The following is a 56,188-nucleotide window of genomic DNA, read 5'->3' as shown; positions in this document are numbered from 1 at the left end:
CGGTGGTGGTGGACTTCATCGTCTACGGGACCGCCATCACCGTCGCCCAGTGGGTCGGGTTCATCGCGATCATCGCAGCCGGAATCGGGCAGGTCCTCACCACGCCACAGTCTCCGCAACGATCCCAGGGCACCACCTCAAACCACCCGGCACCGGAGCACCGCAAGCCTGACCCGGTGCTGCCAGCGAAAGACTGAACGGCTCCGTTCTGTGCACATGGAGCTGCGCCTATGGCACGCGGACGCAGTCCATACCTTCCGCCCACGGTCCCGGTGCCAGGACCACACGAGTCGTCTGGGCATCACTGATACTCGCGAGGGACGGCGGAATCACTCATGACGTTCTCAGCGCCCCTGGCGAACCGGCTCTGGCCGCTGGTGGTCTTCGGCGTTGCGCTGGACTTGGTCACCGCCATCGCCGCGGCCTCGTGGCCGGTGCACGAACATTCCGGCTGACCCGGTGGGGGTGGGCAGAGACGTACAGGAACTTCCGCCAAGGACTGCGCAGCAGGTCCGAGAACACCCACCGGGCCAGTTGATGGACGACACCGTCGAACGGAGAACCCAGGGGCCCCGTCGATCAGCCCCACGCCACGCAGGACCCGACCTTCCAGCCATCCTCACCGGGACAGATGTGAATGTTGGAGATCGGGTTCCGTCATCGCTCGGTGGCCGTCTGGGGTGGTGTCCTGTCCTCTGGGGATCCGGCGCTGTCCTGCAGAGCGGTGAGCACGGTTCGTGTTGCGGTGCGGTGGAGTGCTTCGGGGCGAGCCAGTACGTCGATGTTGCGGGTGAGAGAAAGGCCTGTCAGGGGTATGAGCACGATGTGGGCGTCGGCGGGGGCGACTGTGGTGTAGCGGGGCATGAGCGCGATCGCTTGGCCGGTGGCCACGACGGCGGAGGTCACGAAGAACTCGTTGATCCGGTGGGTGACGTCCACCGGTTGTGCGGTGGCCGCGCCCAGCAGGTGCAGGGCTTGGTCCAGGGGGAACCCCTCGTGCACCGAGACCCAGTGCTCACCCACCAGATCCGCCGGGCTCACGTGGGTTTGGTGGGCCAGCCGGTGGTGGGCGGCCACGGCGACGTCGAGTGGTTCGCGTACCAGTGGGACGACCTGCACCGTCCCGGGCCAGGGGCGGGTGTGTTCCAGGCGGTGGGCGATGACCAGGTCGAAGTCGGCGGTCAGTGCCGGGAAGTCCTCTTGTGCGACGTCGCGGTCGTGGCAGCTCACCACGGGTGCCTCCTCGGCGGCGGCCATGGCTTGGAGCAGTCCGGGAAAGTAGGCCAGTCCGGCGCTGTGGAAGGCGGCCACGCTGACCGGGGCTGCGGGGTCCTTCACGTACCGGGTCACGGCGTGCTCGGCGGCTGCCATCGCGGTGGCGACTTCCACCGCGGCCTGTGCCAGGGCGTGGCCGGCGTCGGTGAGCACCAGGGTCCGGCCCTGCCTGCGGGTCAGGGGTACGGGGGTGGTGCGTTGCAGGGCGGCCAGTTGCTGGGACACCGCCGAGGGGGTGACGTAGAAGGCCCGGGCGACGGCGGCCACGCTGCCGCGGTCCCCGAGCTCGCGCAGCAGACGCAGCTGGTGCAGATCCATAAGCAAACCTTAAACCTTCAGTGCAGTAACCAATCCCTGGTCTTCATGGTGATGGGCTGTGAGGGTGGACGGGTGCTGACATCCTTTGTTGTTTCTCGCCGGGTTGATCTGTTGTTGCTGCTGGTGGCGGTGGTGTGGGGCAGCAGCTATCTGGCGGCGAAGACCCTGACCGGGGCCGTGAGCGTCCCGGTGGTCCTTTCCCTGCGGTTCATCATCACCGCGATCGCTTTGGGGGCGTGGTGGTGGATGCTGCCCCGGTGCGTCCCCTCCGGCCGGGAGGTGGTCACCGGAATCGTGCTGGGCGCCACCCAGGCGGCGGTGCTGGTGCTGGAGACCTATGGGATCGCCGGCACCAGTGCGACCAACGCGGGGCTGATCATCAGTCTCACCGTGGTGTTCACCCCAGTGATGGAGGCAGCAGCTGCGCGGGTGCCGGTGCCGCGGGCGGTGTTCGTGGCCGGGGTGGTGGCAGTGGTCGGGGTATGTCTGTTGGTCTCCGGGGACGGACTGCACGCTCCGAGCACCGGAGATGGGCTGGTGCTGGCCGCGGCGCTGATGCGTTCGATCCACGTCACCGCACTGGCCCGGCTCACCCGGGGGAGGGGGGTCAGCTCGGTGGACCTCACCTTGATCCAGGCGGTGGTGTGCGCGGTGGTGTTCACCGGCGCCGCCCCCTCCGGGGCGGTGGGTGCTGTTCAGGCCTTCACGTCCGCCCAGTGGGCGGCGGTGCTCTATCTGGGGCTCGGCTGCAGCGTGTTCGCCTTCGTGGTCCAGACCTGGGCGATCCGCCAGACCTCGGCGTCCCGGGCCAGCCTGCTGATGGGCACCGAGCCGATCTGGGCGGTGGCCATCGGTATCAGCCTCGGCAACGAGACCCTCACTCTCGTGGCGGCCGCGGGCGCGGTGCTGATCATCACCGGCACTTACCTCGGACAACGCGCCGAGACCCACCACCGCCACGCCACCGGACTCAGCCCCGAAATCGTTCAGGCGTCCCGGTAAGGGAGTGGCTCGTACCCGGTCACCGAGGTGATGGGCGGCCCTGTCCTAACGTGTCCTAACGTGGTGGCCAATGGCACCTGGTCCGAGACCCTGTCATGGGGGACGCCTCGGCTGCGCGGCTGCTGTGGGCCGATCCGGAGGTTGGGGGTGCCGATGACATCCCGGCGGTCTACGTTCACGGGCTGATGGTCCACCGGGGCGCAGCCGGGCGTGGTCTGGGGTCGATCATCCTCGACTGGGCCGTAGAAGCCGTAAGACTTGGACGGACCGAGGGGGAGGAGGTCATCCGGCTGGACGGCGTGGAGTCGAACACGGCCCTGCGCCTCTTCTATCAGCAGCAGGGATTCCAAGAGGCGGGGCGCCGGGAATTCGATGGGCCCTGGTACAGCGCCACGCTGCTGGAGAAGCCGTTGCCAACAGGGTCACGCTTCGGCATTCCGACACGGGCACGCCATCGCCCCTGCACCATGACATCGCCAAGACCTGACGCACTTGACGCCCGGTAGGGGTCGGTCATACGTCGCGGGTTGCCACGATCGAAGAGCGGGGCCGGGGAGAGCCCTCCTGTGGTGCCGGAGGACGAATCCGAGGGCTCCGTGCACGGGTCCCGGGATTCGGTTGACACCGTTCACCACGCCGTTGATGACGCCACCCCCGGGGGGGGCGTCATCTTTTCCGCGTACAACGCCCTCGACGACGCGCTGGACCTCCGCCGGGACATCACTGAGCCCACGATGAGGGCGCGGCGGCCGACCGTCACAAACTGTCACAAACCCGGCCCGACGTCGGCCGAGGCGGCCGAGCGCGACCGCCCGGCCCGAATATGTCCCGACGTGTGGCTTTGTGACAGCCGACCCCACCGTCCGTTGGACTCTAGAGCCGTCCATCGAGTGGGATGAGCGCACCACACCATCCAGAGCGGCCGAGAGATCTGGCTCGACGACGCCGCAGCAACCAGTCAGCCGACCCTGGGACACCGGGACCGGCGGGCACGGTGCTACCGCCAGGACCGATGGAGGATCGAATGACTCACCACGCCACCCAACAGGTCCACGCCGGCTACGAGCCCGAGGCCCCCTACTGGCCGGTGGCCGTGCCCATCCACCAGACGGCGGCCTACCGCTTCCCCGATCACGCCACGGCCGCCTCGATGTTCCGGCTGGAGACCCCCGGGTTCACCTACAGCCGCACGGGCAACCCCACGGTCGCCGTGTTCGAGAACCGGCTGGCGGCCCTGGAGGGCGGGATCGGGGCCATCGGCACCGCCACGGGACAAGCCGCCGTCGCACTGTCCCTGCTGACCCTGCTCCACGGCGGCAAGCACTTGGTCGCCTCGAGCCAGCTCTACGGCGGGACGGTGGACCTGCTGACGGACACCTTCGCCGACTTCGGCATCGAGGTCACTTTCGCCGACCCGGCCGACCCGCAGGTTTGGGGCGCGGCGATCCGGCCGGACACCCGCGCGTTCCTCCTGGAGTCCATCACCAACCCGCTGGCCACCGTGCCGGACCTGCCGGCGCTGGCGGACATCGCCCACGCCTCCGGGGTCCCGGTCGTGGTGGACAGCACCTTGGCGACGCCGGTCCTGTGCCGGCCACTGGAACATGGTGCCGACGTGGTGGTGCACTCCGCCACGAAGTTCCTCGGCGGGCACGGGGCCGTCCCCGGCGGGGCGATCGTGGACGGCGGCACCTTCGACTACGGCGCAGCCCCGGAGCGGTGGCCCCAACTGACCCGGCCCAAGGCCCGCTACGGCGGACAGGCGCTCATCGACCGGCACGGCCGCGGCGCCTACCTGGCGCTGGCGCGCAGCAAGTTCCTGCCCGACCTCGCCCCCTCCCTCGCCCCGGCCAGCGCCGCCCAGTTCATCCAGGGCCTGGAGACCCTCGCCGTCCGCATCGCCCGGCAGGAGGAGACCGCGCGAACGGTCGCCGAGCACCTGGCCCGGCACCTCACCGTCGGGCGCGTCCACCACCCGGCGATCCCCGGACATCCCAGCGCCGCCCTCGCCGAGAGGGACTTCCCGCACGGCACCGGCTCGGTGTTCTCCTTCGACCTGGCCGCCGGCCCCGAGGCCATCGGCCCGTTCATCGACGCTCTGGAGCTGTTCCAGCTCGTGGCCAACATCGGGGACGTGCGCTCCCTGGTCAGCCACCCGGCGACCATGACGCACTGCCGGCTCACCCCCGACCAACGCCGGGCCGCAGGCATCACTGAGACCACGATCCGGCTGTCCATCGGACTGGAGTGTCCCGAGGACCTGATCGCCGACCTCGACCGGGCGCTGGCCACCGTACCGGCCTCGGCCCTGACCGGGGAGGCGCGCTGAGGTGACCATCCTGACCGACTCAGCACAGACGGACACTGCGCCGATGACCCGTCGGGGCTTCAATACGATAGCGTCGCACGCCGGCCAGGCCCCGGACCCCCTGACCGGGGCGGTCGTGCCGTCGATCCACCAGACCAGCACCTTCGTGCAGGACGGCATCAACGTGCTGCACGGCGGCCACGAGTACAGCCGGGGATCCAACCCGCCCCGGACCGGTCAGCGCCGCTTCACCGCAGCGGCCCGCGCGGCCCGGGGAACCGGCAGCCCGGAGGCCCGGATCGACGTCGTCCGGGCAGCGCCGGGGGTGCCGGGAGCATGACCGGGGCGACCTTCGGGAGGGCAGTGCACGAGCAGCAGGGAAGGACGTTCGAGAAGAGTACAGATCTGGCAGGCAGGCCCCCGGTCCACAGCGAGGAATCGATGCATCAGACCACCAGGACGAACGACTTCACGTTCGATATCAGCACGACCCGCTTCGATGAGGACTACTGCCCCTCGTCCAGTTCCCGAGGCACGACGAACTTCGCGAACCTGGCCCGCGGCGAGAACCGTCGGCAGAACCTCCGAAACACCCTGACGATGATCAATAGTCGCTTCAACGACCTGGCCCACTGGGACAATCCCAGCCGGGATCGCTATGTCGTGGAGATCGAGATCGTCTCCGTGGACCTGCACTTCGCCGCCGACGGCGACGACGCGGTGTTCCCCCTGATCGAGGTTCTCGACGTGCAGATCCTCGACACGCTGTCCAATGTGCACATCGACGGGATCGTGGGGAACAACTTCTCGTCCTACCTCCGGGACTATGACTTCAGCGTGGTGCTGCCGGAACACCACGCGAAGGCGTCCCGGTCCAGCATCCCCGATGACTTCGGCGAATTGCACGGGAAGCTCTTCACGCACTTCCTGGACTCCGAGGCCTACCGCGAGCGGTTCCGCCAGCCGCCCGTGATCTGCATCAGCGTCTCGAGCACCAAGACGTATCGTCGGCTCGAGAACCACCATCCGATCCTCGGGGCCGAGTATCGGCAGGATGAATCCTCCTTGACGGATCGATACTTCGAGAAGATGGGACTGCGGGTCCGCTACTTCATGCCCCGCGGCGCGGTCGCACCCCTGGCGTTCTACTTCCGGGGGGATCTGCTCAATGACTATTCCAGCCTGGCACTCATCGGTCTCATCAGCACGATGGAGGCGTTCCAGAAGATCTATCGCCCGGAGATCTACAACGCCAATGCGGCAGCTGGTCGGGTCTACCGGCCGAGCCTGGAGAGTCGAGACTACTCAGTGACGCAGATCGCCTACGACCGCGAGGAGCGCAGTCAGCTGGCCCTCATGCAGGGGAAGTTCACGGAGGAGCACTTCGTGAAGCCACACCAGACCCTCCTGGAACAGTGGGTCGCGGCCCACTGCGAACGAGAGACGGAGAAGCACCGATGAACACCCTGTTGCCCACCACCATCGTCGGCAGCCTGCCCAAGCCCTCCTGGCTCGCGGAAGGTGAGACGCTGTGGTCCCCTTGGAAGCTGGACGGCGAGGAACTGCGCGAGGGCAAGCGGGATGCGCTGAGCCTGGCCGTGAATGAGCAGCAGCAGGCGGGTATCGACATCGTCAGCGACGGCGAACAGACCCGTCAGCACTTTGTCACCACGTTCATCGAACACCTCAGCGGCGTCGACTTCGAACACCGGAAGACGGTGCGGATCCGTGACCGCTACGACGCGAGCGTCCCGACGGTCGTCGGCGCGGTGGGCCGTGAGCGGTCGGTTTTCCTCGAAGACGCGAAGGCCCTCCGCGCGCGGACCAGCCGGCCCATCAAGTGGACGCTCCCCGGTCCCATGACCATGATCGACACCCTCTACGACAAGCACTACAGGAGTCGCGAAAAGCTCGCCTGGGGGGAGTTCGCGAAGATCCTCAACCAGGAGGCCAAAGAGCTGGAGGCGGCGGGCGTCGACATCATCCAGTTCGACGAGCCTGCCTTCAACGTGTTCTTCGACGACCTCAAGGAGTGGGGCGTGGCCGCACTGGAGCGAGCGGCCGAGGGACTGCGCAGCAAAACGGCCGTGCATATCTGCTACGGCTACGGCATCAAAGCCAATACCGAGTGGAAGGCGACGCTCGGGTCGGAGTGGCGTCAGTATGAGATGTCATTCCCGCTCCTCCAGCAGTCGACGATCGACATGGTCTCCTTGGAACGCCACAACTCCCGCGTCCCGGTCGAGCTCATCGAGCTGCTCCGAGGTAAGGAGGTGATGGTCGGGGCCATCGACGTCGCCAGCGACGCGATCGAAGCCCCGGAGGAAGTGGCCGGCACCCTTCGGCAGGTGCTCCGGTTCGTCGATGCGGACAAGCTGTATCCGAGCACCAACTGCGGCATGGCGCCACTGGCTCGAAAGGTTGCGCGAGACAAAATGATCGCTCTCGCTGCGGGTGCGGAGATCATTCGAGCGGAACTTTCGGGGGTAAGCCTCGAAGTGACGGCCAGCCAGGGGAGTTCAAGACCCGACGGTCAGCCCCGCCTGACGCCCGAGGGAAACGTCCCCGCTAGCAGCCCCGGGAACGGACGGGACCGAACTGCCGCCCAAGCCCACGGTCCGACGTGCTGAAGTACCAAGACGGACCAGTCGCCATCACGGGCACCATCGTGACTCGCCCGGTGCGGTAGTCCACGACCCGGCCATCGGGGTACCTGCGGGTGTTGCCGCTCGTGAAATGGTTTCAGCAGTTTCTCCAAGGCAGTCGCCGGGCGCAGATGGCAGTGATGGCCAGGGCGAGGACAGCGGTGACCTGCCCGGCGGCGTCGGCAGCGGCGATCGGGCGGGCATCTGACAAGACACTAGGGCGGGTGGAGGCGGCCAAGGGCACACCGTGGAAGACATCCAGTCGGGGTAACGCACCACCCGCTTCACATATGGGTCGGTTAGCGGCGGACCGTGTTTCGGTGAAGTTCCGGTTCGTGTCTACGGTCGTGGGGTTTCCGGGGTGGGGAGATGGTCGTCGAGGTAGTCGGCGGCGAGTTGGGCGATCTCGGGCCAGCCGTGGTCGATGGTCAGGGAATGCCCGCGGTGCGGGACCTCCACCAGGGCGGTGGGGTGGGGGTTGCGCTGCTGTTTGGCGTATTCGCTCCGGACCACGCCGAGGGGGACGAGCCGGTCGGTGGCCGAGCCGATCAGCAGCATCGGCCCACGGTCGGGGTGGCGCCAGTCGGCGGTGGCGGCGGCCACGGGGGCGATCTGTCCTGCCACGGCCTCGAAGAGTGGTTTGCCGGGGCATGCCACGTGCTGGGTCTCCCACAGGTGGCGGGCCTCCTGCTCGCCGACCTCGTTGGCCCAGGAGTAGCGGAACTGCGGATAGCTCAACCGCACGGCTCGGCCGAGGTTGGCAGGATTCGTCAGTACCGGGGCGCCGCCGCGGACCACCGACCAGCGCAGCCCGAAGGCGCCGCGGAACGGGGCGGGGCTGACCCCGACGGTGGCTGCGGCCAGCCCCATGCCGGCGAGCTCGTGGGTGACCAGCCCGCCGAAGGAGTGGCCGATCAGGCCTGGGGCGCGTTCGAGGGCGGCGATGACCTCGGCGGCGTGCTCGGTCACATCCTGCACCCCGATGCCGGCCAGTGTCTCGGGGTGGGCCAGTGCTTCCTCGACGGTGGGCGGTTCACCGGGGCACTCGAGAGCCACGGTGGCGAGACCGCGGTCGGTGAGGAACTGACGCCACGGCGCCCACCCGGGGGCGATGGCCCACAGGCCGTGGACGAGCAGGACGATGCGGCGCCCGGAGGCATTCGCTTCTTCGATCTGTTCCCGTTCGGTGGCGGAGATGGTGCTCATGATCGTCTCCTCGTGCCTGTGCTGACCCGCCGACGCCCGCGATCAGGTGTGGCCGCTCCGGTCATGGATGCGGCTTCGGTGCGGTCACGACTGTTCGGGTTCTCTCCGGGGACCTCGAGGGTCGAAGATGTGGGCGGTCCTTCACACACGATTTCCGACATTCAAGAGGGCCGACGCCGCGAGTCAGGCGAAGCGCCGCTCCGGATTCGCCGACCTGTCCGATAAGGGTCTACAGGTGATGGCCCCGAGCGTGGCTCTTGCGTCGTGGCGCGGGTGCGCGGCATACGGTGGGGCTATCGAGCGGAGAGGCCTGATCTGGTGAGACGAGCCCTGCACGTGCATCGGCTGAGCACCTATCTGGTGTTCCAGGCGCTCACCCCGGTGCTGGCCCTGGGCTACGCGGCGGTTCTGTCACCGGGTGGCTGGTCGGGCTGGGTGCTGTGCTGGGCGGTGCTGATGGGGGTGGGGTTGGTGTGGACCCAGCTGGTGTGGGGCCCGTGCTGGGCGGCCGGGGCCGACTACGGCTTGGCCGCCGGGATCCGGGTCCCCCTGATGTCCGTCGCCGGTGCGGCGCTGATGCTGCCCTTCCTGATCCTGAACGTGGTTCTCGACCCGGTGTGGTTCCTCTACGTCCTGGTCTTCACCCCCTACGGGGTGGTGGCCGGGTTGCTCGGTGGGGTTGTCCTGGCCGTCCGGGACCGCGGTGTCGCCCCTTTCTCTCACACCCACAACGCCGTCGAGGCGAGCCACCGCTAGGAAGCTGTGCGCCCGCGGGCGTTCCTGATCTGTCCACGCTGCAGATGGGGTTCCACACAACCCCCGTTCTCAGAAGGCAAGTCAACTCAAGTCACCTGATCTTGCCATCGTCTTCTGGCTGCATCACCGTGACGCCACGGGGAGGTGCGGCCTCGAAGCTGTCTCACGATGTGGACGCGCACCACAGGCCCTGCCTTGATTACTGACGAGTAAGGTTACTAGCCTGTTTTGCATAGACAAACGTCTAGTGCTCGTTTCTAGGAGGCACCCCATGGCAGGAACGTTGATGAGCGTCGCCACAGGCGCGGGCGGCATGGCCACGGCGGCGGCCATGATCCAGCTGAGCCTGTCGATCAGCACCAGCGGTGCGCTGGAGCCGGCGGCGATCGCTCTGCTCATGATCGGGGCGGTGGCCTTGATCGCCCGTGTCGTCGTGGACTTCGAGTCCCGGTCGCGGCAGCACGTGGATCGGACCAGGGCACAGATCGAGGCCCGTCGACACCACCAGCAACAGCACCTCCTGGACGCACGGTCGTAGCTGCCGCTGCAGCCGTTCGCGCCCGAACACTGAGAGCCACAATGGCCAGGTTCCTTCGAGAACGTCTCAGCGACGCAGCTTCGCACATGGCCCGATCGGCGGCGATCCGTGCTGCGGCTGGGGTTTCCCGGGGTACGTCGGAGACGTGCGTCATGGCGACCATGGCGCTCTGGAAGAGACGGCGACGTGGCCACTCAAGCGTTCGCGATCACACACCTCTGCTTCCTTTGGTGAACGACCTGGTTCCGGCGGGTGTTGTCGGGGGCGGTGGCATGAGGGAGGGGACTCTGCTGCTCAGAGGGGATTGCCTGTGGCCCCTCCATCTTTGGGACAGGCCGGTGATGCTACGGATCCGGGGATCCGCCGCGATCGGTGCGTGCCCGGTTTGAGGCGGAGAGCAGAAGGGGCGGCACCGGCCGGGGGGCCGATCCCGCCCCTTTTCTGCTGGTCTGCGGCAGCGATGCCGGCGGCAGGAAAGCCACGGCCCCGAGACGGAAGGCCTCGCGCGTGCCGGTGGCGTAGGTGAGGGGCGGAGCCAAGAGGACGGTTCCGCCGCGGTCGAGGCGTGCGCGTAAGATCCTTCGCTGTGCCCGGTTGCCCGATCCGCATCATGGGTCGGCGCTCTCCTGGGGGCCCACCTGGTATTCCCGCAGGTCCAGCAGCTTGCGTTCCCCCAGTCCGTCCTCGAGGATCCAGACCACGCCCAAGGCAACCGAGACAGTCTCCACCGTTCCGGTCCAGTGCACCACCCCACGGAACCGGGCCTGTACCAGCTGTCCCGGGTGCAACGGCTGTGCCCCACTCCCCAAGTTGTTCCGATCCGCGGTGTCGGTGCCGCGGCCGATCACGGCGGCGTTCTCGGGCACCCCGCGCTCGGCGGTCTCATGCGAGCTCATGATCCATCCTGCCTCCTGGTGTGCGCCCGTCGAGGACTGTGACCAAAAGCGGCGCTGACCTGGGCTGACGCGTCTCCTCCTCCGTGGTGCGGTGAATGGGGGGCGAACCCGTCGCGCTCCGTGGGTTCGCGGCCGGATCGGGCTGTGAGGGGCGTCGTTCTTGCGGGCGCCTAGGGAGGGGGCCCGCAGGTGCGGGTCTTGTGGGCAGACGCTTGCCCCCACCCCAGGGAGGGCGGCGGCAAGCGGTCACGGGCAACGCATCCTGTGGGTGCACCCGGACCGGCGGGGCAACTGGGTTCCCAGGTGTTGATGCAGCCGAGGAACTGACGTTCTTCGAAGACCGGCAATCCGACACATGATTATCAGTACACTTAGCGACAGCGATGCAGTGTGACCGGCCGGCCCGGTTCCATTCAGCTCTCGGGGCGCGGGGCCTCGTCGCGCCCCAGGTCAGAGGGAAGTCGTACACCGGTGCTGGACGGGGAGCCTCTGCGGGCTGCCGATCCAGCGAGTCAGGCCCACACCACCCCAGGACCAGACGCCGACGACTCCGACTGGCTCGAGCCCCTCGGCCAGGACCACGGGACTGTCGCAGGAACCGGGCCAACGGCGGGCGTGCCTCCGCCGCCCCACGTACGACCCGGTCGGCAGCGGGCCAACTCGCGGTAGACGTGTCACGGCAGAGGGGCCGTTTTCCGGAACTGGGTGAAGCGTCAACCTGAAGTGGTTTCCTCGGCCGGGTAGCATGCATCGCATGTCCATCAAGTTCGAGAACGTCGGCATCGCCGTCCGTGATCTCGAAGCGGCGATCGCCTTCTTCACCGACCTCGGGCTGACCCTCCTGGGTCGTGAAACGGTCAGCGGTCAGTGGGCGGACACCGCTGTCGGTCTCGACGGCAACCACGCCCACATCGCCATGCTCCAGACACCGGACGGCAACGATCGCCTCGAGCTCTTCGAGTACATCCACCCCGCAGCGATCGAGACGGAGCCCACCCGGCCCAACGAGATCGGCATGCACCGCGTCGCCTTCTCGGTCGAGGACCTCGACGAGTCCCTTGAGATCGCCGCCCGGCACGGCTGCCACCCGCTGCGCGGCGTGGCGACCTATCAGGATGCCTACAAGCTCGCCTATGTCCGGGGGCCCAGCGGCATCATCGTGATGCTCGCCGAGGAACTCAAGAGGCGCTGACGACACGTCGATGGTCGCGTGACCATCGACTTACGGGACGCCGTCGCCGCAGGAGGCCATGCGCGTTACATGTGGCCCATCCGCGGCGCACTTCGCTGCGGTAGCAGTTTCCCGGCGGACGCTCTGCACCGTACGCGAGTGTCCCCTGTGGGGAGCCGTCCTTGCGGTGTCGTCGGGCAGTGTACTTCGGTCAGGAAAGCGGACCTGCAGCGGCATGCGCTCCACGCCTGGAAGGCGCTGCTGTGGCAGTTCGACGGGATCGTCGAGTATGGCGGGCAGGGCCCGCATTCTCGTGCGCTGGGCAGTGTGGCCTGCCTTGAGGGTCCCAGCCGGCCTGCGGCCGGAGCGCCGAGGGCCTCGGCGTCGGCGCGCCGCTGCCGGTCACAGGCTGGGAGCAGCTCCTGGTCCACATGCCGCACCCATGTTCCGGACGTGGTGCATGTCGCCGTCGCGCATCGGCAGCGACCGTGTCAGGGCGATCGGGGCGCTCCACACTGCGGCGTTATGCTTCACGGGTGAATCCAGAAGAGCTGTCCGCCGCCATTTCCGCTTGTCTGGAGGCCGCCGTCGAGGCCGGTGACTTCGATGTCGAACTCCCCTCGGAGGTGCGTGTGGAGCGACCGAGGAACCGGGAGCACGGTGACTGGGCCACGAACATCGCCCTGCAACTGGGCAAGAAGGCGGGGATGAATCCGCGCGGGTTCGCCCAGATGCTCAGCGGCCGCCTGGACGGCATCGACGGCGTCAAGAGCGTCGACGTCGCCGGCCCGGGCTTCCTCAACATCACCCTGGACGCCGGCGCGGTGGGCGAGCTCGCCCGGACCGTCGTCGAGGCAGGGCCTGCCTACGGCACGAACGACGCCCTCGCGGGCCACACCATCAACATGGAGTTCGTCTCGGCGAATCCCACCGGGCCGCTGCATCTGGCCCACACGCGCTGGGCCGCACTGGGAGACTCGATCGCGCGTGTCCTGCGCGCCAGCGGTGCGGCGGTGACGGCCGAGTACTACATCAACGATGCCGGAACGCAGATGAACACCTTCGCCGCCTCCGTCCTGGCCACCATCAGGGGCCGACCGGTCCCGGAGGGCGGCTATCCGGGGGAGTACATCGCCGATCTCGGCCGCCAGGCGCTGACTGCCCGGCCGGAGGTGGCGGACATGGATGACGACGAGGCGTTGCCGATCGTCCGGGAACTGGCCTATCGAGCGCAGATGGCGGACATCAAGGAAACCCTGGCCGACTTCGGCGTGCACTTCGACGTGTTCTTCTCCGAGTCCGCCCTGCACGAGGGCGGAGCCGTGGGGCAGGCGGTTGACCGCCTGCGGGAGCAAGGACACGTCTTCGACCTCGATGGTGCCGTCTGGCTGCGCACCACCGACTTCGGCGACGACAAGGACCGGGTCCTCATCCGGGCCAACGGTGAGCCCACGTACTTCGCCTCCGACGCTGCGTACTACCTATCGAAGAAGGACCGCGGGTTCCCCGAGAAGATCTATCTGCTCGGTGCCGACCACCACGGCTACATCGGCCGGTTGAAAGCCATTGCCGCCTGCGCCGGGGACGACATGGAGCAGAACATCCAGGTGCTCATCGGCCAGACGGTGTCCGTGAACGGAGCCCGCCTGTCGAAGAGGGCAGGGAACATCATCGAGCTGCGGGACCTGTTGACCTGGCTGGGCAAAGATGCGCTGCGATACTCGCTGGGCCGGTCGTCGGCGGACTCGGCGATGTCCATCGATCCGCAGCTGCTGCAGAAGAACACCAACGAGAACCCGGTGTTCTACGTCCAGTACGCGCATGCCAGGACCCACGCCGTCGCCCGCAACGCGGTGTCGGCCGGAGTGGACACCAGCAGCTTCGACGCCGCGTCGCTGAGCCATCCCACCGAGAGCGACCTGCTGGCCGCGCTCGGGCAATTCCCCGGCGTGGTCGCCCAGTCGGCGACCTTCCGGGAACCACACCGCGTCGCCCGGCACCTCGAGGTCATTGCCGGCACCTACCACCGTTGGTATGACGCCTGCCGGGTCGCTCCCCTGGGAGACGCTCCGGTCGAGGACGTGCACCGCTCACGCCTGTGGCTGAACAATGCCACGCAGCAGGTCCTGGCCAACGGCCTCGACCTCCTCGGGGTTTCCGCACCCGAGAGGATGTGACCGAGTACGCATCAATCTGTCCCGTGCCGGGTTCAGCAGAGCTTGCCGGTGTGCCGCGTGATTGCCGGAGGCAGACCCGCCCCGGCACGTGGATCGGAAGGTGCTGACGTCCCGCACCGCGCATCCAGGAGATGCCGTCCTGTCGTTGTGGGCAGCTCACGACGGGGGCGTTCCTGAACGCACATCCCGTGATGGACCGGGTGCTGATGTGCGGCGGCGGAGGGCAGAGCAGGGCAGCGGTGGCAGGGTCATAGGATCGGACGACCGCGGTTCACCTGCCTCGTGCGGCCAGCCACACCGAGCAGGCGAACAGCGGGGCGGTGAGCACAGCAGCCGCGATCACCGCGGTGCCCAAGGGCACCCCGTTGCCGCTGTCGTTGCCGAGGGCCTGAGCGGCGATGCCACCGCCCATGCCCAGCCACAGGGCGGCCACTGCTTCTGCCAGTCCGAAGTGCCGGGGGCGTGTCGTGCGGGCGCGTGCGCGAGTGAAGTTGCCCAGCATGACCAGCACGATGAGTGCCCCGAAGACGACGGGGCCACGGGCCCCGCCCCACAGGTCGGCGCCCAGATAGAGGAGCGCGGTCATGAAGAAGCCGCCGATGAGCGTCCAGCTCGCCAGGATCAGCGCCTCGCTCCGGCCGGAGCCACGGTCTCGGGTCACGGGAGTCGCCGCGGATGTCGATTCGGTGTGAGGCAGTGCGTCGTCTCCGTCCATGTCTTCACGGTAGTGATCACTCCGCTGATGGCCAACAGGCACGGGGGAATGGGCCAGGTCGCCGAACGGCGTGGGCGGAAGAGGCAGGAGACCCGCATGAGACTCGTGCGGCACTCGTCCGTGCATTCCATCGGCCCAGCCCTGGCCGAGGCGGCTCAGGCACGCACTGTGTCGCCGTTGGGGTTCCCGCTCGGGCTCCGACGACGTCGGCGCAACGTGCTTCCGCTGCAATTGGCGACGAGCTGCGCCGGAAGCTCCTCTGGTGCGCGCGGTGTCCGCCACGCAGGGTTGTGCAGGTGTTCCCGGTGCGCGAGGAGTTATGGTCGCACTTCCGGAGAGCTCCGGCAGTAGAGCTCCTGCGCGAGAGGACTTGATGAGCGAGCAGCCCGTCACCGTAGAGGCTCCGCTGCACGGGCCGTGGGGACAGATCCAGTCCTGGTTGCAGGCCGGCCCACCCGGAGCCGTCCGGCTGCTGGAGCAGGTGGCTTTCTCACCGGTGCTCAGCGACCAGTCCTTCGCCCCCGGCGACGAGGAGCTGCGCGAGCTATGGGGCTCCGGCGGATGGGTCAGCTGGCTGGGCGGTCCCGCCGCAGCACCCCTGGACGGGTGGCCGCGCACGGTCGATGGCACCGCCCTGGCGCACGTGCTCACCCTGCATCTGGCCGATCTTGCCGGGGTGCTCGATGACCAGGGCAAGGCCGTGTGGTCCGGACTGCGGGAAGGGCTCCCTACCGTCGGGGTGCTGGAGGTCTTCCACGATCTGCGCACCTTCGGCTCGGACGCCACCGATCAGGACCGCGGCGCCTGGGTGGTGCGCTGGGTGGCGGACCCTGCGCGCACCGAGCTGGTACAGCCACCAAAGGGGGTCGACACGCCCTCGGCGGTGTGCCAGGTGGTGCTGGCCCTGCCCGGGTTCACCCTGCCCCGGCCGCCGATGCCGCCGGTGGGGCGGAGGAGGAATACGAGACCGCCCGGGCCGTGGAAAAGTCGGTACGACGGGCGTGGCTGGCCCAGCGCACCGGCTCCACACGGGGCCATCCGACATTGGTCAGCCACGTCTACGGGCACAGCCAGCACGGGGAGATCCGTGCCCGGGCCCTGCTGCACAACGTGCTGCCGCTGAGCGCTGCCGGTGATGAGCACCGCCTGGTCCTGGACCTGGAGAGCTGGACGGCCCTGTCAGGGTGGTTCGGCGACGCCGGCAGCCTCGAGGTCTGGATGCGCGACTCCGACCTGCAGGCCCGTCGATTCGACCGCGCGTGGTGCCTGATCCGCACCGACTGAACCGGATCCACGGCCGGCGCCCTGAGCGACCGCCTCAGATCCCGGCCGCCTATCGCAGTTCGGTCTCCTCTCATCGGCAAGGACCACGAAGGATCCGTGCGGGCCACGGAGCGAGGTGGGTTGACGGCGAACTCTGGAAGGGGGCGCCTATCGTCGATGCTCTGCATCGCCGAGCTGGCCCCGGATGTCATCCACGTCGTAGTACCGGTGTTCCTCCACGATCTCCCCCTCCGGCCCGAAACGACAGAACAACGCCACCGTGAACTCCAACGGGCGCCCGGTCGGCGGTCGCGTCCCGGTGGCCAGGACCAGCAGCCCGGCATGCACCCCACGAACCGTCACCTGCGCCGCCGCGCAGTCCTGATCGACGACGACGCGGTTCAGCTCCGCGCTCACATTGGGCAGGGCGACCATGTAGGCCCGGGTGTCGTCCTGGACGGGTTTACGCCCCCGCAGCGGTTGCCGGTAGGCGGGATGCACGACCCAGGCGTCCTGCCCGTAGAGGGCGGCGACGCCCACGGCGTCGTGGGCGTTGAAGGAGGCCACCCACCGGTGGATGACATCCCGGTGCTGATCCGCTGATGAGGTGCTCACGATGCGAGTTCCTGTTCTGAGGTCCTGTCTGGTGCGGGGTGCTCTTCGAGAGTAGGAGGCCGCGGCCGGGTCCCTGATGACCTCACCGGATGTTCCCCGGATCGCCGTCTGTTCGACATGTCCAGCGGAGCTCGGGACGTCGCCCCGGATCCGCTGGCGGGGCTCAGCGACCGCGAGCACGAGGTCGCCGAGGGGGTCGCCCGAGTCCTGTCCAGCACCCGGATCGCCCAGGACCTGTACCTGTCCGCACCGGCCGTCAAGACCCACGTCGGGCGCATCGTCACCGAACTCGGCATCGACAATCGGTTGCGACTGGCCATCCGGGTCCTCGAAAGCCGCCAGGAGACCACCTCCGGGTGACACGACCGCCGGCTTCCAGCCCTCGACGGCACCCTGGAGCCGGCGCTTGCCCGCGTCTGCATCATGAGATCTGCACCGTGGGGAATGGCGAGGGCCGCAGGAGTCAGTCCAGGGGTGCGATCGCCAGCCACAGTTCGACGTGGTCCGGGCGCCCGTGCTGGTCGAGGACGGTGGCTGGGAGCTCGGGTTCTGCCAGCCGTTCGTAGGGGGTTGGCCGGGGACCACTGTCTTTGAGCACGTCCAGGCCAGCTCGTCGCGGAATCGCTCCATCGCCGCATTCGGGCCGTGGTGGACCAGCGGCATCCTGCGCCGTCGCCCGAGGAGGGTGAATGCTGCCTCGTCCTGGAGCCGGTAGTCCATGGGGCGTGTTCCTTCTACGGAGAGGGAGAAACGCAGCGGAGGTCGGGACCGCAGCACCGCACCCGAGCGTCGGGCGTCCGCCGGGCCCGCTCCGTGCCCGGCACGGAAGGCTCTGCTGAAGGCGTCGGCCGAGCCATAGCCGAAGCGCACGGCGATGTCCTGCAGCGGTTCTTCACCGGCGAGCACGGGCGAGGCTGCAACGGTCATGCGCCGGCGCCGAACGTACTCCGAGACGGGCATGCCCGCCAGGACCGAGAACATCCGCCGGAAGTGGTGCTGCGAGGTCAGGGTGATCCGTGCCAGGGCGGCGACGTCGATCGCACCGGTGCCCCGGTGCGCGGCGCCCTCGGCGAGCTGCTGCTCGATGTGGGCCATCGCTCTGTTCCACGGTTCCATGCTTGGCCTCTCCTGCGTTTCTGTTGACAAGTCCACGCTAGGCCGCCGGCGGATGGGAGCGCACGACGATCCGTGCCCCTCCTGATCGGGTTCTCATGCCCGATACCGCGGTGCGAACTCCGTGGTGGCTCTCGTGACGGCGACCGGCAAGGCTCCGATCGACCGCTGCATCCACGGCACTGCAGTCAGGGGCGTTGTTGGGGTCGGTGGGGTGTCGGGTTGTTGTCAGTCGGCCAGACCTGCGTGCTGGGTCAGGGCGTGGGCCCGGAGTCGTCGTGGGGGCTGGGCGCCGTCGATGGGCAGCCGGTAGAGCCGGGGGCGGTACCTCGCCACCGGCAACCGGGCCGGTCCCTCACGGTCAAGGACAAGCCCCCGAAGGCCCTGGGCAGTCGTTCCGCCGGTCGGCATCCCGTCCGCCTGGGACCGCGCCATGGACGCGAGGGAGCGTCCCCGGACGTCACTGCCGGTGAGCTCCCCGACGGTCCACCGATCGAGGGCCGCAGACGGGCCCGAGGACGGTCAGTCCATCCCTGCCGTTCGGGGCGATCGCTGTCCCGACGAACCAGAACCATGCGCACGCCGACCACAGGCAGGCCCGGCTCAGCTGCCCGTGACGGCGTCAGCCGAGCCGCGGACGCTGGGCAGCGGTCCGGTCTCCCCGCGGCGATGCGTGCGGTGCTCGTGGTGCAGCACCAGGGCGAAGGCCAGTGCACCGACGACTCCCATGCCCGTGTGCGGCAACCAGTACCCCGCCCTGTCTCCCCGCTACCCCGGGCAGGGACGGCGTGAACGGCGATCACCAACCCGGTGACCACGAGCGCGCCGGCCAGGGCACCACCGCAGCGACCAGTGGTGCCGGCAGCTCCGCGGTGTCATCTCGCCTCTCCCGATCCTCGTGGGCTCAACGCAGCCAGGCCGGGCCCCTCGTGTCCGTCCGCACACATGGGGGAGAGCTGACGAGAACGGCGGCTGCGGAGCCGGACATAGGCTGGAGCGAGCGCGACCGTAGGTCTTTCGTTCACACCCGTCTCTGTGGAGCTGGCGACCATGATCCTCCCGAAGGTCCGCGACCCCCGTCTCGTGACCATCCGCCGCGGTGGCACCTTGACGGACACCGACCACCGCCTGCTGGCGCTCTGGGCGGCATCCTGCGCTGAGCACGTCCTGCCCCTCTTCGAGTCGGCGCACCCCGGCGACCTGCGCCCGCGCGCAGCCATCGACCATGTCCGCGCCTGGGTGCGCGGGGAGCTCACGATGATGGAGTCCCGGGCCGCCGGAGGCCACGCCATGGGGGCGGCCCGGGACAAACGCGGAGCGGCCCGGCACGCCGCCTACGCCGCCGGGCAGGCCGGCGCGGTGGCGCACGTGGCCGCCCACGAGCTCGGCGCGGCCGCCTACGCGATCAAGGCCGCACGAGCCGCCGCCGTGGACGGTGAGGCCGAGGCCGCCGGCCGAGCAGAATGCCGGTGGCAGCGCGAGCAACTGCCGGACGGCATTCGCCAACTCGTGCTCGAGGACCAGCGATTGCGCAACGACATCTGCTGGCGGGTCTTCGACTGCTGAGCACACGGGGATCCTTCGGGACGCTCGACTACGTGACCTGACCCGTTGCAGCAGGAGTTCCTGTCTGATCCACCTCGGGGAGGTCGCCGTCGGCGCCGCCGCCATGGGACGCTTCCTCGCGCTGCTGCAGAAGAACGCCCTGAACCGCCGTCGCTGAGCCACTCTGCCGGTGCAGCAGTCCCAGGGGGACCACTGGTCAGCTGTATCGCCGCACCCCGCCCTGCCCCCGCGGGTCTGAACGGAAGCGCCCAGCAGCGCCACCTCGCAGGCGGATCAGGTTGATGTCTCTGAAGCGATGCGCGCAAGCTCCTCGCGCAGGATCTCGATCGCCCAGACGCTGTCCTCCGAGGGGAACTGCATCAACAGGTGGAGCGCCAGTCCCTCGATGAGCGCGTGCAGGCGGCGTGCCTGATGGAGGATGTGCTCGTCGCGCGGCCGTCCTGTGAGCAGTTCGACGAGCCGGGTGCAGCCCTCGCCCAGCTGTTGGTAGGCGTGGTTCCTGATCGTCACCAGTTCCGGCAGTGCGGGAGCCTCGGCGACGAGCGCGATGTTGACCTCCAGTTCCGCCCTGCTGTGCGGATCCAACGGCAGCAACTGCATGAGAACGTCGAGCGCGTACTGCTGCGCATCACCGGAGGAGGGAAGGGCGACGATGCGGTCCGTGGCCCGTTGCACCATGAGCTCCGCGGAGAACCTCAGCAGCCCCGCCCTCGTCAAGCGCTACGGAACGGATTACACGAAGGAAGCCTGGAAGGACGCCGCCCGGACCGGGCTCGCGGTCGGTATCGCCGCCGGCATCCTGTGGATGCTCATGACCCTCATCGCCGACCCCAGCAGGACCCAGGCACTGCTCGGGGTCTACCCGATCCTGGGCATCTGGTTCGCGATCGACTTCATCTGGGCGATCAGCTACACGGTGTGGCCCAGACGAACGCCTGCGGTGAAGACACAGACGACCTCGGACGAGGTCGGTGGGGAGCACCGCCGGCGATGCAGAACGATCGTGGTCGACGCTGGCGGCAGGAGAACGCGCTACGAGCTTGCCTTGCCGAATTCCGAGGCGCTGAAACTCGCGGGCGTTGCTCAAGGGCACAGCCCATGCCGCGCAAAGGTGTCAGGATCGGGCGATGTCCCCTCGGGGTGCCGGGCAGAACGGCGCGCTTCCACGGCACGACCGGATGCCCCCAGCCGGGTCAGCGGAGGCGACGGACCCGTGCGGAGGAGCCCTCGGGTCACGACTACGTCGTCCCCGAGGGGCCGTCGAGGCGCTGGTCCAGCACGTTCCGGGGTGCGCCTGCGGCGTCGTCGGGGCGTCTTTGACGTTCGTTCAGTCGCTGCTTGCCGATGGCCTCCTCGACGGCGTCGGCGGCGCGAATGAAGCCGAGATGGCTGAACGCTTGCGGAAAGTTGCCGGCCAGCCGGCCGGAGGTGGGATCGTATTCCTCGGCGTAGAGGCCGAGGTCGGTGGCGTAGCCGGCCAGCTGCTCCAACAAGGCCTGCGCCTGGCGGTGACGGCCGCTGTGCGCGTACTGCTTCACGAGCCAGAAGGAACAGATCAGGAACGGGTACTCGTTTCCGGGCAGGCCGTCGAGGCCGGCCTCGGTGCGGTAGCGGTGCAGCAGTCCGGACTCGTCCAGCAGGTCCTGTTCGATCCGGGCCACGGTGCCCAGCATCTGAGGGTCGTCGTAGGAGAGGAAGCCCGTGTGCGGCAGTTGGAGCAGGGAGGCGTCCACCTCGGTGTTGTCGTAGGTCTGGGTGAAGCAGTTCAGTTCGGCGTTGAACCCCTTGTCCAGGATCTCTTGGCGCAACCGGTCCCGCAGTTCCCGCCAGCGCTCCACCGGGCCGTCGAAGTCGTGTTCTTCCACGGCCCGTACTCCTTGGTCGAAGGCCGCCCACATCATGGCGCGTCCGTGGACGAAGAACGTCGGTTGCCCGCGCATCTCCCAGATGCCGTGGCCGGGACGCTCGAAGTTGTCCTCGCAGAAGCGCAGCAGGTTCTTCTGCAGCCCCCAGGAGTACTCGTCCTCCTCGATCCCCGCGTTGCGCAGAGCGGCCAGGGCGAGCATGACTTCTCCCACGACGTCGGCCTGGTACTGGCCCACGGCGCCGTTGCCGATCCGCACCGGGGTGGAGCCCTCGTAGCCGGCCAGGTGGCTGAGGTCCGTCTCGGGCAGCTGACGCTCACCGGCGATCCCGTACATGATCTGGAGGTCTTCGGGGTGCCCGGCCACGGCTCGCAGCAGCCAATTGCGCCAGTGCAGTGCTCCGTCGGTGAAGTCGTGTGCGATGAGCGTTTCGATGGTCAGAGCCGCATCGCGCAGCCAGGTGTACCGGTAGTCCCAGTTGCGCACGCCACCGAACCGTTCGGGCAGGGAGGTGGTGGGGGCCGCGACGATTCCACCGGTGGCCTGGTGGGTCAGGGCCCGCAGCACCATCAGGGACCGCAGCACCAGTTCGTCGTGGCCGTGGTGGCTATCCACCCGCTGGGACCAGTCCTGCCAGTAGGCCACCGTCCGTTCCCGGACGTCCTGGGGTTCCACCGGGGTGGGCGGGTAGCGGTGTGACTTGTGCCAGGTGAGCACCCAGTTCAGGGTTTCGCCGGCGGTCAGGCGGAAGATTCCGGTGAGCCGGTCGGCGACGGCGCCCTGGTAGTCGTCGGGGTGTCCCTTCGGGGAGACCTCGTGGCGGTGTTCCATGCCCTCCTGCGGCTCAGTGCGCTGGGCTTCGTGGGGGTGCAGCAGCGGCCCGGCGAGCAGCAGGGCGTTGGGTCCGGCGACCGAGAGCAGCCCCTCGCGGGCGGTCCCTTGCAGGTCCACCCGCCGGGTCCAGGGTTTGGCCCGGTTGTAGTCGAAGCGGATCCGCAGATCGTGCTCGATGGTCACTGTGCCCCGGGTGCACGTCACCTGCCGCACCAGGTCCGCCTGGCGGTCGCTGGGTGGCATGAAGTCGGTGACCACCGCTGTCCCGGTCGGAGTGGCCCAGGTGGTCTCGAGCACGAAGGTGCGCGGCAGGTAGCGGCGGGAGAGGACCCTCCCGTCCACGGCGGAGAGCTTCCACCGTCCGTCCTCCGGGCCTCCGAGCAGGGCCGCGAAGACCGAGGGGGAGTCGAAACGGGGGAAGCACAGCCAGTCGATGCTGCCCGCACGGGACACCAAGGGCCCGGTGCGCAGGTCGGACAGTAAGGCGTAGTCCTCCAACGGGGTGGAGGCGGTCTCAGCGCGGTCATCGCTCATGCACATATTCAACCAGCGGCTCCCGGACCCGGGCCGGGGCAGCAGGAGTACCGTGCTGATATGGACACCACCGGTACGGAGACGATCGGCACCCTGGTTGTTCTGGGCGCCACCGGAGACCTCACCTCGCGGCTGCTGCTGCCCGGCCTGGGCCGGTTGCTCAGCGAGCAGCCCGAGCGGCGGCTCCGTCTGATCGGCGCCGACCTCGCTCCGCGTGACAGCCGGCAGTGGACCGAGGTGGTCCGGGAGGCTTTCGACGGCGTCGGGGCGACCGGGCCGGCGGTGGAGCACACCGTGGCCCATGCCGATTACCTGGTCACGGACGCCTCGTCCGCCGAGGACCTCGAGCAGGTGCTGGCCTCGACCACGGGCATCCCGGCCGTGTACTTCGCTCTGCCCCCGGCCGTGACGTCGCGAGCCATCGGGGCCCTCCACCGGATCACGATTCCGGACGGCACCGTGCTGGCCCTGGAGAAGCCTTTCGGTGTCGACCAGGCCAGTGCCGCCCAGCTCAACCGGCGCCTGACCGCCCTGGTGGGCGAGGACCGCGTCTTCCGGGTCGACCATTTCCTGGGCAAGTCCACGGTACTCAACATCTTGGGTCTGCGTTTCACCAACTACCTGTTCGAGCCGCTGCTCAATCGCGACCACGTCGCGAAGGTCGAGATCGTCTACGACGAGGCACTGGGGCTGGAGAACCGCGCCGGTTATTACGACCGGGCCGGCGCGCTGGTGGACATGATCCAGTCGCACCTGCTGCAGGTCATGGCGCTGGTCACCATGGACGCACCGCTGTCGGTGCACGCCACAGAGCTGCGCGCGGCCAAGGCCGAGGCCCTGCGCGCGGTCCGCCCCTACTCCGGCGACGCGGTGGCGGCTGGCCGCCGCGCCCGTTACACCGCCGGGAGCATCGGCGGACGCGACCTGCCCTCCTATGCCGAGGAGCAGGGAGTGGACCCGGACCGCCAGACCGAGACCCTGGCCGAGGTGACCTTGGAGTCCACCACCTGGCGGTGGGCCGGAGTGCCGTTCGTGCTGCGTTCGGGCAAGGCCCTGGACGCCGCCCGGCGCGAGATCGCCGTCACCTTCCGTCAAGTGCCCCACCTGCCCGTGGGCCTGGACGGGGTCACGGCTCCCACGGTGCTGCGGATCTGCCTGGGCCCGGACCGCATGGTGCTGGAGCTCAACGTGAACGGCTCCGGCGATCCCTTCGTCCTGGATCGCGGCCGTCTCACTGCCGAGTTCGGGGCCGGCCGGCTGAACCCCTACGGAGAGGTCCTCCACGGACTTCTGGACCGTGACCCGTCCCTGTCCATCGGGGGCGAGGCCGCCGAGCACTGCTGGCGGATCATCGATCAGATCCGAGCCGCCTGGCAGGCCGGTCAGGTGCCCCTGGAGGAGTATCCGGCAGGGTCCACCGGGCCTGAGCACTGGGCCTCCGCGGGGTAACACTTCTTGCCCCCAGCGGAAGCGGCGTCATCCGAACCGGAGGCTTCACGGGTGCCCAGCCGGAGGCGGGCGCCCCCGGAGCCGTGCTGCTGGAATTGTCGGCGATACCGTTCCTCCACCGCGTCCGGATGACTTCCCGGCACGGAAGAAGGCCGTGGTGGACGGCCCATGGGCTTCGGGGGGGCGCTGAAAAGCGGGTGACGTCCTCCACGCCTCCGTGGCACAGATGTCACCTCGCCGCCACGGGTCCGCTTGGAGGACCCGGCACTGGACCTGCACGACCCGGGAACGGTCCCGGAGTCCCGCAGCAGTTCCCGCTCGACGACGCCGTAGCCATCCGGGCCAGGTGTCGCTCTGCCGGGCTTCCTGACGAGTCGGGGGACGGGGGAGCTCACTGCTCTGCCGGGTGGGCCGGCTCCTCGCCGGGAGCGGACTCGATGTGCTCCGGGCTCGCGCCCACGTCCCGGACCGCGTGCCCGCCGAACTGGTTGCGCATCGCCGCGATCATCTTCATCGCCGGAGCCTCGTCCTGCCGTGAGGTGAACCGGGCGAAGAGGGCGTTGGCGATGTTGGGCACCGGCACGGCGAGGTCCAGGGCGGCCTCGACCGTCCATCGGCCCTCACCCGAGTCCTCGGCGTAGCCCTTGAGCTGGTCGAGGTGCTCGTCCTCGTTGAGCGCGTTCACCGCCAGGTCCAGCAGCCAGGACTTGATGACCGACCCTTCCCGCCAGGAGTTGAAGGTCTCCCGGACCGAGCGGACGTGCCCGGCGGCCTCGAGCAGTTCCCAACCCTCCGCGTAGGCCTGCATGATGGCGTACTCGATGCCGTTGTGGACCATCTTCGCGAAGTGGCCGGCACCGTGCTCACCGGCGTGGACGAAGCCGAACTCACCGGCCGGCTTGAGCGAGTCGAAGATCGGCTGCACCTTGGCCACGGTGCCCTCGTCCCCGCCGACCATGAGGGCATATCCCTGGGTGATGCCCCACACGCCGCCGGAGACCCCGCAGTCCAGGTACTCGATGCCCCGGCCCGCCAGCCGCTGCGCCCGCGGACGGTCGTGCACCCAGCGGGAGTTGCCGCCGTCGATGATCACGTCGCCTTCCCCGAGCACTCCGGCGAGCTCGTCGATCACGGTGTCCACCACCGTGTCCGGGACCATGATCCACACGACCCGGGGCGTGCTGTCGATCTGCTCCACCATGTCGGTGAGGCTCTCGGCGTCGGAGAGCCCGGGGTCGGTGTCGAAGCCGACCACGGTGTGCCCGGCCTGGCGCAGCCGCTGCCGCATGTTGCCGCCCATCTTGCCCAGTCCTACGAGTCCCATCTGCATGGCGCGCTCCATCGTCGATCGAAGTCTTCCGTCCGCCGCGGCACGGCGGCACCGATTCGAGCGTGCCGGCCGAGACCCGCCGGGTTCGCCATCGTGCCCGACGACAGCAGGTAACGGCAATGGGAAGCAACGGTGAAGGTGCTCGTAAGACGCACTGGAGCCGGCAGGCGCGCTCCGGCCGGACGAGGGAACGCACCAGGAGCCAGAGAAGGATCTGCACGGAGCCGGGGCCGGTCCCACCCGTGTCCGTGGTGCCCGGCAGCACCGGTGCTGGTCCCCCCACCGCAGGTGCCTCAGCTGATGGCAGGACCTCCGGCACACCGCACATTGGCCCGCCGCGCCATGAGGCGACAGCTGGTGGCGTTCGTGAACTCCGAAGCCCTGGTCACGGCAGTCTCGCGCGTGCCGTGTTGCCACCGTTCCAGGGCAGTGGGAATCCGGTGTCCGGCAGCTCTGGGGCGGCCTGGAAATCGCCGTGGCGCCGGGACCAAGGATGGGGCGCAGACGGACCACCCGCGCACGGACGTGCCGGTGGCGCGACCTGCCTCGCGTGCTGGATCAGCCGAGTGCCGGCCGTTCAGCAGGAGGACACGTGCGCACCGTCGGGATGTTCGACGGCATGAGCTGGAATTCGACGGCGGGGTGCCAACGGCTGGCCAACAAGGTGGTACGTGCTCGACGTGACGGTGTTCGTTCAGCTCGTGTCCTGCTCGACTCCGGGAGCATCGCCGATGTGCAGCGGTTGCCGTCGGCGGGGCCACCCCTCGGGTCAGCTGCGCGACGGCGAGGGACGGACGAACGGGAACGTCAGCACCTCACGGATGGTGGTGCTGTCCGTGAGCAGCATCACCAGCCGGTCCACCCCGATGCCCATGCCTCCGGCCGGGGGCATGCCCGTCTCCAGGGCGTAGAGGAAGTCCTCGTCGATCTCCATGGCCTCCACGTCCCCGGCGGCTGCTCTGAGGGACTGCTCGGTCAGTCGCCGCCGCTGCTCGACGGGATCCGTCAGTTCCGAGTACGCGGTGCCGATCTCCATTCCGTTGGCCACCAGGTCCCAGCGTTCGACGAGACCGGGAACGCTGCGATGAGGGGCGGTCAGCGGGGAGGTCTCGGCCGGGAAGTCGCAGTAGAAGGTGGGGTGGATGGTGGCCGGTTCCACCAGCTCGCCGTAGAGCTCCTCGAGCACGGCCCCCGCTCCCTTGCCCGGCCCGATGGCGACCTCGTGCTCGCCGGCGATCTGCAGCAGCTCGTCGAGATCGGTGTCGATCGAGACGGGGCGTCCGACCGCCCGTGAGACGGCGTCGGAGACGCTCACCACGGGCCAGGGTCCGGAGACGTCGGTGAGCACGGAGGCCCGGCCGGCGCCGTGGACGTCGCGCAGGGGGAGCAGGGGCGAACCGTGCAGGGCGGTGGCCATGGTCTTGATGAGGCGATCGGTCAGTTCGCGCATGTCGTGGTAGTCCGCCAGCGGCTGGTAGGCCTCCAACGAGGTGAACTCCGGGTTGTGGGTGGCGTCCGCGCCTTCGTTGCGGAAGTTGCGTCCGATCTCGAAGATGGGCCCCGAGCCGGCCACGAGCAGCCGCTTGAGGGCCAGTTCCGGGGCGATGCGCATGGTGAGCGCGGTGCCGTAGGCGTTGATGTACGTGCGGAACGGGCGTGCGGAGGCCCCACCGTGGACGGTGGCGAGCATCGGGGTCTCGACCTCGCGATAGCCGGCTTCCACGAGGAACCGGCGCATGGCCGTGATCGCGGCCGATCGGTCCTCGAGCACGGTCGACGCCTGCGGGTGCACCATCAGGTCGGTGGAGCGGCGCCGCAGGCGCGCCTCCGGGTCCTCGAACCCGGAGAAGGGCACCGGGTGCAGGGCCTTGGCCACCACGGTGAGGGCGGACACGAGCAGGGAGGGCGTCCCGTTCCGGGATCGGCCGGGGCGGGCCTCGACGACGACGAGGTCACCGGTGTCCAGGGCCCGGGTCAGCACCCCGAAATGCTCCGCCCCGAGGACGTCGCGCTCGAGGACGGCTTGCCGGGTGGTCCCGGCGTCCGTGAGGTCGAGGAAGACCACCCCGCCGTGGTGGCGGATCGCCCGCACCCGTGCGTGCACCCGCCATCGGGGTCGGGCCCCGACCTCGCCGTCGGGCGGTGTCGTGCTCGTGGCCGCGGCCGGATCCACGAGCCCGACGGACGAGGCCGGCGCCACTCCGATCGGGTACGGGGGCGCGCCGGCCTCCTGGAGCATGCGCGCGTGCCGGAGCCGGTCCTGGGTCTGCCGGCTGCGTCGCGGCTCCCGCACGGACACCGGCACCTCCTGGAGGGCCCGGATCCGGCGCAGCTGGCTCTCGTCGAGCCGGTGCCCGCCTGCCGGTGCGGTGAACGGCATGGGCAGGAACCCCTCGGCCTGGCCTGCCGCGGCCCCGGCGCGGGCCAGGGCGAGGGCGCCGTCGAAACAGAGATACCGGGGCACCCACTCCGGGCGGTACTTGGCGTTGGCTCGGTAGAGACGTTCCAGCTGGAAGAACCGGTCGAAGAACCCCAGCACCGAACTGTGCATCCTGGTCAGCCCGCCGGCGCCCAGCAGCTCGGCGTCGGCGAAGACCGAGCGGAACATCGCGAAGTTCAGCGACACCTTCGTGATCCCGCGCGCCGAGCCCTTGTCCATGAGTTCGGCGACCATCATCTCGGTGGTTCCGTTCGGCGCCTCGGGGGAGCGGCGCATCACGTCCAGGGAAAGGCCACGCCGCCCCCAGGGCACGAACGAGAGCAGTCCCACCACCTCGTCCTCGCCGCGATGCGCAGTCACCACCACGCACTGCTCGTCCGCCGGATCGCCCCACCGGTTCAGCGCCATGGAGAACCCGCGGTCCCGTTCGTTCCCGCGCCACTGCTCCGCCAGGGCACCCAGTTGCCCCAGCTCATCGGCGGGCAGCTCCGCGTGGCGGCGGATCCGCACGCTCAGCCCCTCCCGGCCGGCTCGGCGCACCGCCCGGCGCACCTCGGTCATCGACGTGCTGGCCAGGGAGAACCGGTCGGTGTGCAGCACGGCCTCGTCCCCCAGCGCGGTCACCGCCAGCCCCGCGGCGGCATGCGCCCTCGCTCCGGCCTCGGAGGCCGCCAGCACCGCCGGGGCCCAGCCGTACCGGCGCGCCCGGTCCTTCCACGCGGCCACGGCCTGGGGCCAGGACGACGGGTCACCCACCGGGTCGCCGGAGGCCAGCGACACGCCGCCGACCACCCGGTATGCCACCGCTGCCCGGGCATCGGGGGAGTAGACGATCTCCTTGTCACGGCGTGTGGCGAAGTAGCCCAGCGAGTCGTCCTCTCCGTGGGCCGTCAGCAGAGCACGCAGTGCCACCTCCTGTTCACCCGACCACTCCTCGTTGCGCCGCGACGGGCGGAGGAACACGTAGAGCGCCGAGAGCAGGGTCAGGGCCAGCAGCAGCGACGTGAGCAGCGGGATCCATTCGGGCACCGCCTCGTGGTAGCGCGGATTCCCGACCGGGACTCCCAGGGCGCGAGAGATCGCCGCGGCCAGGACACGCCAGTCGTCGACCGCCGTGGCGGTGACGGCCAGGAGCAGGAGGTGCGTGAGGGCCACGGACGCAGCGGTCCCCGCGACGAGCGTCAGCGCAGCGGCACCACCGGCTCCGGACCGGGTCCGGGCCGGGAAGGCGTCCCGCACCCACCAGGTCAGCCACAGCAGGGGCAGGCCGATCACCACGGCCAGCACCTCGAAGGCGAGATGTGCGGGTCCCGTCGTCCGGATCCGGTCCACCTCGAGGCCGAACCCCAACGCGCCGACGAGGATGGCCGCGGAGATCAGCATTCCGGCGACCTCGAAGGCAGCCACGACCACCAGCGCCATGCGCTTGCGCCGGACGAGGGCACCGGTGAGCAGCAACAGCGTGACGACCGAGACCAGCGACGGGCTCAACGGGATGTTGAGCGCGCCCAGGACCACGGTCGGCCAGTGCACGAGGGACGGTCTCAGCAGACGCACGAGCCACAGCAGGAGGGCGACCACCGTGGCCAGGGCGAAAGCCCGGATCAGGATCCGCGCCCACCGCTCTCGGGCGGGCGGCACCGGAGCGCGGTCGGCCTCGGGCACCGGCCCGTCGACGTCGCTGGCCGTGGGAACCGAGGGGACCAGTGCGGAACTTCCCATGGGCGCGGATCCTTCCCGGTGACATCCGCTGCCAGCCTAGGCACGGGAGCGGTCCTGCAATAGACAGAGCACGTTGATCGGCAGGTCGATGAAGCGGCCGGCGCGGCGGTGGAAGGGCAAGCGGTGGACCTCTGGAGCTTTCTGGGAGCAGCGGCCGCGACCGGCCTGGGCGGCTTCGACCCCGGCCCCGCCCTGATCGGGGCCGCCGCGCTGGGCTCCGGGATTCCCCACCGGCACGTGCTGGGCTTCGGAGCCCTGCTGATCTCGGGAACCGCGGCCTGCGGGATCGGAGTGACCGCACTGATCGGTTCGCGGCTGTCCCGGGTGGACTGGCACGTACTGCTCCGCGACGGGGCCACAGCGGCCTGGATCGAACTGGCCGTGGGTGCGGGGCTGCTCGGTTATGCCGCGCACCACCTGGTCCGACACCGTCACGACGCGAGGGGCTCGACCCGGCGTCCTCCCAACGTGGCGGGTCTGTACCTCACTGCCCTCGGATTCATCGGCATCGTCGTGTTCGACGTGCCGTTCGAGATCTTCGTGACCACCGCAGGCAGTCAACCCCAGTGGCTGGTCGGCACCGGATGGATCCTCTGGGCCGCCATCTCCCAGCTGCCGTTGGCCCTGCTCCTCGTCGCCGTCCTGGCCAAGAGGCACACCGCCATGGTGCGTCTCGTGACGGCCGCACAGCAGCGCCTGGGCCCGCTGGCCCATCGGCTGCTCGGCATCGCACTGGGCCTGGTGGGCCTGTTCCTGACCGCGGACGCGCTGCGGTTCCTGGCCATCGGCCGGTTCCTCGTCGATTAGACCGGACCCCGGCGGGCGCCGGTGGAGCTCGTCCACGGGTGCGCGGCGCCTCTGTGCCGGAGGCTCTCGGCGGCCTCGGCAGGACGTGGTGCCGCCGCCGGGACAGTCGCCAGGGGCGTGTGGCGACGACCGCCGTCGGGTCCAGGACGCCGGGGTCCTATCTCCGCCGGCAGGCGTACGATGAGCCGCGTCGGCGTCCACCGGCCGGAGGAAGTGGTCCCTGTGCGCACCTTTCCGCACTTTCTCGCTGTTCGCCACCAGTCGGAGCGCCACGAGGCGGAATTTTCGCCCCGCGCGCTCCTGCCTCCGGGAACGGCCTCCGCCGGTGCACCGTCGCCTCCTGCGCCACAGACGGTGTCCCCGTGGGCCGACGGGCTGGGCCGGGCCGGGGCCCGGGCCGTGCAGCTGCTGGCCATCACGGCCGTGGCCGCGATGGTCCTCTACGCGCTCCTGGCGCTGAGGGTCGTCGTCCTGGCGGCGTTGATCGCGCTCATCCTCGCCTGCGCGGTCCGCCCGCTGGTGGTTCGGTTGACCCGCCACGGGTGGGGCGGCACCGGGGCGGCCGTCACCGTCTTCGTGGGCCTGCTCGGCGTCATGGGCGGGATCGTCACCGGAGCGGTGCTGGGCGTGCGCGGACAGCTCGACGACCTCGTGACCGCGTCCACCACCGGCTGGGAGCACCTGCAGCAGCTGCTCGCGGCCGGGCCGCTGCCGGTGGACGCGGGCACGGTCAACGCGGCCCTGGCGCAGCTGCGGGACTACCTGGCCAGCGCCGGTACGCGGCAGAGCGCTCTGAGCGGTGTGACGGTCGCTTCCGAGGTGCTGACCGGCACCGTGCTGATGGTCGTCGTCCTGTTCTTCTTCCTCAAGGACGGCCCGCGGCTGTGGAACTTCGTGCTGCGCTGGTTCGCCGGGAACACCCGGGCCGGACTCGCCGAGTCCGGGGACCGGGTGGTCAGCATCCTGGGCTCCTACGTGCACGGCATCGCCCTGATCGCCACCGTCGACGCCGCCTTCATCGGGATCGGGCTCTGGGCGCTGGGCGTGCCCCTGATCGTCCCGCTGACGGTCATCGTGTTCCTCACCGCCTTCGTGCCCATCGTCGGCGCGCTGGTTGCCGGAACACTGGCCGCGCTGGTGGCGCTGGTGACCCATGGTCCGGTCGCAGCGCTGATCGTCGTCCTGATCGTGGTGGTCGTCAATCACCTCGAGGGCTACTTCCTGCACCCCGTGGTGCTGGGTCACACGCTGCGCCTGCACGGACTGGTGGTGCTGCTGGCCCTCGCCGCAGGGAGCGTGCTCGCCGGGGTCGCCGGAGCGGTGCTGGCGGTGCCGCTGACCGCCGTCGCCTGGTCGGTCCTGCAGGTGTGGACGACCCGCTACCAATTCGGCGAGGACCCGGTGCTGGGACCCGATCCCGTCTCCCCGAAGGAGAGCACGGCCGATCGGGTCAGCCGGCTGAACCGCCGCCGGTACCAGCGCATGCGTGGCCCAGCTCGTTCCGCCCCCTGGGCCGTGCCCCCACCCCCGCGGATGCCCTCCCGGACCCGGAGCTCGCCCTGACCCAGGGGATCGCGAGGTCGTCCGGCGCCCGCAGTCGGCAGGACGGGCGGTGAAGCCTCGTGCGCAGCGGTGCCGGAGCGTGCAGGCACGTCGTCACGGCGCGGACTGCTGTCGCGCCGCGAGCGAGCATTGCCGCCCGCGCCGGGTTTCGCCGCCGGCACGGGATCGGTGACCTGTGAGGACGTGGTGTGTGCCGGTCGGCGTTCCGGGTCGGGTGCGAAGGTCTGGCCCAAGGCCGTGGAGACCCCGGCGAGGATCCGTGTGGCCGGGGTGGCGCAGGGTCTGCGGCTCCAGCATTCCGTGTGCGGTGCCCATGGCGCGGCCGTGGACGAGCAGGTCCTCCACGTCCGAGATCAGAGCCCGGGCGGTGGAGCCCCAGGAGGGGTTCCCGTGGGAGGCGTGAGCCGGGGCCTCGGGAGTCGCGGTGTCGCCCGGCAGGGTGAAACCCTGCGCGTAGGGCTCCGGCAGCTCGATGGACTCCCCGGACCAAGTGGTCTCGTCGAGTCCGAGGGGGGCGAAGCTCTGCTCCTCGAAGACCTCCCCGACCGGCTGCCCGGTGACCTGCTCGGTCACCATCCCCAGCAGGATGTAGTTGGTGTTGGAGTAGTCGAAGTCCTCGGGCAACGGCTCGGTCGTCTGCGAGCCGGGTTCCCGGGTGACGACGTCGTCGACGTCGGTCACACGGGCTGCGGAGTCCGGGTCCGAAGGCGACGGTGTTCCTGACGCGGCCGGGGTGGCCGACGGGCCGGCCGGGGAAGACGGGCCGGCGGCTGCCCCGCCGGCCCCGGATCGTTCCCCGACCACCCACGACGTCCCGCCGGCCTTCGGTCCGGGGATGTCGCCGTTCAGCCCAGGGTGTGGAGGCTGAAGGCCGCCAGGAAGCCCAGGGTGGCGATCAGCCCGGAGTACAGGGCTGCCTTCTCGAAGGCCTCGGGGATCATGGTGTCGGTGATCATCGCCAGGATCGCCCCGGCCGCCAGGGCGTTGACGAAGGCCAGCGTGGCCGGTGGAGCCCCGTCCAGCAGCAGGTAGCCGGCCAGGGCCGCCAGGCCCGAAGCCACCGCGATCGCCCCCCAGATGCCGAACACGTACCCGGGCCCGCGCCCGGCGTTCTTCATCCCGGCGCTGCTGGAGAGCCCCTCCGGGACGTTGGAGATGAACACCGCGGCGAACATCGGCAGGCTCAGACCGCCCCCGGTGAGCAGGCTCAGTCCCAGCACCATGGATTCGGGCACCCCGTCCAGCAGCGCCCCGATCGCGATCGCCCCGCCGCTGCCGGACTGCTCGGACGAAGAGGGCTGCTGATCCCCGGAGCGCTTCCGGTGCTGGGCTCCCTGCCGGGCCAGCAGGACGTTGAGGGCCACGTAGGCGACCGCCCCGACCAGGAACCCCCACGCGGTGGGTCCCAGCCCGCCGCGCTCCACGGCTTCCTCCACCAGCTCGAAGGACAGCGCGGAGATCAGCACCCCGGACCCGAAAGCCATCACCACCGCGATCACCTGGGCCGGCACCCGGACGAACCAGGCGATCATCGCGCCCAGCAGCAACGCGGCCCCCGCGACGAGGCCGGCGCCACCGGCGAGCAGCCACTCAGGCACGAAGGCACCTCGACTTGATGATCACCGTACTGACTATATGGGCAGACATCGCAGCGGCACCAGCCGGTCCCACCGCCCGCCCGATGGGTGCACCGCCCCTTCCCGGCCCACCGGGGCGCCCCGTGGCCGACGCCTGTGGTGGAGGGTTCCTGCCACGTCGCCGGCGTGGGATCTCCTCCGGAGGCATCCACAGTGGCACAGCCTTACCGGCAGGTCGGGGCGGAAGCACCGGGTGCTGGACGGGGTCAGGTGTCGAAGTGGGTGGTGGCCGGACCTGTGCCCACGGTGGCGACCAGTTCCGCGGCCACGTCGCGCAGCTTGGTGTTGCGGTGGCTGGAGACGGCCCACCGGGAGTCGGCGGCCACATCACCGACACGCACCACGGTGTGCTCTCGGATCGTGGTCAAGCAGGGGCAGTTGCGGAACCGGTTCTGGGTCTCGTCCAGGGCTTCGGCCTCGGGGCTGGAAGAAGCCACCGTGGTTCCTTCGCGTGCACGCAACAGGGTGACCCCGCACCAGACGTCGGTGCCCTCGGGGGCCGGGCGGCGGGCCAGGGTGGCGGTGAACTCGTTGAGCAACTCGACGATGTCCTCGGGGTCCAGCAGCAGATGGGGGAGCAGGTCGCGGGCGGCACCGCTCGGAGTCCGGGCTGACATTGCGGGGCGTCCGTTCCTGGCGAGTACGGCCCGCGAGACCCGCAGAGCGTAGCCAACCCGACGAAGCGCCAGCAGTTCCGAGTCCACGCCTGGACGACGACCGGCTCACGGTGCCGCCGCAATGCTCCCGTGGCGGGGGCGCCGGCACCGTGATCGATGCAGCAGCCGGGACCGTCTCGGACCCAGTCGGCGGAGTGGCCGTCCGGACCCCGATTCGAGAAGCATCTCGACAACACCGCCCAGCAGCACCCCCCCCCTGGGGCACCCGCCCCGGTGGGGCGTCCATGGTGGGTCCGGTGACGTGATGTCCACCTGGTGTCCAGGACTTCGTTATGCCCGTGTGACGGGTTTCGGAGATACGGAGGAGGCTGAGCTCCTACGTTGGAATGACCAGCAGAAAACCATCGAGTCGAACGGAGAACATCATGTCGACCAGATCGAAGAAAACAATGTTCGCTCTGCCGGCCGCGGCGGCTGTCGCCTCGGCGCTGATGGTCGGTTGTGCCGAGGAGACGCCGGTCCAGGAGGCCCAGGAGGCGGGTCCCACCGCGGAGGCCGCCATTCTCAACGAGACGGTCACGATGCAGAACGAGGTCACCGAGATCCTCGGCCCGAACCTCTTCACCGTCGGTGAGGACGAAACCCCCGTGGTGGGCGTGAACGCGTCCGCCGAGGACATCCAGGACGGGGACATGGTCCAGGTCACCGGCACGGTCCGCCAGATCCTGGAGACCGACATCGAGACCGGCTGGGGAGTCGACTTCGACGAGAGCGAGACGTCCTACCTGGTCGAGCGTGAGCTCGACCTCGGCGTGGTCGCCGAGGACGTCCAGGTCATCGAGCAGGACCCCTGATCCCCGGGGGGATACGGAACCCTCCCCACCGGTGAGGTGGGGAGGGTTCCCGTTCGGGTCGAGCGAACCGGGCACCCGTTCGACGACGGTGACCATGGCCCCGGCCCGGCCCGGCCCGGCCCGTCGCGGCGTGGTCGCCAGCTTGGGGGACGAGAGATCCGGCCGCCGAGGTGGTGCCTGCCGGCGCCGGTGGTGCCCATCGGTGTGCGGTCCACAGCAGAAAGGATGTCGATGAACTCCTCCGCGCACGCCGACGAGGGCCGGCGGCACCGGCACAGCCGTGTCAGGTCCTGGTTGACCGGGATCGTGGCCGTGCTGGCCGTCCTCGGACTGCTCGTGACCGGGTACGGGGTGGCGGTCGAGCCGCGGCTGTTTCTCGACGAGGAGCGCATCCAGGCCCGCATCCCCGGGCTGGGTCCGGGGTGGGAGGGCGCTGAGGTGATGGTGTTCTCCGACCTGCAGGTCGGCATGTGGTGGGACAACACCGGAATGATCGAACGCGTCGTGGAGACCACCGTGGCCGCCGACCCGGAAGCGGTGCTGCTGCCCGGGGACTTCGTCTACCGGAGCGAGGCCGACCTCGATGAGCGCGTGCAGGACGTCACCCGACTGCTGGACCCGCTGACCGGGGCCGGAATCCCGGTGTACGCGGTGATGGGCAACCACGACTACGCCGTCGGTGCCGTGGAGGAGCTCACCACCGCCTTCGAGGAGCACGGCATCGAGGTGCTGGCCAACGAGGCCGTCCCGGTGCCCGGCGCCGCTCCCGGCCCCGGGTTGTTCATGGTCGGGATCGGGCCGTCGTCGGTCGGGAAGGCCGCGCCCCAGGAGGCCTTCGACGGCGTGCCGGAGGCCGCCCCGCGGCTGGTGATGATGCACGACCCCACCACGTTCCCGGAGCTGCCCGCCGGTGCCGCCCCGATGGCGGTGGCCGGGCACACCCACTGCGGCCAGATCGCGGTGCCGCTGCTGTCCCGGTGGTCCTATCTGGGGCTGACCGAGGAGGAGGAGATCGTCGCCGACGGCTTCGCCCCGCCCGACTACGGGGCTGAGGGCAACGAGATGTTCGTGACCTGCGGGATCGGCTTCAGCCTGGCCCCGGTGCGGATCAACGCCCCGCCCCAGCTGCTGACCATCGAGCTGCACCGGGCCTGACCCGCCCCGGTCGTCACCCGCGCAGGACTGCTCGGCGCCGAGACCGGCCTGGTCCGAGGAGGACCGGCCGATGTGCCGGTCGCAGCAGCCGGCTACCTCGTCCACGTCGTCCTGGTCGACACGACCCTGGAAGTCCATTGCCAGGGTGCCGGTGACCTCCGCGCCGGCGCTCTCCTCGGCGTCGGGAAAGGCGTACTGGGCGCTGACCAGCCTGTGGGCTCGGTGGCAGCGGCGGGAGGCGGTCCTCGTGCTGCTTCCAGGGTGTTGCCACGCTGTTGCCAGGTCCTGTGGGGCTCCGGGGCGTCTAGCCTGGGCCCACGAGGTGTGCATGATCGAGGGATCGGGGGACCTCATGCGGGTGAGCGTTTTCGGGGCCGAGAACGACATCGGCCGCCAGGTCGTGGAGGAGCTGCTGTGCCGGGGCTACACGGTGCGGGTCTTCGTCACCGACCCCACCACGGTGCCGGTCGCCTGGGGGCCGCGGGTGCGGCTGAGCACCGGGCGGCTCACCGACCCGGTGGCCGTCGGCGCCGCCGTGGGGTGGGGGGAGGCGGTGGTCAACGCCCTCGATCCTCGGCTGACCCGGCACGGTGCCCACCTGGTGGAGGGCACCGGGGTCGTGGTGGCCGCGATGGCCCGGCACGGGGTGCGCCGGTACATCGGCCTGGGCAGCCCCGCCGTCGGGCTGTGCCCGAGCGAGCGCCCGACCGCCCGGGTCCGTGTCCACCGGGCCTACCTCCGGGTGGTGCACCCGCGGGTGCAGCACCGGATGCAGCAGATGATGGCCCTGGTCACCGGCACGGGGCTGGACTGGACGCTCGTGCGGTTCCTGCGCCACACCGGCGGCCGGGGGCCGGGGCTGAAGTACGTGGGCTACTTCGGCCGCGACGACCTGGGGTGCTGCGCGGCCGCCGGTGACATCGCCGCCTTCGCCGTGACCCAGCTGCTGGACACCCGTCACGTCACCGACGCCCCGGCCGTGAGCAACTAGAGCAGCGCCGGCCCCTGCGCTCGAGGAGCTGGCGGGCACGGTGAGCCCGCGGCCCACGACGGTGATCGGGGGAGCATCGGCCGGAGGGGTGTGTGGTCCCGGGCGCGCCGGCCAGGCATAACGATCTGCTCACGGCGCGGTCGGAAGACGCGCAGAAGGGCCGGGTGCTCCTTGCAAAGGGATGAACAGCTTCCTTAGGGTCGATGGGCATCAGGCCGTGGGCGCAGCTCGAGCAGGCCCTCGGCGAGAACGACCGCACCGCAGGAGGCGCACCATGAGGACACGAGACCGACGCAGCACCCGGGCGATGGCCGCCGGCATCGTCGCCGTCGCCGGACTCGGGCTGGCCGGATGCAACACCGAGGGCCCTGAGGAGGGCACGGACGTGGAAGACGTCTCCGAGGGCGAGGTCCTGGAGTCATCGCCCGCCCCGGACAACAACCCGACGGCAGGGGACACGTTCATCGGCAACTACGACCAGGATTTCTACGACGAGAGCGAGACCTACGCCGGTCAGGAGGTGACCCTCTCGGCGGAGGTGACCGAGACGCTGTCGACCGACACGTTCGTCATTGCCGGGGCCTCCGGCACCGCGGTGGACCCGCTGCTGATCGTCGAGGAGCAGGAGATCCCGCCCCTGGACGACGGGCAGGTGGTGCAGGTGACCGGCACGGTCGCCCAGGACTTCGACATCGCCGCCACCGAGGACGAGCTGGGCATCGACCTGGAGGACGAGCTCTACGCCGACTACGTGGGCGAGCCCTACCTCATGGCCACCCGCGGGGAGATCCTCGAGCAGGAGTGACTCCCGGCCGACGTCGACCACCACCATGGGGCGGGCATTCCCGGACCGGAGGCCCGGCCGGCCGGGGCCCGGCCCCGCACATGCACCCCGAGTTCAGCGCCCCGTGGGGCTGCTGAGCGATGACCGTGTCAGGATCGACCCATGGCCTCGACCGCTCACGGCGCGCAGCGCCCCGCCGAACCGGGGCCAGAACGTGAGCTGCCCTCAGCGCACGGCAGTGCCGCAGCAGCGGTGCCCGTGCCGGTGCGGGTGGCCGCGGCCTGGTCCTGGCGGGTGCTGGTCGTGGCCGCGGCCGTGGGCGTGGCCGGCTATCTGCTCTCCACGGTCACGGTGGTCGTCGTCCCGGTGCTGCTGGCGGGCCTGCTGGCGGGTCTGCTCTTTCCCCTGACGAAGTGGGCGCGCAGCCACCGGGTGCCGGCCGGGGCGGCCGCCGGTGCCACCGTGCTGGGACTGGTGGGCTTCGTCGTGGGAATGCTCGTGCTGGCGGGCCAGCAGATCGTGGTCGGCTTCGCCGAGCTCTCCGGCAGCGTGGTGGCCGGCACCGGGGAGCTGCTGGACCGGCTGCAGGACACCCCCCTGAACTTCGGCACGGGAAACCTGGAGGCCTGGGTCACCGACCTCGGGGCCACGGTCCAGGACAACAGCGAGGCCCTGCTCGACGGGGCACTGTCCTTCGGGGCCACGGCCGGGCACGTGCTCACCGGCATCCTCGTCCTGCTCTTCACCCTGCTGTTCCTGTTGGCCGACGGGGAGCGGATCTGGCTGTTCGTCGTCGGGCTCTTCCCGCTGCCGGCCCGCCGGGCGGTCAACGGCGCGGGACGCAACGGCTGGGAGGCCCTGGTCCAGTACGCCCGCGCCCAGGGACTGGTGGCCGCCATCGACGCGGTGGGCATCGGCACCGGGGCCGCCGTGCTCGGGGTGCCCCTGGCCCTGCCGATCGGGATCCTGGTGTTCCTGGGCTCCTTCATCCCCATCGTGGGGGCGGTGGCCACCGGGGCGGTGGCGGTGCTGGTGGCGCTGGTGGCCAACGGGACGACGAACGCGCTGCTGATGCTGGGCGTGGTGGTCCTCGTCCAGCAGCTGGAGGGCAACGTGCTGCAGCCGCTGATCCTGGGCAAGGCGGTGTCCCTGCACCCGCTGGCCGTGTTCCTGGCCGTGGCCACCGGGTCGATCCTCTACGGCATCGCCGGGGCGCTGTTCGCGGTGCCGATCCTCGCCTTCGCCAACACGGTGGCGCGCTACCTCCTCGACGGCACCTGGCGCACCGACGAGCGGATCGCCTCCCAGCCGTTCTACTACCCCTGGGAGATCCGCCGCCACGCCCGCCGCCACCAGGCCACGCACGAACAGCTTCTGGCGCAGCTGGAGCGCTTCCACCGGACCCGGACCCTGGAACGGCGCCGCGCCCGCAGCGAGGATCGGAACGCCGAGCACTGACGCACGCTCCCGCCCGTTCACCGGAGGAGGGAGGACGCTTCTTCGCAGAATCTTCATCGCCTCCGGCCCACCGGAAGGGACCAGAGGTCTACCGTCGGTAGTACGTCACGGCCGGCGGCGCCACGTTGCCGCGACCGATCCAGCACCGGCAGAACGGAGGGGACCCGTGCCCAGCACCAGCAACGACCGGAACCACGAGCACCAGCAGGAGCACAACCAGCACGGCCAGGACCAGCACGAGGGCGATCAGCAGAACGGACGCTCGCCCCACGGGGGCCTGAAGATGTACTGGCGCTTTGCGGCCATGATCCTCACGGCCATGGTGGTGATGTACGCGACCATGTTCATCGGCTCCTGGGAGTGGAGTCACGTGCGCTGGAGCGAGAACCGGCTGTTCATGACCCTGACCATGGGTGGGACCATGGTCCTGGTCATGCTCGCCTGGATGCTGAACATGTACCAGAACACCAAGGCCAACGTGGCCGTGGTCGTGGTCGGACTCCTGATGTTGGGCGGTGGGGCGTTCCTGGACCGCAGCCAGACCACGGTGCAGGACACCGCGTACATGAGCTCGATGATCCCGCACCACTCCTTGGCGATCACCCGCTCCGAGCGCGCCGAGCTGGCCGATGTGCGGGTGTGCCAACTGGCGGTGGAGATCAGCGAGGCCCAGCGGCGGGAGATCGACGAGATGGACTGGCTGATCGCCGACATCGAGGCCAACGGCGTCGCCGAGACGCTCCAGGAGGCCCAGGCCCGGCCGATCCCCGACTTCCCGGCCTCCGCCCAGCGCCAGTGCCCGGGGGAATGACCGGGGCCTGTCTCACCGCAGTGTCCACCCTCCGAGCCGGGCCGGTGGGCACAGGGCCAACCCCTCCGACGTCGGTCTCAACCGGCGCGACCTCGGTGGGCGGATCGGGCTGTGACGTGGCCTGATGATGTTCGGCATCTCTCCCTGAGCGGTTGCGCCCGGCACGGAACCCGGGAAAGGTATTAAGCACGCTGATCATTCGATCGGCTCGGCGTGGAGCACGACCGGTGGGCCGGTGCGCGTCGTGCCCGGCGCGCCGTGGACACGATTCTCAGGAGGACACCATGACGGATCAGAACTTCTCCGGAGCCACCACCCCCAGGGGGCGGCGCAACGACGTCGTGGCCGCCGAACGAGAAGAGTACGGCGGCATGAAGTTCGGCTCGGCGTTCTTCGGCTGGCTCACCGCCACCGGCATGGCGGTGCTGCTCACCGCGCTGCTCTCGGCCATCGGGGCCGGAGTGGGAGTGGCCACCAACACGGATCCGGGTCAGGTCGCCCAGCAGGCCGCCCAGGACGCGACCACGGTGGGGATCGTCAGCGGCATCGTGCTGGCACTGATCCTGCTCATCGCCTACTTCTGCGGCGGGTACGTGGCCGGGCGCATGGCGCGTTTCGACGGGGCCAAGCAGGGGATCGCCGTGTGGCTGTGGGCCCTCCTGATCGCCATCGTGCTGGCGGTGCTCGGCGCGCTGGCCGGATCCCAGTTCAACGTCCTGGCTCAGCTCAACGGCTTCCCCCGGATCCCGATCGGCGAGGGAGCCCTGACGACCGGGGGGATCATCGCCCTGGTCATCGCCGCGCTGGTCCCGCTGATCGGGGCGGTGCTGGGTGGGATGGCCGGGATGCGCTTCCACCGCAAGGTCGATCAGGTGGGAACCGCCCATCGAGCCGGCCTCGGCGGCTGAGGCCGACCGGCCGTCAGAACCGTGGCTGCGCCCGGCACCGATGTCACCTCGGTGCCGGGCGCAGCACCGTCTGCTTCAGGGTGCGTCGCGGTCCTCGAGTTCGGTCACCGCTTCGCGGTGACGGTCGAGCGTGACGGGGTGGGTCCCGGCCGGATCGGTGAGGTCCTCGTGGTCAGGCGGACGACGGACCCGCCTGCGCGGCACGTGGATCTCGGCCGCCGGGAGCTCCCGGAGTGCGGTGAGCAGACCGTCGAGCAGGGGGGGAGAATCCGCACCGCTCCGACTCGTCCCCGGCGTGGCTAGAATTTGGGCAACTGACCAAGGCAGGTGCCCAACCGAAGGTGGAGGCCATGGGTTCGTCGACCTCGTCCGCGCGCGGTGTCGAGGTCCGCCGGCGGCTGCTGGCGGCCGCCGCGGAGCTGATCCCCCAGCTGGGCTGGCGCGGGGTGAGCACCCGGGTCGTGGCACGGAGGGCCGGCGTGGCCCCTGGGCTGGTGCACTACCACTTCGGATCGGTGCCGTCGCTTCTCCGGCAGACCGTCGTCCAGGTGATGGGAGACGTGCTGGCTGCGGTCCCGCCCATGCTCTCCGAGGCGGAATCCGGGGACGAGGCGCTCGGGCGACTACTCGCGTCCTTCGACGACTTCGACGGGACGGACCCGACGTCCTTGCTGTTCGTCGAGGCCTACCTCGCGGCGACCCGGGACCCCCAGCTGCGGGTGGAGCTCAGCCGGATGCTCGACGAAGTGCGCGCCGCCGTGGCCGCCTGGCTCGACACGAGGGGCACGCCGGCGCCCGCCGCGACGGCCGCCGTGCTGGTCGCAACGCTGGACGGTGTGATGCTGCACCGGGCCCTGCAGCCGACGATGACTCCCGAGGAGGTCGCGCCGGTGCTGCGCCGGCTGCTGGGTGACCCTCCGAGCGGGACGCTGGGAAAGGGGGGCGAGGGATGATGAGAGCCTTGATCTGCGGAGCCGGCATCGCCGGTCTCGCGCTGGCGCAGCGGCTGAGCGCCCACGGATGGGCGGTCACCGTGGTGGAGCGAGCGCCACGCCCCCGGGAGCAGGGGTACATGATCGACTTCTTCGGCCTGGGCTACGACGCGGCCGAGGCGATGGGTCTGCTGCCGCGGCTGCGCGAGCTCGCCTACCCGATCGAGGAGGTGTCCTACGTCGATGCCTCGGGGCGGCGCCGCGCCGGCATCGACTACGTGCGCGCCGCCCGGCTGGTCGACGGGCGGCTGTTGACCCTGATGCGGCCCGATCTGGAACGGGCCCTGCGCGAGCAGGTCGCACCGGAGGCCGAGCTGCGGTTCGGGTGCACGGTCGGGTCCCTGGACCTCCTGCCGGCCGGCGTCCGTGTGGTCCTGACCGACAGCACCGTCATGGAGGTCGATCTGCTGGTCGGCGCGGACGGCATCCACTCCTCGATCCGTCAGATGGTCTTCGGGGACGAAGCGCAGTTCTTCCGCTACCTGGGCTTCCACACGGCGGCCTACGTCTTCGACGACCCCGTGATCCGGCGACGTATCGGCAGCAGCTACGCTCTGACCGACACGGTCGACCGTGCGATGGGGTTCTACGGGCTGCGCGACGGACGGGTCGCCGCGTTCGCCGTTCACCGCGACCCGGTCGCGGTGATCCCCGCGGACACCCGCGCCGCGATGCGACGCGCCTACTCCTCACCCGGCTGGGTCGCACCCCGGGCGCTGGCGGCCTGTCCGCCGCCGTGCGACCTGTTCTACGACCTGGTCGCCCAGGTCGAGGTGCCGCAATGGCATCACGGCCGCGTCGTCCTGCTCGGTGATGCCTGTCAGGCCGTCTCCCTGCTCGCGGGTCAGGGTGCCTCGCTGGCGGTCGCCGGAGCCTATGTCCTCGGCGAGCAGCTGACGGCCGGGGGCCCGGTCGAGGACGCCCTGTCCCGCTACGAGCAGGCCTGGAAGCCGGTCGTCCAGGCGAAGCAGGAGGCCGGCCGCCGCAGCGCGCAGTGGTTCCTGCCCTCCTCGCGGCTGCGGCTCCGGCTGCGCCGTACTGCGCTGAAGCTGGCCGCTGTGCCCGGCGCGGACAGGATCATCGGCGCCGGCCTGGTGGGCAGGACACCCAGGTCCCTGACAGACCTCAGGATGAGGGGGCGGCGCCGGAACCCGTCCGAGGGAAACCGGGCGACGCCACAGGACGAACCGGAATCCACCCCCGGGTCCACTCGGTGCCGGAAGCGGAGCCTGCGGTGGGCACGGTCGTCGTACCCGGGGCGGCAGAGATCCGCGAATGCTGTTCCGGTGCCCGGGCTGTCCTGCGCCGACCCGGCGGAGCCATCGGGAACGGTGGGGCAGGAGCCGTCGGCCGCGTCCGTCGTCGGGCAGGAAGGGAGCAGTCCATGACCAGGACCAGACAGGACCCGCCGCAGAATCCGAGTGGGTGGTGGAGAATGGGGCATCTTCTGGACCGCGTGCTGGATGTCCTCAGCGTCGTGCCTCTGCTGGGGTGGCTGACCAGAGTCATCGGCAGATGAGGCAGAGCGGGGGCAGGGGAGTGTGCCGCCGGGGGATCTGCCACGGAGCGTCTCCGGGAGCGCCGCGCCGACGAGACGGGGGCCGGCCTCGGCCTTCTTGACCACATGGACGACGGAACCCAGACTGATCACCCCGGAGCGCGCCGAACAACGGCGCCGGAAGTCGAAGGTGGCCGCATGTCCTTCCAGGCCTATCTGGACAGCATCGAAGCGAAGACGAGGCTGACGCCGCGGCAGCTGGTCGACCTGGCGCACGAGCGCGGGTTCGACGCATCGACCAGGGCGACCCCGATCATCGAGTGGCTCAGAGAGGACTACGGCATCGGCCGTGGCCACGCCATGGCGCTGGTCCACGTCATCACCGAGGGTCCCGGCATCAGCGCCAAGCACGTCGGGAGCACGGGGACCCACCGCGACCGGACGGACACCCTGTGGCTCGACGGCGCGGCGACCCGTCCGCAGTAGGCCCTTGTTCCCTCCCTCGGCAGGTCCGGGCCTCGTCTCGTGCTCGACTCTGCAGGAACTGCCGGAGGCTGTTGGGCGCTCGTCGGCGCTGTCGCCGTTCCCGGGCTCCGGGCTCCGGCCCGGGGCCGGTGGACTCCGGACGGGCAGCCTGGCCGTGCTGCAGACGATCGCCGACCAGTACAGGACCGCCGTCCTCGTTCCGGTCTCGCGGGGCTCGACGTGGGACGGTGTCCGCGACGGCTTCGGTCCTGACATCGATGTCATCGACCGCGCACCGCACCGCGCGTTCGACGCCGTGGCGGTGGATCCAGAGCGGATCGGTATCGCCGGGTTCTCCGACGGCGCTTCCTACGCGCTGGGCCCGGGGCTGGCCAACGGGGACCTGTTCGGCCACGTCATCGCTTTCTCCCCGGGCTTCATACCGTCCGCTGCCCGCCGGGGACAGCCCCGGATCCTGATCTCCCACGGGGTGACGGACCCGGTCCTGCCCATCGACCGCACCAGCAGACGGTTCGTGCCGGCCCTGCAGCAGACCGGCTACGACGTCACCTACCTCAAGTTCGACGACGCCCACACCGTTCCGCTGGACATCGCACGCAAGGCGGCAGAATGGCTGGGCTGGAACGATCCGCCCGCCGGGTAGGGGAAGGGCCAGGGCGTCCACCTGGCGCGGGCCTCCTGACCGGGGCGGACGGCCCGGACGACTCCGCCGCGCCTCGCGCGCAGCAGGGTCCCGGCCTCGGGCCCGGGCAGAGCGACAGCCGGTTCCCTCATGACCGAGGTGGCCGCCACTCGCGGCGACGTGCGCGCCGGGACGTGCCCACCCGGCCACGCTGCCGGCCAGGAACTCCGTCTCGCCGGAAGCGTCCCGGACCCGCTGCTGGTGCTCACCGGACTCCTCGGCCCGAGTTCTCGTCCGGACCGTCACCGGAGAACCACAACGGACTCAGCAGGCTTACCATGTCAGGCAGGAGTCGTCCGTGGAGCACATCACGGCGGGAGCGGCCCTGGCGGTGTCCGCACCTCTCCCGGCGCCGGCGGCCTCGATCCGGCGCTCCCGTGCCTGCACTACCTGAAAGGTCGTCATGACGCGATCCATCGCCGACCAGACCGTCGCCGAACTCGGCGGGCGACTGAGCGTGCTGACCCGCCAGCAGAAGGACCACATCGAGCTCGACCGGCTGCTGCGGCAGCTGGACGGGGCGGAGGCCGCCGCCCAGGGGCAGGTGCTGCTGCGGATCTACCGCCTGGTGTTCCCGCACGCCTTCGCCGAGGAGTCCGTGCTGTGGCCGGTGATGCGCCGCGTCCTGCCTGACGGGCACGAGCTGACCCTGCAGGTGGAGCAGGAGCACCAGGAGGTCAACGAGCTCGTCACCGCCCTCGAGACCCTTCACGCCGATGACCCGCAGCGGGAGGCGGTGCTGGCCCGGCTGGTCGAGGTGCTGCGCAAGGACGTGCGCGACGAGGAGGACGAGCTGCTGCCCCGGCTGCAGCAGCTCCTGGGCCCGGCCCGGCTGCGTGGGCTGGGCCTGGCCTGGGAGGTGCTGCGCCGCACCGCTCCCACCCGCGCCCACCCCGTCGTGGCCCGGCGTCCGCCCGGCAACGTGATCGCGGCCCTCCCGCTGTCGGTCCTCGACCGGTTGCGGGACGTCGCCGACGCAGCCGTGCTCCGTGGGCCGGGACGCGGCGCACCGGTGCTGCGCTCGGTCAGCACCGGCCTGGGCGCTCTGGCCCACCGGGTCGAGGGCCTGCCCGTGATGCGCCGGGGTGAGGACCCCTCCACCGGCCGCGCGGGGTTCTAGTCACCTGCCGCACCCAGGGGCGGCTCCGGCCGATAGAGCAGCCGGCCCCGCACGCCACGTCATCCGGATCGTCGCCCTGGCCGACAGACCGCACCGGCCGGGGCTCGGCGCCCGGTGCCGGTTGCCGCATCGGAGCCCCCGCTCCACGTGTGTCGACCCGGGTGGTGTGCGGACGCCGGTGTGCGGACCGTGCCCGGACGAGAGCGTGACAGGACTACTGCAGCAGCGGATTGAGCCAAAGGGAAACGATGCCGACGGCGATCACGCACCCCGCGGCCACGACGAACCCTGCCACCATGGTGACCAGGGCCCACGGACGTCCGGGGCGCCGGGTCCGGGATGTAGGGGCACTCATGACAATCCCTCCGATCGACGTGACCGGAGGTCTGTCCCGACCCGCATCGGGGTCCGCCCGCCGGACCCTGTGGGGGTCGGGATGACGACGGGGCGTCGGTGGGATACTCCCCTCCCTGTACCGAAAAGTGAAGCAGAATTCACCTGTCCGGTCAAGATCGCGCCCGTCCCGCCCTTCCGCACCGCCTCGGAGGAGGAGGTGGCCGCGCTGAAGCCGCTGTGCCGCCGCTGTCCGAGAGCCGAGGGGGACCACGAAGCGGGCACCTCCAGCACCCGATCGCAGACGCCGGTCGGGTTGGTGCCATTCACCGTGCTGAAAAGGCAGAATCGCGGCATGATCTCCGACACCGGCGCCTCCGACGCCGATACCCCGCCCCCTCCCTCCGCCGTGCCCCCCGGTCCGCTCGCACCGGAGCAGAGGGGATCAGAACGCCCGGCCTGGACGCTGCTGACCAACCACGGCCACGTCCTGCTGGCCGTGGCCGAGTCCCAGGATGCCCGGGTCGCCGATATCGCTGCCCGGGTGGGCATCACCCCGCGGGCGACCCTGGCCATCCTCAAGGACCTCGAGGACGCGGCCTACCTCACCCGGCGCAGGGTCGGCCGGCGCAGCCACTACACCGTGGACGCCCACCAGCACTTCCGCCATCCGGCCACCGCCGCCCACGAAGTGGGCGAACTGCTGGCGATCTTCGCCGATCCGTCCCGACCCTGAGGCACACCTCCTCCGGGAGGATGCGGAACAGGGGCGGGTCTGTCGAACGCTGGTGCGTTCCAGAAGCCATGGCGCGGACCCTGTGTGCTGCCGACGAGCGGTCGGCGTCACGGCCTCGCCACGCACATCCGGCCAGGCCGTGCCCCTGGTGGGACGGTCACCGTGGCTTCGGCGGCAGGGCCGCCACCCAGGCGATCCCGGCAACGATCTGCACCACCCCGGCGGCCCGCATCAGGCCGGGATGCTGGACGAACTTCGCCACCACCCGGCGCACCGGGTCGGGACCGATCATCCACCGGGCGGCATGACGGGCCGGGAAGAGCGCGGCAATGACACCGTCACCGATGGTGACCAGGGCAATGCTCTCTGCGATACGGACCTGCACGGAAACCTCCGGAGGACATCGACGTCGGAGTGCCAGTGTGCCCGGATGTCGCCCGGAACGTCCACAGCAGTCGGCGCTTCGCGTGACACGGCACCTGGACGTGCTGGTGTGACGCGGCGTCGAGGACCAATGTCCCACCCCGTTCTCGGGGCAGCTCCAGCGGAGCCTCGGTCCGGCGGGTCGTGGGAGGACCGTAGGATGCGGTCATGTCGATGGTGAGAACGTGCCGTGCCCTGTCCGCCGGGACGCTCGGTGTGGCCGTGGTCCTGGGCGCGGCGGGGTGCGGAGCTTCCGCCGGCGTGGAGGAGGGGCCCGGCCCGTTGCGCATCAGCGCGATCCCGGACGTGGATCCTTCCGACCTGGCCGAGCGGGAGGAGGCGATGGCAGCGTACTTGGCTGATGAGCTCGACGTCGCGGTGGAGTACGTCCCGGTCAGCGACTACGCGGCGTCGGTCAGTCTGTTCGGCACCGGAGACCTGGATGTGGTGTTCTACGGGGGCCTGACCGGGGTGCAGGCCCGGCTGCGCACCGAGGGGGCGGCTGTGCTCGCGCAGCGCGACATCGACGAACGGTTCCGCAGCGTCGTCATCGCCCACCGGGACGCGGGACTGGAGCCGGTAGAGGACGTCGCCGGCCTGGCGGAGCTGGCCGGCTCCCGCTTCACCTTCGGCAGCGAGTCCTCCACCTCGGGCCGGCTGATGCCGGCGTACTTCCTCGGTCAGGCCGGCGTCGACCCCGAGGCCGACTTCGCCGGGGCGCCCGGTTACTCGGGCTCGCACGATCTGACGATCGACCTGGTGGAGTCCGGCAGCTATCAGGCCGGGGCAGTGAACCTGCAGGTCTGGGAGGCGCGCACCGAGGCCGGAACGGTGGACACGGACGTGGTGCAGGAGATCTTCACGACCCCGGCGTACGCCGACTACCACTGGGTCGGGGCGCCCGGCCTGGAGGAGCGCTTCGGCGGCGGCTTCACCGACAGGCTGCGGCAGGCGCTGCTGGACGTGGACGGGTCGGATGCCGAGGAGACGGCGCTGCTGGAGCAGTACGGGGCGGGGGCGATCGTCCCCGCCGAGCCGGGGGACTACGACCGGATCGAGCAGATCGCTCGCACCCTCGGTCTGGTCGGATGAGCCGTGACCGGGTGACCGCCCCCGGGGAGACCGGCCCGGGTCAGGCGGGGATCGTGCTGCGGCTGCGGGGTGTGAGCGTGGCCTACGGGAACCGTCCGGCCCTGGACGGGGTGGACCTGACCGTGCGCCGGGGTGAGCGGGTGGCCCTGGTAGGGCCCAGCGGGGCGGGCAAGTCCACCCTGCTCGGACTGGGCAACGGCACCGTGGTCCCCACACGGGGACGTCTGGACGTTCTCGGCGTCGAACCGAGGGCGCTCTCACCCGGTGCCCTGCGGAAGCTGCGGGCCAGGATCGGCTCGGTGCATCAGCAGCTCCACCTGGTCGGGCCGCTGCCGGTGGTGCACAACGTCAACGCCGGGCGGCTGGGCTCCTGGGGCCGGCTGCGGGCCGTGCGCTCCCTGGTCCGACCGCTGCAGGTGGACGAGGCGCGCACCGCGCTCGAGCGGGTGGGCATCGGCCCGGACCTGCACATGCGCACCGACCGGCTCTCCGGAGGCGAGCAGCAACGGGTGGCACTGGCCCGGCTCCTGGTGCAGGACCCGGAGCTGGTGCTGGCCGACGAACCGGTCGCCAGCCTGGACCCGGCGCGGGCCGAGGACGTGATGCGCCTGCTCTGCGGGCTGCTGGAGCAGCCCACCGGCCACCGGCGCACCCTGGTGGTGAGCCTGCACGACTTCGACCTGGCCGTGCGCCACTGCGATCGGGTGATCGCCCTGCGCGGTGGCCGGGTGGTCCTCGACATTCCTGTCGAGGAGGTGGACGAGGGCACGCGGGCACGGATCTACGACCTGGCCCCGAACCCGTGAGGCCCGGCGGCGTGAGCGCCCCGACCCGGCTGACGGTGGCCCGTGACGCCGGGGGCCGAGCCGGCCGGTGGCGGCCGCCCGGTGGCGGACGGGGATGGGCCGTCGTGTGGATGCTGGCGGTGGTGTGGTCGCTGGGCGGCTGGCTGGCCGCCGACGGCCCGGTCGTCAACACCTCGGGCTGGTCGCGGTTCGCGGAGTTCTTCGCCGCCGCGCTGTCTCCCCAGCTGTCGACGGACTTCCTGCTCAGGACCGGGTCCGCGGCGCTGAGCACACTGTCGTACGCGGTGCTGGGCACCCTGCTCGCGGTCGTCGTGGGCCTCGTCGTCGGGGTGCTGGTCTCCGAGACCTGGTGGGCCGCCGGTACGGGGGCGAGGTCCCGCCGGAGGGTGAGCCGCGTCGGGTGGCTGCTCACCCGGCTCGCCCTGCGGTGCCGCGGGGCGTCCACGAGGCCGTCTGGGCGCTGCTGCTGCTGAGCGTGCTGGGACGGGATCCACTGGTGGGGGTGCTGGCGATCGCCATCCCGTTCGGGGCCATCACGGCCAAGGTCTACGCGGAGATCATCGACGAGTCGGCCGGTGATGCGTATGCGGCGTTGCGCGCGGCCGGTGCCCGGCGGGGACCGGCGCTGCTGTACGCGGTGCTGCCGACCGCGCTGCCGGACCTGGTGTCCTACGCGTTCTACCGGTTCGAGTGCGCGGTGCGGTCCGCGGTCGTCCTCGGCATGGTCGGTGCCGGGGGCCTGGGCTTCGAGTTGGTCCTGAGCTTCTCCGGTTCCCGGCATGCCGAAGCGTGGACGCTGATCTACACCGTCGTCGTGATCGGGGCAGTGGTGGAGCGGTGGGGCTCCGGTCTCCGGCGCGCCGGTGGGGTTGCCCGCTCCAGGCTCTCCGCGTTGGCGGTCCTCGTGCTGGTGCTCGCCGCCCTCGTGCATCTGGGTCCCAGCCTGTCCCGGGTGCTCTCCTTCCGGACAGCGGAGCTGCTCGCGGGTCTGGTGGCCGAGATGCTCCCGCCGAGCCTGCCCGAGGGCGGATGGTCCCGTCTGCTGGAGGAAGCGCTGGTCACGCTGCAGATGTCCCTGGTGGCCGGCACGGTGGCCGCGGTGGCCGCGGTGGCCGTGACCTTCGTGGCCGCCCGCGGCGGGACCACCCCGGCGCACCGATCCGCCGGGATGCTCGCGCGCTGGCTGCTGCTGCTGACCCGGTCGCTGCCGCCCCCGATCTGGGCGCTGCTGTTCCTCTTCCTGCTCCTGCCCGGCCCCCTGCCGGGGGCGCTGGCGCTGGGCGTGTACAACTTCGGCGTCCTCGGCCGGCTCTGCGCCGAGGTCGTGGAGAATCTCGACCGCCGATCCCACGACCACCTCGTGGCCACCGGGGCACCAACGGTGAGCGCCTTCGCATACGCCGTCGTCCCCCAGGCCGGTGGACGCTTCCTCACCTACGGTCTGTACCGCTGGGAGGTCGCCGTGCGCGAGACCGTCGTCGTCGGCATCGTCGGAGCCGGAGGGCTCGGACGACTGCTGGAGGACCAGCGTGTCGCCTTCGACCTCGACGCCATGGCCGGCACCGTCCTTGCCCTCATCGTGCTCTGCGCCCTCGTCGACCTGATCAGCGCCACCGTCCGCGGCAGCCTGCGCCGATGACGAGGTGACCACGGTGCCGCGGCGGCAGACAGGCGCCCCGCGAGGTCACCGACGGCATCGCGCAGCACCATCGGCACCGTCGCGCCGTGGGCATGGGCACCGCGCGGCGGGGTCCGCTCCCTCCCACCGCCGCACGGATCTCAGCGCGGGAACCGTGCCGCAGCCATCGGCTCCCCGTGCCGGCGACGGACCAGGACAGCCGCCGCCCCGACCACGGCCAGCCCCGCCCCGGCCACGATGCCCAGGACACCGGCGCCGGCCGCACTCGTGGAGACGACCACACCCAGCAGAGCCCATGCGCCGGCGGCGACGAATCCCGGATGGGCGCGGAAGAGCACCGCACCGACGACGAGGCTGATCACCGCGCCCAGAAGGAGCAGCCCGAGGTACGCCGGGTTCGTCCGGGCGGTGCCGGGCAGCACGGTGGCCGTGTTCACCCAGACCGCGGCGGCAGCCCACCCGGTGTAGAGGCCGACACTGGTGCCCAGCAGCCACCTCGTCAGCGGCCCGGTGGGGGTGGTCACGACGATGCGCAGGGCGACCCCGAGGCAGGCGAGCATGAGCAGGAAGACCGGCACCGACCAGACCGGGGAGGACACCGCTGCGAGGAGCCAGGCGGTGAAGCCCAGCTGGGCCAGCGACACCGGCCATTGGACCCGCGCATAGGGAGCCGTGGCGGCTCGCTCTCGCGGCAGGCCCCAGAGCGCGGAGGCCACGCACCCGATGACGATGATGCCCCAGATGCCGAAGAACGGCCCCGGCGGAACGATGACCGGGTCCGAGGCCGACTCGCCGGTGAAGCCGGACAGGGCCGGGCTTGCGGCCTGGGTCATCGCGGTGGCCAGCAGCACCCACCGCCCCCACGTGCCGGCCGTCCGGGCGAACGGCCCCGTCATCACCGGCGCCGTGTCCGACCGAGGAACTCGTCCCGGTTGCGTGCGGCCGTGGCCGTGGCGGCATCGTCGTTGAATCCCCTCGGCAGGGCGCTGACGGCATTGGCGGCGAGACCGACCGCGGCGGCGTGCCACCAGCGATAGCGGCGGGCCGGGGCCGCAACCGACGGGGCGGAACGGACGGTGGAGGTGGTCATGGTGCGGTGTCCTTCGGTGACTGGGGGACGGGATCGTCCTGTGCGGAGGTGGCGCGGGCGAAGTCGTGGAAGTGCGCGGTGACGGCGCGCAGGTAGCGTCCGATCACGGCCTGCTCCTCGGGGCTGAACTGCTCGACGAGAGCGTCGAGGCGCTCGAACAGGGGCTGCAGGGCGCCCAGCGTGCGGGCGACGGCCGCGTCGGTGGGCTCGAGCACCTTCCGGCGCCGGTCACTGGGATGGGGGCTTCGGTGCAGGTGGCCGGCCTCTTCGAGCCGGTCCACCAGTTCCGTGGCGGAGCCGGTGGAGATGCCCAGGCGTCCGCTCAGCTCGGCCGAACCCAGCGGCACGGACCCGCTCATCACGTGGTTGAGGGCCGAGTAGTCCAGGGGCCGCAGCTCGAGTCGGCGGGCCAGTTCCTGGTCGACCTCCTGGGCGGCACGCACCAGCGCGCGCACTGCCCAGGAGAGTTCCGGGGCGGTGAGCCGCTGCCGCTCGGAGTCCTCCACCGGGTCCTGTTCCGGCTGACGCGTCATAGCACGAGACTACGGCGGGAACACTCGGAAACGGAGAGTCTCCGATGCGGAGTTATCCGAAGGCAACGTGGCCCGTCGCTCCGGCCGTGGAGTGCTCACGGTGTTGGTTACGGTGACCGCCGTCCAGCCCGGGCTGGGCGGCCTCTGGCCCGGCTGCTGCTCGGTGAGCACCGCACCGCCGGCACTCTCGCGGGCGGTCCGGCCGTCATCCTCTGCGCCGGCCCGGCCGTTGGGGTGCGGCGGAGCTCCGCCCCTCGCACACTTCCTCTGCGGATCGAGCTGCCCGGTTCCATCACGGAACAGGGGGTCGGCTCAGCGGCGTCCTGCGCTGCCGGTCCCGGGCCCGTAGTGCCGTTCGACCGTGGCCACGCGCACGGTGTAGTCCGCGTACCAGTCGCGGGCTCCGCGGCGCTGGGCCTCCAGGTGCTCGGTGACCTGCTTCCAGGCCCGGGCGTGCTGAGCGGTCTCCCAGTAGGACACCGTGATGCCGAATCCATCCGTGTTGCGGGCGCTCTCCATCGACAGGAACCCGGGTTGCCGGCGGGCCAGCTCCTCCATGTGCTGAGCGATCTGCTCGTACGCGTCCTCGGGAGTGGAGGCCGTTCGCCGGCTGGAGAAGATCACCGCGGTGTACGGGGGCCGCTCAGGGGTCATGCGTCCAGTATCGGGGATGCCGGCCCGTACCGGTGGGGCGTGCCCCCGGCACACGCCCCGGGCGCGGACCGTGTCCAGGCGCCTGCGCTCTCGGTCCAGGCGGGTCTCCAGCCGTCCGGTCCGCTCCTGGGCCGGAGGCGGTTCAGCGGCCCTGGGTCAGGTCCATGTAGTGCTGTTCGGTCCGCAGCAGTTTCGTCAGCGGCCCTTCGTGCGCGGCGAGGGCCCGGTGCAGCAGACCGGCCACGGTGTGCGGGCCCACGGTGATCGGCTCCCCGAAGGGTCCCTCGAGTTCCGCGCGGGGGACGACGACGCCGCCCGGATCGAAGGCGACCGTCTCGCCGTGGGCATCCAGCAGCTCGCCGATGAAGTACTCGCCGGTGCGCTGGTCGGCGTAGACGGTCAGCCGCACGGCTTGGGGGTGGAGGCGGCGCAGGGGATCGGCAAGGAGCCCGAGCAGTTTTCTGGCGTAGGCGCGTTTGGCCCGGAGGAGTCTCGCTTCCGCGGTGGACAGGACGGTGTGAGCGTTCATCGGATGACCCCCAGGATGTGGCCGTGCGCTCGACCGGAGCACGCCGGCCGGTGGAGCTCACCGCGGCTGCGTGCGTGCCGATCGGCAGGAGCGACGGGGAGGAGCGGGCCGACGGGAAGGAGCGGGGCGACGGGGCCCTCGTGGACGTGGGCACCTGCCGTCCCCTCGCTGGGCCGGAGCCCGCAGATCCCGGTGGGAAGGGCTGCGCAGTTATCAGTTTCGGCGGTCTGCGCGGTCCTCCGGGGTCCGGTCGATGCCCAGGAGCTCGTTCGTGCAGGGCAGGAAGGGAGGACAGCGGGCATCCAGCATCGTGGTGGCAATGAGCATCAACCGGTCGCGCTCCACGGCCGGCAGGTGGAGGAGCTCGTGCAGGTACGCCTCCAGCTCCAGTTCCCCGACGACCCCGCCGTGGTCGAGATAGCGCAGCCACAGCCGGTGGAGTGCGAGGTCGGTGGTCGCGAGCGAACGCCGCAGCGATCGGGCCTGGACCGGGTTGAAAATGACGTCATCGGACATGGGAGCCTCCGGATCCGGGAACAGTGAGGACCAGGTGCCGGGTCGAGCGGGTGTCGCTGTCACCCCGCCGGCATCGCCGGCGGGGACAGGGGATCGTCGGCGCTCCAGCAGGAGGACACCGGCCACCACCGCGCCGGGCACCGCGACCAGCAGCATGACGGCCGGCGTGTCGGTGGCCACCGCCAGGACCGCCACGGCGGCCGGGGTGGTGAACACGAACAGACGGACCCCGGTCCGCAGGGCTGGACTCACCTCAGGACCTCGAACCGCGACAGGGCAGGACGAACGCTGCCGAGGTAATGCTCTCCGCCCCCCCCGCTCTGGACGCGCCGGTCCCGGCCGTGGCCGCCCACCCACGGTCCTCGGGCACCGTTCGGGGGCGGCCACGGCCGGTTCCGGCGGGTCCTCCCGGGAATCGTCGGCAGGGCACCGGGCACCCCCGTGGGGATAACCCGGTCGGCGGGGTGCAGCAGGGCCTCGGTCACCGGCTGCGGCGCCGGTCCGGTGTCATGGACGGCGACGGACAGTGTCCGCAGGCGCTGCGCTCCGATGTCCTGCTCGGTCATGGCATCCCCCTGCCCCGGCCACCCAACGGCTTCCCGTTCCTGCCCGCATCACCGGCTTCACCGCAGCTCCGCCGAGGCGACACGAGCCTGAGACGCCGGCACTGCACGGCGACCCACCCCCGTCCGGGCCCCGGTGACAGCGGCCCTCGGTGACAGCGACCCCCGGACGACGAAGAACGCAGGCGTCCCGGCCCAGGTGAGGCGGTCACCGGCTTCGTGCCGGCACGGATCCAGTTTGCGGCCCGCCGGTGACCTGCAGGTGACCACGGGATGACCGGCAGGGGTGACCACCGTGTGGCGCCGGGGTGCCCGTCGTCGACACGCCGCGCGACCGCACGCGACCGGCGTCGTCGCCTCCACGCGAACGGCGGGGCAGCGGTCCCGCGGGCCGGTGCTGCGGGTGGGGCGCGGGGGTCGGCGGCCTGGACCGCCGCGGTCGGCGTCCGCGCCTTCCCGTGCTCCTGGTGCACCGGGAGGCCTGTGCGGAGGGCCTCCCCGGCGGGGAGGGGAACGGGAACGGACGGTCCGATGAACAGATGGATGACCCTGGGCGCAGAGCCGTGGGTGCCGGCGCAGCCCCCTACGCTGGGGGTGGACAACGACGTCGCCCCCTTTCCGGCGCCGCGGTCCATCCGGCATCGCGGTGCGCTCGACCGCCAGGAGGCAGCGAACCATGACCGCTCCTTTCCGCATTCCCGCTGTCCGCGGCGACACGCCCGGTCTCGGCGCCTCTCAGGGGCGCCGGGATCCGATCCGCCTGTCCCGCTACAGGATGCGCGCCGACCGCCCCGGGCTGCGACTGCGCGCCGGGGAGACGGTGCTGTGCGCCCTGTACGCGCCGACGGAGTCGCACCTGCTCGTGCTGGTGCGCTGCGAGACGGACGGGCACAATCCCGGTGTCCTGCTGTCCGTGGCCGAGGTGGAGTACCTGGGACCGACCGAGGAGATCCTGGGGCCCTGCGCCTGGGGACGGCCGGGCGTGCGCCCCTGAGCGGCCACCATCCGGGTGCTGCCGCGGAGCCGGCCGGCCCCGACGTTCGACGGTCTCGGCGGCCGGCCGGTGTCGAGGACCGGCGCGGGCGTCGTCGTCGGCCGGGCCGGGGCTCAGTCGCCCACGGCGTCGCGGCCGCGCCGGACGATCAGCGGGTCGGGCGGATAGACCACCGCCGG

At 70.5% G+C, this 56,188-nt stretch carries 54 protein-coding genes, 2 pseudogenes and 1 riboswitch (1 of these 57 cut by a window edge); of the genes and pseudogenes, 35 read left to right on the top strand and 21 right to left on the bottom strand.

Features of this window, described 5'->3' with window-relative positions:
• On the top strand, positions 1-197 hold the 3' end of the coding sequence (locus tag ABL57_RS10505) for a DMT family transporter (protein WP_160310789.1). It extends 799 nt beyond the left edge of the window; the window shows 197 of its 996 coding nt (coding positions 800-996); its start codon lies off the left edge, out of view; it ends in the stop codon at positions 195-197.
• A 460-nt stretch (positions 198-657) separates the two neighbouring features.
• Here the strand turns inward: ABL57_RS10505 and ABL57_RS10500 are convergent, their stop codons facing one another.
• A complete protein-coding gene (locus tag ABL57_RS10500; RefSeq protein ID WP_047803407.1) occupies positions 658-1,593 on the bottom strand; it encodes a LysR family transcriptional regulator in 936 nt (311 codons plus the stop codon).
• Here ABL57_RS10500 and ABL57_RS10495 point away from each other — a divergent pair.
• The 6 genes and pseudogenes from ABL57_RS10495 to ABL57_RS10470 all read left to right on the top strand — a co-directional run bounded on the left by ABL57_RS10495 (position 1,582) and on the right by ABL57_RS10470 (position 7,533).
• Positions 1,582-2,595, top strand: coding sequence for a DMT family transporter (locus ABL57_RS10495; RefSeq protein ID WP_203225596.1), 1,014 nt, complete (start codon positions 1,582-1,584; stop codon positions 2,593-2,595). The two genes, ABL57_RS10500 and ABL57_RS10495, sit on opposite strands and share 12 nt — an antisense overlap.
• Positions 2,596-2,690: 95 nt before the next feature.
• Positions 2,691-3,101, top strand: a complete 411-nt coding sequence (locus ABL57_RS23520; protein WP_053004891.1) for a GNAT family N-acetyltransferase — start codon at positions 2,691-2,693, stop codon at positions 3,099-3,101.
• A 400-nt stretch (positions 3,102-3,501) separates the two neighbouring features.
• Positions 3,502-3,614: riboswitch (SAM riboswitch) on the top strand.
• Positions 3,615-3,619: 5 nt separating this feature from the next.
• Positions 3,620-4,924, top strand: a complete 1,305-nt coding sequence (locus ABL57_RS10485) for an O-acetylhomoserine aminocarboxypropyltransferase/cysteine synthase family protein (RefSeq protein ID WP_047803406.1) — start codon at positions 3,620-3,622, stop codon at positions 4,922-4,924.
• A 43-nt stretch (positions 4,925-4,967) separates the two neighbouring features.
• Positions 4,968-5,141: pseudogene (locus ABL57_RS21845) on the top strand (PLP-dependent transferase); the annotation flags it as partial.
• A 203-nt stretch (positions 5,142-5,344) separates the two neighbouring features.
• On the top strand, positions 5,345-6,364 hold the full coding sequence (locus ABL57_RS10475) for a DUF1852 domain-containing protein (RefSeq protein WP_047803440.1): 1,020 nt from the start codon (positions 5,345-5,347) through the stop codon (positions 6,362-6,364).
• Positions 6,361-7,533: a methionine synthase gene (locus tag ABL57_RS10470; RefSeq protein ID WP_082157375.1), complete on the top strand. Its 1,173-nt coding sequence runs from the start codon at positions 6,361-6,363 to the stop codon at positions 7,531-7,533. The genes ABL57_RS10475 and ABL57_RS10470 overlap by 4 nt, the downstream gene beginning before the upstream one ends.
• A 354-nt stretch (positions 7,534-7,887) precedes the next feature.
• On the opposite strand, the gene ABL57_RS10465 is transcribed toward ABL57_RS10470, so the two are convergent.
• A complete protein-coding gene (locus tag ABL57_RS10465) occupies positions 7,888-8,754 on the bottom strand; it encodes an alpha/beta hydrolase (RefSeq protein WP_047803404.1) in 867 nt (288 codons plus the stop codon).
• Between the two features lie 318 nt (positions 8,755-9,072).
• Here ABL57_RS10465 and ABL57_RS10460 point away from each other — a divergent pair, with 318 nt between their 5' ends.
• Positions 9,073-9,510, top strand: coding sequence for a hypothetical protein (locus ABL57_RS10460; protein ID WP_152683359.1), 438 nt, complete (start codon positions 9,073-9,075; stop codon positions 9,508-9,510).
• A 286-nt stretch (positions 9,511-9,796) separates the two neighbouring features.
• Positions 9,797-10,048, top strand: coding sequence for a hypothetical protein (locus ABL57_RS10455; RefSeq protein ID WP_047803402.1), 252 nt, complete (start codon positions 9,797-9,799; stop codon positions 10,046-10,048).
• Positions 10,049-10,656: 608 nt separating this feature from the next.
• Here the strand turns inward: ABL57_RS10455 and ABL57_RS10450 are convergent.
• Positions 10,657-10,944: a hypothetical protein gene (locus ABL57_RS10450; protein WP_047803401.1), complete on the bottom strand. Its 288-nt coding sequence runs from the start codon at positions 10,942-10,944 to the stop codon at positions 10,657-10,659.
• A gap of 754 nt (positions 10,945-11,698) precedes the next feature.
• On the opposite strand from ABL57_RS10450, the gene ABL57_RS10445 reads away from it, so the two are divergent.
• Together ABL57_RS10445 and argS are read left to right on the top strand one after the other, a co-directional pair.
• Positions 11,699-12,136: a VOC family protein gene (locus ABL57_RS10445; protein WP_047803400.1), complete on the top strand. Its 438-nt coding sequence runs from the start codon at positions 11,699-11,701 to the stop codon at positions 12,134-12,136.
• A 515-nt stretch (positions 12,137-12,651) separates the two neighbouring features.
• Positions 12,652-14,292, top strand: a complete 1,641-nt coding sequence (gene argS / locus ABL57_RS10440; RefSeq protein ID WP_047803399.1) for an arginine--tRNA ligase — start codon at positions 12,652-12,654, stop codon at positions 14,290-14,292.
• Positions 14,293-14,563: 271 nt separating this feature from the next.
• Here argS and ABL57_RS10435 read toward each other — a convergent pair whose 3' ends face one another.
• Positions 14,564-14,953 carry a hypothetical protein gene (locus ABL57_RS10435; protein WP_047803398.1) on the bottom strand — a complete coding sequence of 130 codons (390 nt, stop codon included), beginning with the start codon at positions 14,951-14,953 and terminating at the stop codon, positions 14,564-14,566.
• A 1,032-nt stretch (positions 14,954-15,985) separates the two neighbouring features.
• On the opposite strand from ABL57_RS10435, the gene ABL57_RS23020 reads away from it, so the two are divergent.
• Positions 15,986-16,291, top strand: coding sequence for a DUF1963 domain-containing protein (locus tag ABL57_RS23020; RefSeq protein ID WP_238986034.1), 306 nt, complete (start codon positions 15,986-15,988; stop codon positions 16,289-16,291).
• Between the two features lie 147 nt (positions 16,292-16,438).
• On the opposite strand, the gene ABL57_RS23015 is transcribed toward ABL57_RS23020, so the two are convergent.
• Positions 16,439-16,885 carry a nuclear transport factor 2 family protein gene (locus tag ABL57_RS23015; RefSeq protein ID WP_047803396.1) on the bottom strand — a complete coding sequence of 149 codons (447 nt, stop codon included), beginning with the start codon at positions 16,883-16,885 and terminating at the stop codon, positions 16,439-16,441.
• Positions 16,886-17,002: 117 nt separating this feature from the next.
• Here ABL57_RS23015 and ABL57_RS23010 point away from each other — a divergent pair, with 117 nt between their 5' ends.
• Positions 17,003-17,245, top strand: a complete 243-nt coding sequence (locus ABL57_RS23010) for a response regulator transcription factor (RefSeq protein WP_053004890.1) — start codon at positions 17,003-17,005, stop codon at positions 17,243-17,245.
• Positions 17,246-17,683: 438 nt separating this feature from the next.
• On the opposite strand, the pseudogene ABL57_RS23300 reads toward ABL57_RS23010, so the two are convergent.
• Positions 17,684-17,980: pseudogene (locus tag ABL57_RS23300) on the bottom strand (helix-turn-helix transcriptional regulator); the annotation flags it as partial.
• 621 nt (positions 17,981-18,601) lie between these two features.
• Positions 18,602-18,727, bottom strand: coding sequence for a hypothetical protein (locus tag ABL57_RS23295; protein ID WP_256363812.1), 126 nt, complete (start codon positions 18,725-18,727; stop codon positions 18,602-18,604).
• 321 nt (positions 18,728-19,048) lie between these two features.
• On the opposite strand from ABL57_RS23295, the gene ABL57_RS10415 reads away from it, so the two are divergent.
• On the top strand, positions 19,049-19,564 hold the full coding sequence (locus ABL57_RS10415) for a putative immunity protein (protein WP_047803395.1): 516 nt from the start codon (positions 19,049-19,051) through the stop codon (positions 19,562-19,564).
• A 273-nt stretch (positions 19,565-19,837) separates the two neighbouring features.
• Here the strand turns inward: ABL57_RS10415 and ABL57_RS10410 are convergent, their stop codons facing one another.
• Positions 19,838-20,242, bottom strand: a complete 405-nt coding sequence (locus ABL57_RS10410) for a TetR family transcriptional regulator C-terminal domain-containing protein (RefSeq protein WP_053004889.1) — start codon at positions 20,240-20,242, stop codon at positions 19,838-19,840.
• 560 nt (positions 20,243-20,802) lie between these two features.
• Positions 20,803-22,797 carry a glycoside hydrolase family 15 protein gene (locus ABL57_RS10405; RefSeq protein ID WP_082157372.1) on the bottom strand — a complete coding sequence of 665 codons (1,995 nt, stop codon included), beginning with the start codon at positions 22,795-22,797 and terminating at the stop codon, positions 20,803-20,805.
• A gap of 60 nt (positions 22,798-22,857) precedes the next feature.
• Here ABL57_RS10405 and ABL57_RS10400 point away from each other — a divergent pair, with 60 nt between their 5' ends.
• Entirely contained in the window at positions 22,858-24,246 is a 1,389-nt protein-coding gene (locus ABL57_RS10400; protein WP_047803394.1) for a glucose-6-phosphate dehydrogenase, read from the top strand.
• Between the two features lie 391 nt (positions 24,247-24,637).
• On the opposite strand, the gene gnd is transcribed toward ABL57_RS10400, so the two are convergent.
• Positions 24,638-25,576, bottom strand: a complete 939-nt coding sequence (gene gnd, locus ABL57_RS10395) for a phosphogluconate dehydrogenase (NAD(+)-dependent, decarboxylating) (RefSeq protein WP_047803393.1) — start codon at positions 25,574-25,576, stop codon at positions 24,638-24,640.
• Positions 25,577-26,345: 769 nt separating this feature from the next.
• Positions 26,346-29,738 (bottom strand): bifunctional lysylphosphatidylglycerol synthetase/lysine--tRNA ligase LysX, encoded by a 3,393-nt coding sequence (lysX, locus tag ABL57_RS10390; RefSeq protein ID WP_152683356.1) that lies wholly within the window; start codon positions 29,736-29,738, stop codon positions 26,346-26,348.
• A 123-nt stretch (positions 29,739-29,861) separates the two neighbouring features.
• Here lysX and ABL57_RS10385 point away from each other — a divergent pair, with 123 nt between their 5' ends.
• Together ABL57_RS10385 and ABL57_RS10380 are read left to right on the top strand one after the other, a co-directional pair.
• Complete coding sequence (locus ABL57_RS10385) at positions 29,862-30,545, top strand: hypothetical protein (RefSeq protein WP_047803392.1); 684 nt, start codon at positions 29,862-29,864, stop codon at positions 30,543-30,545.
• A 354-nt stretch (positions 30,546-30,899) separates the two neighbouring features.
• The gene (locus ABL57_RS10380; RefSeq protein WP_238986033.1) at positions 30,900-32,108 is read left to right on the top strand and encodes an AI-2E family transporter; all 1,209 of its coding nucleotides are present in this window, start codon (positions 30,900-30,902) and stop codon (positions 32,106-32,108) included.
• 93 nt (positions 32,109-32,201) lie between these two features.
• Here ABL57_RS10380 and ABL57_RS10375 read toward each other — a convergent pair whose 3' ends face one another.
• From ABL57_RS10375 to ABL57_RS10365, 3 genes are all read right to left on the bottom strand, one after another.
• Positions 32,202-32,789, bottom strand: coding sequence for a serine hydrolase (locus ABL57_RS10375; protein WP_053004888.1), 588 nt, complete (start codon positions 32,787-32,789; stop codon positions 32,202-32,204).
• 164 nt (positions 32,790-32,953) lie between these two features.
• The gene (locus ABL57_RS10370; protein ID WP_047803391.1) at positions 32,954-33,706 is read right to left on the bottom strand and encodes a ZIP family metal transporter; all 753 of its coding nucleotides are present in this window, start codon (positions 33,704-33,706) and stop codon (positions 32,954-32,956) included.
• Between the two features lie 245 nt (positions 33,707-33,951).
• The gene (locus ABL57_RS10365; RefSeq protein WP_053004887.1) at positions 33,952-34,362 is read right to left on the bottom strand and encodes a hypothetical protein; all 411 of its coding nucleotides are present in this window, start codon (positions 34,360-34,362) and stop codon (positions 33,952-33,954) included.
• Positions 34,363-34,787: 425 nt separating this feature from the next.
• On the opposite strand from ABL57_RS10365, the gene ABL57_RS10360 reads away from it, so the two are divergent.
• The 13 genes from ABL57_RS10360 to ABL57_RS10300 all read left to right on the top strand — a co-directional run bounded on the left by ABL57_RS10360 (position 34,788) and on the right by ABL57_RS10300 (position 47,170).
• Positions 34,788-35,216 carry a hypothetical protein gene (locus ABL57_RS10360; RefSeq protein ID WP_139318504.1) on the top strand — a complete coding sequence of 143 codons (429 nt, stop codon included), beginning with the start codon at positions 34,788-34,790 and terminating at the stop codon, positions 35,214-35,216.
• Positions 35,217-35,447: 231 nt separating this feature from the next.
• On the top strand, positions 35,448-36,371 hold the full coding sequence (locus tag ABL57_RS10355; protein ID WP_047803389.1) for a metallophosphoesterase: 924 nt from the start codon (positions 35,448-35,450) through the stop codon (positions 36,369-36,371).
• Positions 36,372-36,699: 328 nt separating this feature from the next.
• A complete protein-coding gene (locus ABL57_RS10350; RefSeq protein WP_053004886.1) occupies positions 36,700-37,362 on the top strand; it encodes an NAD(P)-dependent oxidoreductase in 663 nt (220 codons plus the stop codon).
• 274 nt (positions 37,363-37,636) lie between these two features.
• Complete coding sequence (locus ABL57_RS22315) at positions 37,637-38,167, top strand: hypothetical protein (protein WP_160310788.1); 531 nt, start codon at positions 37,637-37,639, stop codon at positions 38,165-38,167.
• Positions 38,168-38,308: 141 nt separating this feature from the next.
• Positions 38,309-39,604, top strand: coding sequence for an AI-2E family transporter (locus ABL57_RS10340; RefSeq protein ID WP_047803387.1), 1,296 nt, complete (start codon positions 38,309-38,311; stop codon positions 39,602-39,604).
• 166 nt (positions 39,605-39,770) lie between these two features.
• Positions 39,771-40,415 carry a DUF305 domain-containing protein gene (locus ABL57_RS10335; RefSeq protein WP_238986032.1) on the top strand — a complete coding sequence of 215 codons (645 nt, stop codon included), beginning with the start codon at positions 39,771-39,773 and terminating at the stop codon, positions 40,413-40,415.
• 284 nt (positions 40,416-40,699) lie between these two features.
• The gene (locus tag ABL57_RS10330) at positions 40,700-41,323 is read left to right on the top strand and encodes a hypothetical protein (RefSeq protein WP_047803386.1); all 624 of its coding nucleotides are present in this window, start codon (positions 40,700-40,702) and stop codon (positions 41,321-41,323) included.
• Between the two features lie 350 nt (positions 41,324-41,673).
• Positions 41,674-42,276, top strand: a complete 603-nt coding sequence (locus ABL57_RS10325) for a TetR/AcrR family transcriptional regulator (protein WP_047803385.1) — start codon at positions 41,674-41,676, stop codon at positions 42,274-42,276.
• Entirely contained in the window at positions 42,273-43,703 is a 1,431-nt protein-coding gene (locus ABL57_RS10320; RefSeq protein ID WP_238986031.1) for an FAD-dependent monooxygenase, read from the top strand. The genes ABL57_RS10325 and ABL57_RS10320 overlap by 4 nt, the downstream gene beginning before the upstream one ends.
• 308 nt (positions 43,704-44,011) lie before the next feature.
• Entirely contained in the window at positions 44,012-44,299 is a 288-nt protein-coding gene (locus tag ABL57_RS10315; RefSeq protein WP_047803384.1) for a DUF4287 domain-containing protein, read from the top strand.
• Positions 44,300-44,453: 154 nt separating this feature from the next.
• Positions 44,454-44,942: an alpha/beta hydrolase gene (locus ABL57_RS10310; protein WP_053004884.1), complete on the top strand. Its 489-nt coding sequence runs from the start codon at positions 44,454-44,456 to the stop codon at positions 44,940-44,942.
• 442 nt (positions 44,943-45,384) lie between these two features.
• Positions 45,385-46,101, top strand: a complete 717-nt coding sequence (locus tag ABL57_RS10305) for a hemerythrin domain-containing protein (protein WP_047803382.1) — start codon at positions 45,385-45,387, stop codon at positions 46,099-46,101.
• A 688-nt stretch (positions 46,102-46,789) separates the two neighbouring features.
• Complete coding sequence (locus tag ABL57_RS10300; protein WP_371212476.1) at positions 46,790-47,170, top strand: helix-turn-helix transcriptional regulator; 381 nt, start codon at positions 46,790-46,792, stop codon at positions 47,168-47,170.
• A gap of 157 nt (positions 47,171-47,327) precedes the next feature.
• On the opposite strand, the gene ABL57_RS10295 is transcribed toward ABL57_RS10300, so the two are convergent.
• On the bottom strand, positions 47,328-47,555 hold the full coding sequence (locus ABL57_RS10295) for a hypothetical protein (RefSeq protein WP_047803381.1): 228 nt from the start codon (positions 47,553-47,555) through the stop codon (positions 47,328-47,330).
• Positions 47,556-47,761: 206 nt separating this feature from the next.
• Between ABL57_RS10295 and ABL57_RS10290 the strand changes: the two genes are divergently transcribed.
• The 4 genes from ABL57_RS10290 to ABL57_RS10280 are packed head-to-tail and all read left to right on the top strand — an operon-like array spanning position 47,762 to position 51,130.
• Entirely contained in the window at positions 47,762-48,685 is a 924-nt protein-coding gene (locus ABL57_RS10290) for a putative selenate ABC transporter substrate-binding protein (protein WP_203225595.1), read from the top strand.
• Entirely contained in the window at positions 48,682-49,491 is an 810-nt protein-coding gene (locus tag ABL57_RS10285; protein ID WP_047803380.1) for a phosphonate ABC transporter ATP-binding protein, read from the top strand. Before ABL57_RS10290 ends, ABL57_RS10285 begins: the two co-directional genes overlap by 4 nt.
• 11 nt (positions 49,492-49,502) lie before the next feature.
• A complete protein-coding gene (locus ABL57_RS22310) occupies positions 49,503-49,964 on the top strand; it encodes a hypothetical protein (protein WP_160310787.1) in 462 nt (153 codons plus the stop codon).
• The gene (locus tag ABL57_RS10280; RefSeq protein WP_053004882.1) at positions 49,919-51,130 is read left to right on the top strand and encodes an ABC transporter permease subunit; all 1,212 of its coding nucleotides are present in this window, start codon (positions 49,919-49,921) and stop codon (positions 51,128-51,130) included. Before ABL57_RS22310 ends, ABL57_RS10280 begins: the two co-directional genes overlap by 46 nt.
• A gap of 140 nt (positions 51,131-51,270) precedes the next feature.
• Here the strand turns inward: ABL57_RS10280 and ABL57_RS21830 are convergent, their stop codons facing one another.
• The 6 genes from ABL57_RS21830 to ABL57_RS20730 form a co-directional block, all read right to left on the bottom strand.
• Positions 51,271-52,026 carry a hypothetical protein gene (locus tag ABL57_RS21830; protein ID WP_047803379.1) on the bottom strand — a complete coding sequence of 252 codons (756 nt, stop codon included), beginning with the start codon at positions 52,024-52,026 and terminating at the stop codon, positions 51,271-51,273.
• Positions 52,026-52,220, bottom strand: coding sequence for a hypothetical protein (locus ABL57_RS10270; RefSeq protein WP_047803378.1), 195 nt, complete (start codon positions 52,218-52,220; stop codon positions 52,026-52,028). Before ABL57_RS10270 ends, ABL57_RS21830 begins: the two co-directional genes overlap by 1 nt.
• Positions 52,217-52,753 carry a MarR family winged helix-turn-helix transcriptional regulator gene (locus tag ABL57_RS10265; protein WP_082157365.1) on the bottom strand — a complete coding sequence of 179 codons (537 nt, stop codon included), beginning with the start codon at positions 52,751-52,753 and terminating at the stop codon, positions 52,217-52,219. The genes ABL57_RS10270 and ABL57_RS10265 overlap by 4 nt, the downstream gene beginning before the upstream one ends.
• A gap of 312 nt (positions 52,754-53,065) precedes the next feature.
• Positions 53,066-53,407 (bottom strand): antibiotic biosynthesis monooxygenase, encoded by a 342-nt coding sequence (locus ABL57_RS10260; protein WP_047803376.1) that lies wholly within the window; start codon positions 53,405-53,407, stop codon positions 53,066-53,068.
• A gap of 142 nt (positions 53,408-53,549) precedes the next feature.
• Positions 53,550-53,936 (bottom strand): hypothetical protein, encoded by a 387-nt coding sequence (locus tag ABL57_RS10255; RefSeq protein WP_047803375.1) that lies wholly within the window; start codon positions 53,934-53,936, stop codon positions 53,550-53,552.
• A gap of 213 nt (positions 53,937-54,149) precedes the next feature.
• A complete protein-coding gene (locus ABL57_RS20730) occupies positions 54,150-54,704 on the bottom strand; it encodes a hypothetical protein (RefSeq protein WP_053004881.1) in 555 nt (184 codons plus the stop codon).
• Between the two features lie 987 nt (positions 54,705-55,691).
• Between ABL57_RS20730 and ABL57_RS10240 the strand changes: the two genes are divergently transcribed.
• Positions 55,692-56,009, top strand: a complete 318-nt coding sequence (locus tag ABL57_RS10240; protein WP_047803373.1) for a hypothetical protein — start codon at positions 55,692-55,694, stop codon at positions 56,007-56,009.
• Positions 56,010-56,188 lie beyond the last annotated feature (179 nt).

The organism is Kocuria sp. SM24M-10 (genome assembly GCF_001027955.1).
Taxonomy (GTDB): domain Bacteria; phylum Actinomycetota; class Actinomycetes; order Actinomycetales; family Micrococcaceae; genus Kocuria; species Kocuria oceani.
The sequence above is the reverse complement of the archived record's forward strand: the minus strand, read 5'-3'. Positions and strand labels throughout refer to the sequence as shown.

Excerpts from the sequence above, each read along its gene's own strand:
- ABL57_RS10450 (WP_047803401.1), bottom strand. The coding sequence starts at position 10,944 with ATGAGCTCGCATGAGACCGCCGAGCGCGGGGTGCCCGAGAACGCCGCC.
- ABL57_RS10270 (WP_047803378.1), bottom strand. The coding sequence starts at position 52,220 with ATGACCACCTCCACCGTCCGTTCCGCCCCGTCGGTTGCGGCCCCGGCC.
- ABL57_RS10415 (WP_047803395.1), top strand. The coding sequence starts at position 19,049 with ATGATCCTCCCGAAGGTCCGCGACCCCCGTCTCGTGACCATCCGCCGC.
- ABL57_RS10455 (WP_047803402.1), top strand. The coding sequence starts at position 9,797 with ATGAGCGTCGCCACAGGCGCGGGCGGCATGGCCACGGCGGCGGCCATG.
- ABL57_RS10260 (WP_047803376.1), bottom strand. The coding sequence starts at position 53,407 with ATGACCCCTGAGCGGCCCCCGTACACCGCGGTGATCTTCTCCAGCCGG.
- ABL57_RS10240 (WP_047803373.1), top strand. The coding sequence starts at position 55,692 with ATGACCGCTCCTTTCCGCATTCCCGCTGTCCGCGGCGACACGCCCGGT.
- ABL57_RS10305 (WP_047803382.1), top strand. The coding sequence starts at position 45,385 with ATGACGCGATCCATCGCCGACCAGACCGTCGCCGAACTCGGCGGGCGA.
- ABL57_RS10410 (WP_053004889.1), bottom strand. The coding sequence starts at position 20,242 with ATGGTGCAACGGGCCACGGACCGCATCGTCGCCCTTCCCTCCTCCGGT.
- ABL57_RS10330 (WP_047803386.1), top strand. The coding sequence starts at position 40,700 with ATGACGGATCAGAACTTCTCCGGAGCCACCACCCCCAGGGGGCGGCGC.
- ABL57_RS10350 (WP_053004886.1), top strand. The coding sequence starts at position 36,700 with ATGATCGAGGGATCGGGGGACCTCATGCGGGTGAGCGTTTTCGGGGCC.
- ABL57_RS10405 (WP_082157372.1), bottom strand. The coding sequence starts at position 22,797 with ATGAGCGATGACCGCGCTGAGACCGCCTCCACCCCGTTGGAGGACTAC.
- ABL57_RS10325 (WP_047803385.1), top strand. The coding sequence starts at position 41,674 with ATGGGTTCGTCGACCTCGTCCGCGCGCGGTGTCGAGGTCCGCCGGCGG.
- lysX (WP_152683356.1), bottom strand. The coding sequence starts at position 29,738 with ATGGGAAGTTCCGCACTGGTCCCCTCGGTTCCCACGGCCAGCGACGTC.
- ABL57_RS10340 (WP_047803387.1), top strand. The coding sequence starts at position 38,309 with ATGGCCTCGACCGCTCACGGCGCGCAGCGCCCCGCCGAACCGGGGCCA.
- ABL57_RS10320 (WP_238986031.1), top strand. The coding sequence starts at position 42,273 with ATGATGAGAGCCTTGATCTGCGGAGCCGGCATCGCCGGTCTCGCGCTG.
- ABL57_RS10445 (WP_047803400.1), top strand. The coding sequence starts at position 11,699 with ATGTCCATCAAGTTCGAGAACGTCGGCATCGCCGTCCGTGATCTCGAA.
- ABL57_RS10475 (WP_047803440.1), top strand. The coding sequence starts at position 5,345 with ATGCATCAGACCACCAGGACGAACGACTTCACGTTCGATATCAGCACG.
- ABL57_RS10360 (WP_139318504.1), top strand. The coding sequence starts at position 34,788 with ATGTCGACCAGATCGAAGAAAACAATGTTCGCTCTGCCGGCCGCGGCG.
- ABL57_RS10400 (WP_047803394.1), top strand. The coding sequence starts at position 22,858 with ATGGACACCACCGGTACGGAGACGATCGGCACCCTGGTTGTTCTGGGC.
- ABL57_RS10290 (WP_203225595.1), top strand. The coding sequence starts at position 47,762 with ATGTCGATGGTGAGAACGTGCCGTGCCCTGTCCGCCGGGACGCTCGGT.
- ABL57_RS10265 (WP_082157365.1), bottom strand. The coding sequence starts at position 52,753 with ATGACGCGTCAGCCGGAACAGGACCCGGTGGAGGACTCCGAGCGGCAG.
- ABL57_RS10300 (WP_371212476.1), top strand. The coding sequence starts at position 46,790 with ATGATCTCCGACACCGGCGCCTCCGACGCCGATACCCCGCCCCCTCCC.
- ABL57_RS10285 (WP_047803380.1), top strand. The coding sequence starts at position 48,682 with ATGAGCCGTGACCGGGTGACCGCCCCCGGGGAGACCGGCCCGGGTCAG.
- ABL57_RS23295 (WP_256363812.1), bottom strand. The coding sequence starts at position 18,727 with ATGGGAGTCGTCGGTGCACTGGCCTTCGCCCTGGTGCTGCACCACGAG.
- ABL57_RS10255 (WP_047803375.1), bottom strand. The coding sequence starts at position 53,936 with ATGAACGCTCACACCGTCCTGTCCACCGCGGAAGCGAGACTCCTCCGG.
- ABL57_RS23520 (WP_053004891.1), top strand. The coding sequence starts at position 2,691 with ATGGGGGACGCCTCGGCTGCGCGGCTGCTGTGGGCCGATCCGGAGGTT.
- ABL57_RS10315 (WP_047803384.1), top strand. The coding sequence starts at position 44,012 with ATGTCCTTCCAGGCCTATCTGGACAGCATCGAAGCGAAGACGAGGCTG.
- ABL57_RS23010 (WP_053004890.1), top strand. The coding sequence starts at position 17,003 with ATGTCCAGCGGAGCTCGGGACGTCGCCCCGGATCCGCTGGCGGGGCTC.
- ABL57_RS10355 (WP_047803389.1), top strand. The coding sequence starts at position 35,448 with ATGAACTCCTCCGCGCACGCCGACGAGGGCCGGCGGCACCGGCACAGC.
- ABL57_RS10500 (WP_047803407.1), bottom strand. The coding sequence starts at position 1,593 with ATGGATCTGCACCAGCTGCGTCTGCTGCGCGAGCTCGGGGACCGCGGC.
- ABL57_RS21830 (WP_047803379.1), bottom strand. The coding sequence starts at position 52,026 with ATGACGGGGCCGTTCGCCCGGACGGCCGGCACGTGGGGGCGGTGGGTG.
- ABL57_RS10470 (WP_082157375.1), top strand. The coding sequence starts at position 6,361 with ATGAACACCCTGTTGCCCACCACCATCGTCGGCAGCCTGCCCAAGCCC.
- gnd (WP_047803393.1), bottom strand. The coding sequence starts at position 25,576 with ATGCAGATGGGACTCGTAGGACTGGGCAAGATGGGCGGCAACATGCGG.
- ABL57_RS10465 (WP_047803404.1), bottom strand. The coding sequence starts at position 8,754 with ATGAGCACCATCTCCGCCACCGAACGGGAACAGATCGAAGAAGCGAAT.
- ABL57_RS22315 (WP_160310788.1), top strand. The coding sequence starts at position 37,637 with ATGAGGACACGAGACCGACGCAGCACCCGGGCGATGGCCGCCGGCATC.
- ABL57_RS10485 (WP_047803406.1), top strand. The coding sequence starts at position 3,620 with ATGACTCACCACGCCACCCAACAGGTCCACGCCGGCTACGAGCCCGAG.
- ABL57_RS10365 (WP_053004887.1), bottom strand. The coding sequence starts at position 34,362 with ATGTCAGCCCGGACTCCGAGCGGTGCCGCCCGCGACCTGCTCCCCCAT.